The following is a 55648-nucleotide window of genomic DNA, read 5'->3' on the forward strand; positions in this document are numbered from 1 at the left end:
GCAGCCGGTCTTGCCGTCTCGCAGGCGGGCACCGCCACAGCCGCCGACTCCCTCACTTCTTTGGGTGACGTCACAGGCGCCGGCGATGTGGCCGTCGGTGGGGGCAAAGTCTTCATCGCCATGGACGATCGGATCATCGTCGCAGACACCCAAGGCGTCCTCACCGGGTCTGTCGCAGGTCTGTCCGAAGCACGGGACCTGATCACCACACCTGACGGCACCCGCCTGTACGCGGCCCTCAGATGGTCGCACGAGGTGGCCGAAATCAACACCGCCGACCTGGCTGTCATCCGGCGGATCAACCTGAGCGCATACCAGTGCCCGGACCGGCTCGCGCTGTCTGGGAACCGGCTCTGGGTCTCCTATGGCTGCCCAGCGTCGAGCGTCGGCGGCGCAGTCGGCCTCGACCTGTCGACCGCCACACCGCAACCGGTCCCCATCCCCACCGGCAGCCTCCCTGAAGCGCCGGAGATCGCCGCCGCAGGTAACACCCTGGTGGTGGCCAGCTTCTGGGACCTGCGGGTGTACGACACCCAGAATGGCGCCGCCACCCTCCGCGGTGCCATAGACGCCTATGACCATCAACTTTGGAACGGCTGGGGCCGGGTTGCCCTCGCTCCGGACGGCTTGACGGCGTACACAACGCCTGGATCTGCGAATGACTTCGACGCCTGGGACCTGACCTCTCTCACGAAGGCCCGCTCCTACGGCAAGGAAGAGGGAGTCCTCGACTACGGGCACATCACCGTCAGCCCGGACGGTACGCAGGTGGCGGTCAGCCGGAATACCAACGACGTGAACGATGACCCCTTGGTGCTGTTCGACCTGAGCTCAGGGGAGAAGACTCAGACGTTCGCCCAGACGCACGTCGAGTTCAAGGACCTCGCGTTCTCCGGTTCAGATGTGTTCGCTGTTGTCGAAAGGTCGGGTGACCGCACTCTGCACCTGTGGCGACTGCATGGGGCCACGCTGCCCTCGTGCAAGCTCGTCCTGAACGGTCCGGACACGTCAGGGCGGTTCAAGCAGGTCACCTTCACCGGCCAGCTCACCCGGCATGACGGCTCCGCCCCCGGCGTACAGACGCTCACGGCGACCCGCCGCCCCTGGGGGGAAGACTTCCAGCCGCTGCCGGACGTCACCACGAACGCGGATGGCACCTTCACGTTCACCAACGTCCCCGGCGTCGAGACGACGTGGACCTACAAGGTCTATTACGACAACACGTCAGGCAGCCGAAACTGCAGCGCGTCCAAGACGGTGGAAGTCTCCGGGTGGTGAACTGGGTCATGGTCTAGCGACAGGGCGGCTCATGCGGACATCCAGCAGTAGAGCTGTTGATCGGCACTTCTGGCACGCTGCGCGAGGTCTCGCAGCTCGGTGACCAAAGCCGCCATGTCGCCCGGATCGGGTGGGCTCACGAAGTTCACGACCTGCGCCCATCGCGCGCCCAGCACTGGCAGATGGTCATCGGGTACGTCGGCGAGTGCGTCACGTACCTCCGCCGAGAGTTCATCGATACCGGGTCCATCGAGGTAGGGCGAGTCCTCGGGCAACGCGTCCCACTCCTCGTCCGTCACCGGAGCGTGTTCCGGAGGCGGATAGAGCGCGATCGTCTTTACGAGGTCCGCGGCATAGGGCACGCCTCGGATGCACGCGATGAGCTGTCCGAGGTTGAACTCCGGGTCGATCCACTTGGCATCGACGGCGTCGAAGACGGGATGTCCACGCATGGACTGCTCCACGGCACGCGGGACGTGCGGCTTGGCCACAGCGGCGTGCCTGTCTGTGGCCCGGTAGTAGTCGTAGAAGTTGCCCACGTGGTTCTCCCGTCCTGGGACCTGGGAAGCGATCATAAGGGTGTCGGGAATCGATCTTTCCCTGCCTGCCTCAGACCGCGGGGCCCTGTTTCGGACGGAGTCGACGCGTCCGGCTTCAGTAGGCCGGACGCGTCGGTGAGGAGGCGTCAGGAGATGGTGAGGGTGCCGTTCGGGTTGCGGGCGCAGGTGACGCTTGCCCGCGCCGCCGCACTGAACGCGCCGGCCAGGCATTGGCCGAGGACCGCGTGGCCTGCGGCGTTGGGGTGCCATGACTCCTGGCAGGTCTGGAAGTAGGTGACGCAGGTGTTCGCCGCCCGCTGGATGCCGATCTTGTCCCAGCCGGACAGGCTGGTGATGAAGTTGCCGGACGGGCCGTCCTGTACGCGGACCGGGGTCGCCAGCGCGCTCGCCGGGCTGTCGGGGTTCTCGCAGAGCCTGGCTCCGTCGAAGGCGCGCTGGACGTCCAGTACGCGCAGGTCGGCCGCGGGGCGTTCGGCGGCCAGCGTGCTGTGGGCGTTCCTGACCAGGGAGCCGAGGTTCTGGGAGAACACGTGCCCGGGTCCGAGGCTGGCGCGGTGGATCGGGCAGCCGGCGGCGTACCGCTCAGCGCCCAAGGCGCGGAACTTGTCGCGGGTGTCGCTGCGGTTGTCCTCTTCGTGGTAGCGCGAGGCGAGTTCGGGGGGCAGCGGGTTGGTGTAGGTCTGCAGGATCACCTGGTGGACGCCGTCGGCGTCGACCTGGGCGAGGGTGTCGAGGACCTGGCGCAGGGCCGCGGTGGTCTCGGCGGTGGCGGCGGCGACCTCGGAGTCGGTGGCCAGGTCCGAGGCGCTGCAGGGCTTTTGCGGCACCTCGCCCTTCAGGTACGCCCAGAACTCCCACCAGCCGGTCCAGGCGTCGGCGATGAAGCGGTTGGCGCACAGCGAGGCCACGTCGCCGAAGGTGAACTGGGTGTTGTTGGAGCCGAGGCCGACGAGTACGACGTCGATGTCGTGGGTCTGGGCGACGGCGCGTAGCTGATCGAGTTGCGAGGCCACGGCGCGGCCCTCGGCGCGGGCGCTTGAGGGGTTGGCGATGTCGGCGGGCTGGCCGCCGGAGCAGGCGAGGTTGAAGCGTTGCTGGATGCCGGGGAGGGAGGCCGTGAACAGCGAGGCGTTCGCCGACCGGTGACAGAAGTACGCGTTGCTGTTGGCCGCCGACCAGCCGGGGAAGGGCTGTGCCGTACCGGAGGAGTCGACGACGGGCTGGTACGCGCCCGCGCCCTCCCCGCTGACGAAGCTGTCGCCGAGCGCGACGGCGGCGGTGGGCAGGGCCGCCTGCGCCGGTCCGCCCTGCACGACCTGGATGCCCGCCGCGCTCACCAGGAGCACGACAACCGCGGCGGCACGCTGGAGTAATCTCAAAACCGCCTCATTTCCTACTAAATCAGTACGAAATAGCGCACGTGTGGATCACAACACGCCGCACCAACGGCGTCAACATCATCGACGGCGCGGTGTGTAGGGCGCCAGGGCGGCGAGGTCCACGTCGGCGTCGGGCCAGCGGCGGCGCAGCGCCTCGGCCAGACGCTGACAAAACCCTGCCAACTGCGGCAGAGCGTGATGCTGCCGGGCGGTGGACGCGGCGGCCTCCAAGACCGCGACGAGCTGGGTACGGCTGTCGTCACCCGCCGCCCGCCGATCCAACACCCGCAGACGCCAGAGCCGGGCCAACGCGAACGCCACACACGCCGCCGCCAGGGCCGTTCCATAGAGCCGCTCGTCCTCGGCCTGCGGCACCCCCACGGCCAGAGCACGCCGATAAACCTCCCCAATCCGCGGCAGAGGTGCGGTGGCAGACACCCGCATCCAGGCGGGACCGGGAACATGCAGGCACACGGCATCGTGCAGAGCATGCGTGAACCCGGCGAACTCGAAGTCGATCAGACGCGCATCGGGCGGCCCGTCCGCGCGAACCAGGACATTGTTGGCCTCTGGATCCCCGTTGCTCAGCGTCAGGAACGGCCCCGGATCGGCCAGCTCCGCCAACGCGAGGGCGAACTCACGCTCCACCGCCCCGGTGACCGGCACTCCCAGCACCTCGGCCTGCGCCAGCCCCTCTGCGCGCAGCCGGGCCACCCGCCCCAGCCGATCGGCCTCCGGATCGACCTGCCCAAGACGCTCGCGCCGCCGGTAGTACAGCTCCGCGTGCCCGGCAGTGACCGCGCCGAGCTGCCCAAGAACACGAGCAAAACCCTCCAGACGTACGGCATGCGCGACGACCCCGTCCCTGCGTAACAGCCCGTCCAACGCGACCCGGGGCGCCAGGTCCTCCAGCACGATGCGCCCGCCGGGAAAGTCCTCCGCCAGCACCCGCGACGCCAGCTCGACCCCGAGATCCTCCGCCAGAAACCGCAGCGCGCCCACCTCCGTGCGCAACCGCCACGCCTCAGAACGCCTGCCGTCGGCATGCGGCCCAGCCCACTTGACGATCACGACCTCACCGCCGTCGGTACGCGCACGCGCGACCCGCCACGGCTCCAACCTGGTCCACTCCACCACGTTGACCACCGGAACACCCTAGAACGCCACAGCCGACACACCCCCTCGCGAACAGCCCATCCCAGGTCAAAGACCACTGGCCGCCCGAACTGGAGAGCTGGTGACTAGGCGCGGCCGTACAACTCGCGAATGTAGCCGGTGCATCGAGGCAACCGGCGGGCTGCCTCCTCGTCGTCGAGGTTCCATTCCTCGTCGGTGGGATTGGGCAGTGAGTCCAGCACATAGCCCCGCATCTGGAGGGCGTCTACGAGGGCATCCCAGTCGAGGCCCGTCACCTGCCGCCAGACTTTCATGGCGACATAGTCGAGCTCCTCGAACTCCGGCCAGTCCTCGTCGGTACGTGGAATGCGATGACGTTTGAGGTGGAGATAACGCTGGACCTCTGGCACGTCGGCAAGGGCGTCCGGATCGCTGGTCACCCGCTCGAAGGTCTGGCGCCCAAGGCCGACGAGCCACATGTGGAAGTACCAGACGCTGTCGAGGCTGCCCACCAGTTGTAGGGTGCGCGCGGCTCCCCAGACCATGTACGTGTCGGCTTTGAGCCGGGCCTCCTGCATCCAGGAAGCGAAATCAAGGATCTCTTCGGCGGGTTGCCCCGTCAGCTTCTCGTGGAGCCACGTCAACCGCGCGTCCTTCGTGCCGGTCTCGCGTGCGGATTGCTCGATCAGCTCCCAGAAGGCGTCGACGTTCATGGCGGGTCATCCTGGCAGATGGGCGGACGACGCGACCCCGTGCACCTGGACCTCGATGGCCGGCCAGCCCACCAGGCTTGGGCTACCGAAGGCTGTTCAACTTTCTTAGGTAGTAAGCCAGGGGCAGGTCGGGGGGATGCCGGATGGGGGTGGGGGGTGTGGTCCGGCAGGCTGCTGATCATGGTTGAGTACGCGGTCCTTCTTGAGGACGTGAGCAGGACATATGGCAAGGGCGACACCGAGGTGGTCGCGCTTCGGCGGGTTGGGGTCGGGTTCGCGCGCGGTAGTTTCACCGCCGTCATGGGGCCGTCGGGGTCGGGGAAGAGCACCCTGTTGCAGTGCGCGGCTGGGTTGGATCGGCCGGATTCGGGGGCGGTGCGCATCGGGGGGCAGGACATCACCGGCCTGGGGGAGAAGGAGCTGGCGATGCTGCGGCGTGACCGGGTTGGCGTGATTTTTCAGGCGTTCAACCTGGTGCCATCGCTGACCGCCTGGGAGAACGTGGTTCTGCCCAGTCACCTGGCCAGGCGGCGGCCGGATGCTTCGCGGGTACGGGAACTGCTGGATCGGGTCGGGCTGGCGGGGAGGGAGAGGCATCGTCCGGCGCAGTTGTCCGGCGGGCAGCAGCAGCGGGTGGCGATCGCGCGTGCTCTGCTGGGCCGGCCGGAGGTTCTGTTCGCGGACGAGCCCACGGGGGCGCTGGATCGTGGCAGCGGGCACGAGGTGCTGGCGCTGCTGCGGGAGGCGGTCGACGCGTTCGGGCAGACGGTGGTCATGGTCACGCACGATCCGGAGGCGGCGGCGCGGGCCGACCGGGTGCTGCTCCTGACCGACGGGCGGATCGTCGACGTCCTGGAAGGGGCCTCGGCCGAGAAGATCGGGCTGCGGCTGGGCGGCCGCCGGTGATGCTCGTGCTGGCTTGGAACAACGTGCGGACCAATCGGATGGGGTTCGCCGCCGCGTTCGCCGCGGTGGTGCTGGCCGTGACGCTGGTTTGCGGCAGCGGGCTGGTGGTCGCGGGCGCGGCCACGCGGGACGAGCTCAACGGCGTCATGGGGTTGCTCGTGCTGTCGGCCGTGGTGTCGGGGTTCGCGTCGGTCTTCGTCGTCGCGGGGATGCTCGGTCTGCATGTGCTACGGCAGCGCCGTACCTGGGCGCTGTTGCGGTCGGTGGGCATGACGCCGCGGCAGGTCGGGCGGCTCATCGTGGCCGAGGCGCTCGTGGTCGCCGTGCTGGCGGGCCTGGTGGGCTGTTTGGCGGCGGTGCCGTACGCCTGGATGATGGCGGGCTTCATGCGGATGACGGGGCTGGCGCCGGGCGGGGTTCCGGTGGAGGTCGGGGCGGTGCCGTTCGTCCTGGGGTTCGTGGTGGGGGTGGTGGTGACGCTGGTGGCGGCGTTTGCCGCGGCGCGCAAGGCGGTGGGCGTGGGGCCGCTGGAGGTGCTGCGCGACAGCGCGGCGCAGCGGCGGCTGCTGCCCTGGCCCAGGGCGGTCGCCGGAGGCGTGGCGCTGGTTGCCGGCGGTGTGCTGGTGTGGCTGGTGCCGCGGGTCGGTCCGGGGGACGCGGCGCCCACCGCGCTGGGGACGACGATGGTGCTCTGCGTGGCGGCGTCCGCGCTGGGGCCCGTCGCGATGCGTGGGCTGGGGTGGTCGCTCGGAGGTCTGGTGGCCCGGCTTGATCCGGGCGCGGGGATGCTGGCGAGGTCCTCGCTGGTCACGCAGCCGCGCCGGGCGATGTCGGCGGCGTCTCCGGTGATGTTGAGCGTGGCGCTGGCGTGCACCTTCTTGTTCGCCGTGGCGACCACGGACGCGGCGGTGGGCGTGGTGCGCAGCGGGCCGTCGGTTTGGGTGGGGCCGTTGCTGGTGGGGTCGGCGGTGGCGTACACCGTGATCTCCGTCGTCAACGCGGCGGCCATGACGATGGCCGAGCGCGGCGGGGAGGTGCGGCTGCTGCGCACCTTGGGGATCAAGCCGGCGCAGCTCGCGAGGGCGGTGTGCTGGGAGATGCTGATCGTGACGGGCATCGGCGCGCTGCTCGGGACGGGCATCGCCGCTGCTTCGCTGACCGCGCTGGGGATGGCGGTCAGCGGTGAGGCCCGGTTTGCCTACTCTCTGCCGCAGTACGGCGGGCTCGTGCTGGTCTGCGTGGTGAGCGGCCTGGTGGGCGGGCTGGCGGCCGTCAGGCGGCCGCTCTCGGGGTCGCTCCTGCACGCCGGGTGAGGTGTCCACGCCGTACCCCGGTGCCATCCGGCAGGCGCCGGGGTACGGCGTGGCCCTGTCAGCGGAAGTCGTGGGCGTGGTCGGTGGCCCATCGGGCGAAGGACGTGGGCGGGCGGCCGGTGAGGCGTTGGAAGGCGCCGGTGTCGGGGACCCGGTTGGCGTCGCCGTAGAGGTCAAGGAGCCAGTCGATGACCTCGTGGTCGACGCCTTGCTCCGGGTCGTACCACTCCGCGCGGGCCTGTTCCGGGGTCAGTTCGACGAAGCGGATCTCCTCGCCGATCGCCGCGCCGATGAGGCGCACCTGTTCGGTCACCGTCAGTTCCTCGGGGCCGGCCAGGACGTAGGTCTGGCCGGTGTGTCCCTCTTCGAGCAGTGCGCGTGCGGCTACCAGTGCGATGTCGTCCTCGTGGGTCGGCCTGGTGAGCGCGGCGCCGAAGGGGCGGCGTACCTCGCGCCTGGTCCGGATGTCGGGGGCGTAGTCGAGCCAGTTGGCGGCGAACTCGCCGGGCCGTACCAGAGTCCATTCCAGACCGGACTTCTGGACCGCGACCTCCACCGCGCGGTAACCGCCTTCCTCGTCGTCGGCCTCCTCCTCGGCCAGCGCTCCGGACAGGACGACGACGCGCTTCACCCCCGCGCGCTTGGCCATGGCGACGACCTGCCTGGCCGTGTCCGCCACCGGGAAGAGGTACATCCGCTCGACGCCGTCGAACGCCTCCGTCAAGGACTCGGGGTTCTCCAGGTCGCCGCCGACGACCTCCACCTCCGCGGGCAGCCCGGCGCTGTCCGGCCGCCTGGTCAGCGCCCGCACGCGGGCGCCGGCCCGCAGCAGCTCGGCCACGACGCCGCGTCCGACCCGGCCGGTCGCCCCCGTCACCAGTACCGTCATCACTGGTCCTCTCCGATCACCGAAGTCTGGAAGTCCGCCCTGTGGTCGCGCGCCCACTGCGCGAACGTGCGGGGCGGCCGTCCGGTGAGGCGTTCGTAGGTGTCGGTGGCGGGTACGAGCTCCGGCTCATCGGACTGGGCCGCCATCAGCTCCAGCTCCCAGTCCAGGAGGCCGTGGTCGACCCACTCGGCGTGCGCCTGTCCGGGTGTCAGCTCCACGAAGGCGACGTCCCTGCCGATCGCCGTCGCGATCGCGTGGACCTGTTCCACGTGGGTGACCTTCTCCGGCCCGGTGATGGTGTACGCGGCCCCGACGTGCTCGTCGGTGATCAGCGCGGCGACCGCGATCTCCGCCACGTCGGCCTCGTGCACGAGCGCACTGCCCGCCCCCGGGTACGGCATGCGCACCGCCCCGGTGTCCCGGATCTCCTCCGCCCAGCCGAGCGCCCCGGTGGCCATCAGACCGGGGCGGACATGCGTCCACTCGGCCCCGCTCTCCTCGACGGCCAGCTCGACCAGGCGATGCCCGTCCCGCTCCTCGTCGAGGTGGCGCTGCAGCGCGGACCCACCCTCCGGGGACTCGCCGAAGCCGGCGGCCACCGCCGAGTGGACCACGAACCTGCGTGTCCCCGCCGCGACCGCCGCCTCGACGAAGCCCTTGTCCGCGAACGGGAACAGGTGCACCCGCTCCACCCCGTCGAGCGCGGCCGCCCACGTCCGCGGCTGTTCGAAGTCCCCTCTCACCAGCTCGACCCCCGCCGGAAGGAGGGCCGCGGTGGCCCGTGGGTCGCGGGTCATGGCGCGTACGCGCTGACCGGCGCCGACGAGCCCGGCGACCACCCTCCTGCCGACGTTCCCGCTCGCTCCTGTCACCAATAGCGTCACGTAGACTCCCCTGCGGTTACCTGAAGGTTGCCGAGGAACCGCCGCGCCCGTGCCCGCGTTCGCGGCGGTTCCGCTGTCCCGGGGATGCTAGGACGGATTTCGATTTCGCGCCTATGGAGCGTTCCGGCCGGCTCGCTGACCGCTGTCAACGTACGGCAGGAGGCCCTTGGCCCAGATGGGCCAAGGGCCGTGAGAGCTAGGGCCTGACGAGGATGACGTTACCGAGGGAGCGCTGGCCCGTCGCGTCGGAGGGGCGGTTGACGATGCCCGTGCCGGCCGTCGCCAGCACGCTGGAGCCGCCGCCGTCCAGGTTCAGCGCCTCCACCGCGCCCAGCCGCTTCATCAGCTCGGCCGTCTGCGCGATGCCCAGCCCTTCGCTGTAGCCCGCCTGCCGGCCGTCCACGACGACGAGCATGAGCTTGCCGTGCCGGTCCACGCCGATCATGGAACGCGGGTTGGCGCGCAGCGCCCAGTTGTAGGTGAAGGTCTGGTCGGTGCCCTCGCGGATCAGGCCGTCGGCGCCCGCGTTCACCGAGACGCGGCCGTCACGGACCAGGGTGGGGCCGACCTGGAGGATCGTGGTGCCCGGGGTGAGGGGGACGCGGTGTCCTCTGCCGTCCTCCACGCGCTCGGTGACGGTGAGCCTGCTGCCGGGCCGGGCGTGGGCGAGGAGCCAGGTGGCGCTGTCGCCGATGGCCTGGATGGTCGATCCGCCGGGCGGGATGCCCGCGCCGCGGGTGGTGTTGACCGCGAGGACCCTGCCGCGGGCGTCGAGGACGGCTTCCGCGCCCTCGCCGGCCGGAGGGGTGCCCCATTCGGGGGTGAAGCGGACCAGCTCGCTGGAGTCGGTGCACTTGAGGTCGTGCTGCGCCTTCTCGGTGGGCTGGTCGCCGCCGACGCCGCCGCAGTTCCAGACCTCGCCGGGCAGGCGGTTGACCCCGTCGATCTCGACCGACTCGCGGCCCGCGCGCAGCGTCACGCGCGCGGTGTAGGTGTCGACGTCGACGCGGCGGCCGCCATGGGTGATCTTGATGCCGCCGCGGCCCTGGGTGGCGGAGCCGATGAGCCTGCCGTCCTTGACGTACAGGCCGCCGGGGGCGCGGTTGTAGAACCACTGGGCGTTGATCCCGGCCGCGGCGCCGGTGGTGCCGAGGAGGTCGGTCAGGGTCTCGGTGCCGTTCAGCGTGGGGCCGAAGTCGGTGTCCACGGTGCCGCGGAACTGGCGGAAGTCGACGCTGAGCACGTGGACCTTCTGCGGTGCGCCGGGGTCGGTGCCGTCCTGGGCGGTGTAGCGGGTGCCTCCCGCGAAGCCGGCCGCTCTGATCTGGGACAGCGCGGTGGTGGCGGCGGCGTTGGTGGGGTAGCGGCCCAGCCGTACGGTCCAGCCGAGGACGCCCGCCGGGACGTCGGCGAAGCGGGGCAGGTCGACCTGCTCCAGGCGGGGCTCGAAGCCCTTCTCGCGCAGCGCGGCGGCGACCCGGTCCGCGATCTCCTTGGAGCCGAGCGCCGTCCCGGCCGTGTTGAGCGGGCCGTCGAGGGTGGCGGGAAGGTAAACGTGCACGGTCCAGACGTCGTCGGCGTCCTGCCCGCCCAGCGAGAACGAGGACAGGGTCACCCCACGGGGCAGTGCGGGCGTGGTGGCGCTCGCCGCGGGCGCGGCGGCGGCGGGGACCAGGGTGGCCAGGGCCACCACCAGGGTTGTTAAGGCTCTGCGGTGCATGGGGGTTCCTCTGTTTCTTGAGCAAGCCGATGCCTTGACGAGGGCATTCCGCCTACCTATTCTTACGGGTCACTTAATAAATGTATCTAAATAAATCTTGGCCCCTCAAGGATCCCCCCATGAACACTTTGCTACGGCTGGCCGCCTCCGCCCTCGTCGCCCTGCCCCTGACCGCCTGCGCCGCCGGGACCGAAGGACCCGTCTCGCTCACGTGGTGGCAGGGCCCCAACGCCGAGTCGCCCACCCGGGCCGCGGTCGCCGCGTGCACCCGCGACGGCGCGTACAAGATCAAGGTCGAGACGCTCCCCGAGGGCTCCGACAAGCAGCGCGAGCAGCTCGTCCGGCGGTTGTCGGCCAAGGACAGGGCGGTCAACCTGATCACCCTGGACGTGGTCTGGACGGCCGAGTTCGCCGAGGCGGGCTGGATCCTGCCGCTGCCCGACGGGGCCGCGGCGAAGGTGAAGGACGGCACGCTCGGCGGCGCGCTGAAGTCGGCGACCTGGAAGGACCGGGTGTACGCGGCGCCCCTGCTCTCCGGCTCGCAACTGCTCTGGTACCGCAAGTCGCGCGCGGCCAAGGCGGGCCTCGACCCGGCCAAGGGCGAGCTGAGCTGGGAGGAGCTGCTCGCGGCCACCGGCCGGCTGCCCGAGGGGGAGCGTGGCGTGGCCGTGCCGGGCAACAGGTACGAGGGCTACACGGTCTTCGTCAACGCGCTCGTCGCCTCGGCCGGCGGCCAGATCGTCGGCGCCGACGGCAGGCCGGGACTCGACAGCGAGGCCGGGCGGGCGGCGGCCTCGGTGATCGGCTCGCTGGCCACCGGACCCGCGGCGCTGAAGGGGCTGAGCACGCTCGACGAGGAGACCATGCGCGCGGCGTTCGAGCAGGGCGAGGCGTCGTTCATGACGAACTGGGGCTACGTCTACGCCGCCGCGGCGGCGCGGGCCGAGAAGGAGCCCGCGTTCAAGAAGGTCTTCGACGACTACGGCTGGGCGCGCTACCCGAGGACCAAGGCCGATCTGCCCAGCGCGCCGCCGCTCGGCGGCTCGAACATCGCCGTCGGCGCGGGCACGCCCGAGGACCAGCGCGACAAGGCTTTCGCAGCGCTGGAGTGCCTGACCTCGGCGCAGTCGCAGAAGGTCTTCATGATGGAGGCGGGCATCCCCGCCGCCCGCGCGGCCGTCTACGACGACGCCGACGTGCGCGCGAAGTTCCCCTTCTCCGACGTCATGCGCGACTCGATCGCCGAGGCGGCGCCGCGCCCGATGGTCCGCAAGTACAACGCCGTGTCCACGGCCGTCCAGACCGCCTTCCACCCGCCCGCCTCGGTCACCGCCGAGACCGCGGCCAAGGCGGGCGCGGCCGTCGCCGAGGCAGCCGGGCAGTGAACAGAGCACGTACCGAGCAGCGCCTGGGCTGGCTCATGGCCGGCCCGGCCCTGCTGCTCATGATGGCGGTGACGGTGGTGCCGGTCCTGCGCACCGCCGTACTGTCGCTGGAGTCCTACTCGCTGAGCGCGCCCGACCAGCGGGCCTTCGCCGGGCTCGGCAACTACGGCGAGATCCTCTCCAGCCAGGTCTGGTGGCAGGACCTGGCCGCGACGGCGGTGCTGACGGTGACGAGCGTGGGGATCGAGTTCGTGCTCGGGTTCGCCCTCGCGCTGGCCATGCACAAGGTCCTGTGGGGCCGGCATCTGCTGCGGACCGTCGTGCTGGTGCCGTACGCGGTGCTGACGGTCGTCTCCGCGTTCGCCTTCCGCTTCGCTTTCCAGCCGTCGGTGGGGTTCGTCGGCGGCGACTTCAACTGGCTCGGCGAGACCTGGTCGGCCTACACGGTGATCGTGCTGACCGAGGTCTGGAAGACGACGCCGTTCATGGCGCTGATGTTGCTGGCCGGGCTGGTCACGGTTCCCGGCGAGGTGTACGAGGCCGCGAAGGTGGACGGGGCGGGCGCCTGGCAGCGGTTCTGGCGGGTGACCGTCCCGTGCGTACGGCCGGCGATCATGGTGGCCCTGCTCTTCCGCACCCTGGACGCCTTCCGGATCTTCGACACCGTCTACATCCAGACGCAGGGCGCGGTCGGCACCGAGACGCTGTCGTTCCTCAGCTACCGCTTCCTGATCAGGGACCTGGAGGTGGGGCTCGGCTCCGCCGTGTCGGTGCTGCTGTTCGTCTGCGTCGGGCTGATCGCGAGCGGGTTCGTCAGGGCGTTCAGGTCTGAGCTGGGAGGCGGCCGATGAGGCGCAGGATCGCCGACGTCCTGGTCACCGCGACCGTGGCGGTCTGGACGCTGGCCCCGCTGGCATGGGTGGTGAGCCTGTCGCTGAAGCCGCCCACGCTCCAGAACGACGGCCGGTTCCTGCCCAGTTCGCCCACGCTGGACAACTACACGGGCCTGTTCGCCAACCCGGTGTTCACCACCGCGCTGGCCAACTCGGTAGGCATCTCGCTCATCGCCACGACCGCCTCGGTGGTGGTGGCCGTCCTGGCGGCGTACGCGATCGCCCGTCTGCGCTTCCGCGGCAGCCGGCTGGTGCTCGGCGTCGCCCTGGGCCTGACCATGTTTCCGGCGATCGCCCTGGTGGGACCGTTGTTCACGATGTGGACGGAGATCGGGCTGTTCGACACCTGGCTCGGGCTGGTCATCCCGTACGTGTCGTTCTCGCTGCCGCTGGCGATCTGGCTGATGACCGCGTTCTTCCGCACCATCCCGTGGGACCTGGAGGAGTCGGCGCAGATGGACGGCGCCACCCGGCTCCAGGCGCTGACCCGGGTGATCCTACCGGTCGCGGCGCCGGGGGTGGTCACCACGTTTCTGCTGACCTTCCTGGCGTGCTGGGGCGAGTTTCTCTTCGCGATCTCGCTCACCTCGACAGAATCATCCCGTACGGTCCCCGCCGCGCTGGCCTTCTTCACCGGAGACTCGGAGTTCCAGCAGCCCTACGGCGCCATCGCCGCAGCGGCCCTGATGGTGACGGTGCCGGTGGTGGTCCTCGTCCTGCTGGCCCAGCGCCGCATCGTCGCCGGACTCACCTCCGGCGCGGTCAAGGGCTGACACCATGCGTCTTTCCAGAATCTTCCCGAGGGTGCTGCCATGACCTCTTCCGCGACCGCTCCCCTGCTCAGGCGCCTGAACGCCGAACGGGTCCTGAACGTGCTCAGGGAGGTCGAGGCGATCCGCCACACGGAGCTGGCCGGCGCCGCCGGCCTGTCCAGGCCGACCGCGGACGCGGTGATCGAGGACCTGCGGCGGATCGGCCTGATCGCCGAGGTGGAGGACGACACGCCCGGACGGCGGGGCCGTCCTGCCCGGCTCGTCAGGTTGCGGGCGGAGAAGGGGTATGTGGTCGGCATCGACATCGGCGTGCACAAGTGCATGGTCGCGGTGGCCGACCTGCGGGGCACGATCCTGGCGACCGAGGTGCGGCCGCTCGGGCAGGAGCTCGACCGCAGGGAGCGGCTGGACGGCGTCAGGAAGGCCGTGCGCGTCGCGCTGAAGCAGGCGGGGGTGGAACGGCCGGCCGTACTGGCGGCGTGCGCGGCCACCCCCGGGGTCGTCGATCCCCGCACCGGGGTGGTGCTGACCTGCGACGTGCTGCCCGGCTGGAAGGGGATGAACCTCAGGACGGAGCTCGGCCGCTCCTTCGGGGCCCCGGTCCTGGCCGACAACGACGCCAACCTCGCCGTGATCGGCGAGCGCTGGCGCGGCGTCGCCACCGACAGCCAGGACGTGATCTACGTCCTGGCCGGTGAACGGCTCGGCGCGGGCATCGTGTCCGGCGGCCAGATCTTCCGCGGCCACGACGGGGGCGCGGGCGAGATGGCCTTTCTCAGCCTGCTGGAGCACACGCCGGGCGCCGAGGGCATCGGCGCGCTGGCCAGCCACATCGGCAAGGAGGTCGTGGCCAGGCTCCGGGAGCGTACCGGGGAGTTGACGGGGGACGCGGCGCTGCTGCTGGCCGCGGCGCGCGGGGGCGACCTGGAGGCCCAGGAGGTGCTGGAGGAGATACTCGCCCGCATGGCCAGGGCGGTCGGCACGCTGGCCCTGCTCCTGAACCCCGAGCTGATCGTCATCGGCGGCGGCGTGGCGGCGGCCGGCGAGCAGATCGCCGAGCCGATCCGGCGCAGGCTGCCGCAGATGACCTTCCTGCCGCCCCGGCTGGAGGTGTCCGTCCTGGGCGACAGGGCCGTCACGGCGGGCGCGCTGCGAACCGCCCTGGACACGGTCGAGAACTCCCTGCTCGACAACCTCAACGCCGGCTGACTGATGAGTTCCGGCTGCTCGGCGGGTCAATAGGAGACAGGCCCAAGGACAGAGGAGTTCGTCATGAGCACACCCGCCGAGATCGCCACGCTGTTCGTCGAGGCGTTCGCCCGCCGCGACGTGGACGCCATGGCCGGCCACCTGGCCGACGACGTCGTCTTCGAGAGCCCGCGGGGCACGATCGAGGGCGCCGCGCCCGTCCTGGCCGCGATGGGCCAGTTCGCCGAGGTGGTGGCCGGGGTGCAGATCCTGTCCGTGCTGGGTGACGGTGAGCAAGCCATGATCATGTACGACATGGTGACCGGCCCCTTCGGAACCCTGCGCGCCGCCGACCACCTCGTGATCAGGGACGGCAGGATCGTCTCCGACCGGCTCGTGTTCGACACCTACGAACTCCGCAAGGCCACGCCATAGATCGAGCCGCGGAACCGGCCCCTCCGGGCGGGGTATGGCGGGCCTCATCTCCGGCCGCGGTCTGGGTCGTTCTGCTTCAGGCGGCGGGCACGCGTTCGTGGTCGGCGCCGTCGAACGGAGGGTAGTGGTCGGCGGCCGTCTGACCGGCGGCGTCGATGTAGTCGGCGAGGGCGTTGCGGGACTGCGCCAGGCGCTCCATCTGCTCGTCCAGCCGGCGCAGCCGTGAGCGCATCGCGGCCAGCAGCTCCGGGCAGCCGAGCAGTTCCGGGGCCTCACCCACCGCGCACGGCAGCAGGTACGCGATGTCGTCCGACGACAACCCGGCGCCGAGCAGGTGCCGGATCTGCCTGACCCGCAGGACCGCGCCCTCGTCGTAGTCGCGGTAGCCGTTGGCGCCGCGGGTGGCCTCCAGCAGGCCCTGGGCCTCGTAGTAGCGCAACTGGTGGGCGTTCACGCCCGTGCGGCGGCTGAGTTCCCCGATCAGCATCGCGACCTCGCTTGACCTTCACACCGGTATCAACGTTGACGATTCTGCCATGGACCTCGAAAACACCACTTCAGTGACCGTCATCGGGCTCGGGCTGATGGGACGGGCGCTCGCCGCCGCGTTCCTGAAGGCCGGGCATCCCACCACCGTGTGGAACCGCACCCCGGCCAGGGCCGCCGACCTGGTCGCCGAGGGCGCGCACCTGGCGCCGACGGCCGGTGCGGCGCTCAAGGCGAGCGACCTGACGATCATCTGCGTCACCGACTACCAGGCCATGCGCGAACTGCTCGGCGAGGACGGGATCGAGCCGGGCACCAGGCTCATCAACCTCACCTCCGGCGACTCCGCCCAGGCCAGGCAGGCCGCCCGCTGGGCCGAAGAGCGCGGCGCCCGCTACCTGGACGGCGCCATCATGGCCATCCCGCCCGCGATCGGGACGCCCGAGGCGGTGATCCTGCTCAGCGGGCCTCAGGCGGACTTCGAGGCGCACAAGCCGGCGCTCGACGCGCTCGGCACCGCCACCTACGTGGGCGCCGACCACGGGCTGGCGTCCCTGTACGACGTGGCCGGGCTGTCCATGATGTGGAGCGTCCTCAACGCCTGGCTCCACGGCACCGCCCTGCTCAGGACGGCCGGGGTCGACGCCGCGGCGTACGCGCCGTTCGCCCGGCAGATCGCCGTCGTGGTGGCCGAATGGCTGCCCGGGTACGCCGCGCAGGTGGACGCCGGCGCCTTCCCCGCCGAGGTGTCGGCCCTGGAGACCGACGCCCGTGCCATGGCGCACCTGATCGACGAGAGCGAGGCGGTGGGCGTCAACGCCGAGCTGCCCCGGTTGTTCAAGGCCATCGCCGACCGGGCGATCGCCGCGGGGCACGGCGCGGAGCAGTACCCCGTGCTGATCGAGGAGTTCAGCAGGCCCCACGGCGGCTGAGCGCTCAGCCGGCGGCCGTCCCGTCGGGCCCGAGCAGCTCGAACCCGACGCTGCGCAGCCACAGCGCCAGCACGTCGCCGAGGTGCTGGCGTTCGAGCCGGTAGTGGCGTTCCCGACCCGCCATCGCCACCGAGATCAGGCCCGCGTCGACCAGGACGCCCAGGTGGCGGGTGGTGGTGGGCCAGGAGTGGGTGAAGCGGGCGTTGAGCTCGCCGGCGGTCATGGACCCGTCGCGGGCGGCCAGCACCTGGAGGATGTGGCGGCGCGCGGGGTGGCCGAGCGCGCCGAACACCGCGTCCAGTGCGTCGAGTTCGCGCCGCCCGCGCGCTGGTTTGCCCGGTTCGCTCACCGGGGGGCGAGCCGGCGCAGGTTGAGGAACTCGAACGGCGGGCGCCCGGCCCGGCTCTCGCACAGCGGGCCCATCGACTCCCAGACGCCGCTGACGAGGGGATGGGTGTGGGCGCGGGCGGAGGCGTCCTCGTCGATCCAGTCGAAGATCTCGATGACCAGCGGGCCTTCGAGGTCGCGCTCGGCGCCGAGGTAGACGTCCGGCTCGCGGTCGGTGACCAGTTCCAGGTCACGCAGGATGGTCCGGTGATCGTCGAGGACCTTCAGGAAGTCGTCTTCGTGGCCCGGCTTCACGCGGTAGCGCGCGATCGAGCTGATGGAGTCTGCCATGTGTCAATTATTAGCGAGTTAGCTAAATGAAGTCCAGCCTTAGGGGAATCGTAGGGCGAGCGTAAGTCCGTCCTTGCAGGCTGTGGGCACAGACAGAGAGCACGCAGGACGCAGAGGGAGCGGGAAGATGACGAGCAAGCTGATCGTCGGGACGTTCGTGTCGCTGGACGGGATCATGCAGGGGCCGGGCGGGGCGAGCGAGGACGAGTCGAACGGGTTCACGCGGGGCGGCTGGCTGCCGGCCCACGTCGACCAGGACTTCAACGAGATCATGGCGGAGGTCCTGGAGCAGTCCGACGGGATGCTGCTGGGGCGCAGGTCCTACGACATCCTCGCCGCCTACTGGCCGCACGTCTCCGACGAGGACGGCGGCGCCAAGATCAACAGCATGGCCAAGTACGTCACCACGCGCTCGCCCAAGGACGTCACCTGGAACAACAGCCACGTGCTCCAGGGCGAGGCCGCGCAGACCGTGGACGAGCTCAAGAAGAGCACCGACGGGGTCATCCTCGTACAGGGCAGCAGCGACCTGCTGCGGACCCTTCAGGAGGCGGAACTGGTCGACGAGTACCACCTGCTGGTCTTCCCCGTGGTGATCGGCGAGGGCAAGCGGCTGTTCGCCGAGGGGACCGTGCCCGCGGGGCTCAGGCTGGCCCAGTCGCGGGTGACGAGCACCGGGGTCGTCCACCTGGTGTACGAGTGGGCGGGCGAGCCCGTCTACGGAACGGTCGAGTAGCCGGGAATGTTCTCGGCCGGGGTGTGGTTACACAACCCGTAGCCGGTGTGTCCAGTGTCCCCGGGCCTCACCTACCGCCTTCGCGGACTACCGTTCGGCTGGAGCCGCGTTGTGCATTTCGCCGAGAGGCGACCTGCACGCCGTCTACTGAAGAAGGGCCCACGCCCAGCGTGGGCCCTTCTTCATGTCCTGCCACGCAATGCCCGGAGGATCTCCGGCCATGCCCTCTCCCCAAGTTCCGCGCCGCCAGCGCCCCGCGAACGCCACCGACGGCCACGCCCAGCCACCTCAAGCACCTCCGAGGGGATGCCGCCTCGGCCGGGGCAAGGGCGAGACCGCGCTCAAAGAAGGCCAAGAACGACGTGGGCGGCCCGTCGTCTGGACAGGCCGAGTATGGCCAGCCGCCGGGCGCCCGCCTCGGTCAGGAGGCCCGGGGCGGTGGTGAAGGTTTCCAGGGGAATCTCGCTGATTTGCGCGACTGGCCGGGTCCGCCGAACCACCGGATGGACAGAGCCGTCAGACCGTGTGCGGCCAGATGGCTTTCCATGGTCATGGATCTTATGAGGTGGATAGTGTCGGTTCGGGCAGAGAGGACGCGGGCGGGTTCATGAACGTCGAACGAGAGCAGGTCATCGCCTTCCGGCTGCGCCGGCACCAGTTGGACGAGCGGGGGACGCTGGCCGACGCCGCCATGACGGCGCCGCAGAACACGCCGCCTGGTTCGGCGGAGCTCGCGTTGCGCGCCAGGGCCGAGGTGAGCGCCGCCGAGGTGGAGGCGGCGATCGCCAAGCGGCGCACCCTGGTCCAGACGTGGAGCCTGCGCGGCTCGCCGTGCCTGGTGAACAGCGCGGAGCTGCCGCTGTTCACCCGCGGACTGCTGCCCGACGACGAGGAGTCGTGGCGGGCGCAGATGGCCGGGTTCCTGCCGATGCTCGACCAGATGGGCAGAAGCGCCAGCGCGACGATGGAGCGGGTGATCGAGGCCACCCGCGACGCGCTTGACGGCCGCACGCTGACCAAGCGGGAGCTGGGCAGCGCGCTGGCGCCCAGGCTGCCGGCGGAGTTCGCGCCGTGGATGGAGCCGGACATGTTCTCCTCGTTCAGCGCCATCCTCACGCGGGCGGCCGCGCTGACGGGGGAGTTCGCGATCGCGCCGCGCACCGGCCACGAGGCGTCGCTGACGCGGGTGGACCAGTGGCTGGCCTCGGTGCCGGTGGACAAGGACGCGCGGGCGGGGCTGGTGCGGCGGTACCTGCGGCTGTACGGGCCCAGCACCGTCGAGGACTTCGCCTCGTGGGCGGGGGTGAGCGCGCACTACGCGGCGCGCTCCTGGGCGAAGGTCGCGGGGGAACTGGCCGAGGCGGGCGGCGGGTTCGTGCTGGCCGAGGATCTGGCCGAGCTGAAGGGGGCCGAGCGGCCCAAGGGGATGCGGCTGCTGCCGCCGTACGAGCCGTTCCTGCAGTTGCGGGACCGGGACACGCTGGCGCCGGACCCCGGCCTGCGGCCGAGGATCTGGCGCAAGACCGGCAACCCCGGGGTGATCCTGCTGGACGGCGAGCCGGCCGGGCTCTGGCGGCAGCAGAAGAAGAACAACAGACTGGTGATCACGGTCGAGGGGGACGTGGATCGGGACGCGGTCGCGGCGGAGGCCGCGCCCTATGCGGAGTTCCGCGGGTGCGCGGAGGTGCTGGTCATCCGGGGCTGACGTACTGGCGCGGGCGCAGGGCGTGCGCCCGCAGGGCGGCCAGGGCGGCCAGGTGGCCGGTGGGCGTCAGCCGTACCACCAGCTCGTCGCCGAAGGCCAGGTCGAGTGCGGTGAGCTGACCGACCAGGTCGGACAGCGGGCGGGAGATGTCCTCGCGGCCGGTCGCCGGATGCCAGCCCTCGCCCCCCACGATGTCGGCCACGCGCGCGCTCAGCTCCTGCGGCGACATCACGCTGCCGTCGGCGAGCAGCATGAGCGCGGCCTCGCGCACCGACAGGTCGAACTCGTGGTCCACGCGGGACAGCAGCAGCGCGGTGGCGGCGGCCCACATCTCCTCGGGCGAGCGCAGCAGGAGGCGGCCCTCCTCGGTGATGGTCAGCCTGGCGCCGTCGCGCAGCAGCGCGCCCAGGTCGTGCTCGGCCACCTCGCGCAGGCGCAGCGCCTCGGGGGAGGGCGCCAGGCGCAGCGGCAGGCTCTCCGAGGCGGCCAGGGTGAGCAGGCGGTGCAGCGCGGGCAGCGGCTGGTGGGGGATCGGGGCGTGCAGGCGTACTTCGAACGGCTGCGCCAGCTCCCGCCGCGCCGGGCCGCGGCCCAGGACCCAGCGGTTGAGCCGTTCGCCGTGCACGCGGTTGAGCCAGCTGTCGCCGCCCAGCTCGGCACGCGGCTCGGTGAGCCAGCGGCGGGTGAGCGCGACGCGGTCGATCTCCTCGCCGGACAGGATGGCCAGTTCGAGCGCGGCGGAGCAGGCCACGTGGGCGCCCAGCTCCTCCGGGCCCATGATCATGCTCCAGCGCAGGTCGGCGACGTCGGGAGGGAGCACGCCCGTGGCTTCGAGCGCCTCCTGGTAGGCGGCGGTGCCGGCGTCCTCGCCGTCGCGGGCGTAGGTACGCAGGATCTGGGCCGTCGTCGGGGAGTCACACAGGGCGGCGTAGCGCTCCAGGCCGCCCAGGGCCAGGAGCCTGCCGAGCGAGCGGGCCAGCCGCTCGTGGTCGCCGCCCACCTTCAACGGCAGCGTGTACCAGAGGAACTCGCACACATCGAGCTGGGTCACCGTCTCCAGCGGCTCCCCGCCCGTCAGCCACTCGACTGCGGTCCTGGCGTCTTCGGCCAGGTCCGGCTCGGAGCGCTCCAACTCGGTGAGAAGCGCTGTGACATCCGGTGCACTCATGCCTCGAAGTTTGCCGTATGGACCCCAGGCCTGACGATGACCGAATCCGGTGCGTATTGGGTCGTGCACAGTGGCTACCCTATGAATTCATCCGATTGGGGCTGCGACGAGGGTCAGATCCAGCGGTTGTCGAAGAGCATGCGCGCCTTCCACTCCGCGTAGGGGATCACATCGGCGGTCAGGATGGGGTGCAACCACCAGAAATTCACCAAAGCCAGCAAGGCGAACGCGCCGACCGCGGCCGCCCCGACCGTGCGCCGCATCGGCAGCGGGCCGCCGGGCGGCGCCGCCGGGCCGATCAGCAATCCGGCACAGAGCGTGATGGCCAGCACCATGAACGGCACCATCGGGATCGCGTAGAAGAGGAACATCGTCCGGTTGTCGGCGATCGCGTAGTAGAACCACGGCAGCCACCCCACCGCGTACGCCAGCAGCACCGCACCCGCCCGCCAGTCGCGCGAGGCGACGTACCAGGCGATCAACGCCACCAGCGCGGCCAGCGCCCCGAACCAGATCACCGGCGTGCCCACGCCGAGCACCGCCTCCGAGCAGTCCTTGACGCCGCAGCCGGTCTGCTTGCCCTCGTAGTAGAAGGCGACGGGGCGCAGCAGCAGCGGCCACTGCCACGGCTCCGACTGGTAGGGATGCGTGGACTCCAGCCCGGTGTGGAAGCCGAGCACCTGCACCTGGTAGGCGAGCCACGACTTGAAGGAGTCGACGACGAAGTAGAGCGGCCCGGAGGAGGTCGCCTGCGCCCAGTTACGGCCGTAGCCGCCGGCACTGGCGAACCAGCCGGCCCAGGTGGCGATGTACGTCACCGCGGGCACCAGGGCCACCGCGCCCAGCCAGGTGGGCACGTCCTTGCCGAAGGCCCCCGCGTACGGCCGGCGCAGCCCGACCGCCCGGCGCGCGCCCATGTCCCAGATCAGCGACATGATCCCGAACGCGATGAGGAAGAAGATGCCCGACCACTTGACCGCGCACGCGGCGCCCAGGCACACGCCCGCGGCGATCCGCCACGGCCGCCAGCCCAGCCAGGGCCCCTCCGGCGTGAGCGTCGAGGTCTCGTACCAGTCGACCAGCCGGCCGCGCATCTTGTCCCGGTCGACGACCAGGCAGGCGAACCCGGCCAGCACCCAGAACATGAGGAAGATGTCCAGCAGCGCGGTGCGCGAGAGCACGAAGTGCAGGCCGTCCAGGGCCAGCAGCAGGCCGGCGAAGCAGCCGAGCAGCGTCGAGCGCGTCATCCTGCGCGCCAGCCGGGCGATGACCAGGATCGACAGCGTGCCCACGATGGCGGCGGCGACGCGCCAGCCGTACGGGTTCATGCCGAACAGCCACTCGCCGAAGCCGATCATCCACTTGCCGAGCGGCGGGTGCACGACGTAGGAGGCGCACTTGTCGAGCGCGTCCTGGGCGCATTTCTGCCAGATGTCGGTGTTGCCGGCGATCAGCGCCTTGTCGGCGTCCTTGATCGCGGTCTTCTCCACGCCCCAGGTGATCAGCGAGAAGGAGTCCTTGGCGTAGTACGTCTCGTCGAACACGACGGCCTTCGGATGGCCGAGGTTGATGAAGCGCAGCACCCCGCCGAACACCGCGATCAGCAGCGGCCCCACCCATCCCCAGAGCACGCTGCCGCCCATCGGCGGGACCAGGCGGTCACGCAAGGACCGCGGCTGCGGCTTCTTGGGATCGTCCACGGCCAGGTACTGGAAATCGGTCACGGCCATTCGGACATCGTACGGGCCCCAAGCCGTGGAATAGATAAGAAACACGGTGCAATCGGGGTGCCCTGCGACAATGTCCGGGTGACTCAAGACGGCAAGTTGGTGCTGGCAGGAGCCCCGATCGGGCAAGCGGGAGACGTTTCTCCCCGGCTGAGACAGGCGCTTGAGAGCGCCGACGTGATCGCGGCCGAGGACACCAGAAGGCTGCGCAGGCTGGCGAACGACATCGGCGCGGAACTCACCGCCCGCGTCGTGTCCTACTACGACGCCAACGAGGCCGGGCGCGCCCAGGAACTGGTCGAGACGCTCAAGGAGGGCCGCACGGTCGTCGTCATCACCGACGCGGGGATGCCGGGCGTGTCGGACCCCGGCTACCGGCTCACCCACCTGGCCGTCGAGGCGGGCGTCACCGTCACCGCGCTGCCCGGTCCGTCGGCGGTCACGACCGCGCTGGCGATCTCCGGCCTGCCCAGCGACCGCTTCTGCTTCGAGGGCTTCCCGCCGCGCAAGGGCGGCGAGCGGGCGCGCCGCCTGGGCGCGCTGGCCCAGGAGGAGCGCACGATGGTCTTCTTCGAGGCGCCGCACCGCCTGGCCGGCTCGCTGGCCGCGATGGCCGCCGCCTTCGGCCCCGACCGCCCCGCCGCGGTCTGCCGCGAGCTCACCAAGACCTATGAGGAGGTACGGCGCGGCGGCCTGGCCGAGCTGGCCGCCTGGGCCGAGGGAGGCGTCAAGGGCGAGATCACGGTCGTCGTCGCCGGTCACACGGCCGAGGCGGGCGAGCGGGACATCGAGGAACTGGTCGCCGAGGTCGACCGCAGGGCCGAGGCGGGAACCCAGCGTAAGCAGGCCGTCGCGGACGTCGCCAAGGAGGCCGGCATTCCCAAACGAGAGCTGTATGACGCGGTTCACAGGAGATCTCCAACGCCATAGGGTGCGCATCGTGAAGAACTGGGGGGTTTCCGCGGAGCGGCTCGTTCCGCCGATGCAGGAAGGCGCGCTGTGGGGCTGGCTCGGCCCCGTCCTCGTCGCCGCCTTCGGCGGGGTGCTGCGGTTCTTCCGGCTGGGCGATCCGCACTCCGTGGTCTTCGACGAGACGTACTACGTCAAGGACGGCTACTCCCTCCTCAGGTACGGCGTCGAGCGCACCTTCCTCGGCGACGCCAAGAACCCGATCGCCGACCAGCGGCTGATCACCGGCAACCTGGACATCTTCAAGCAGTGCGCGGAGTCGTCGGAGTGCGCCAGCTACGTCGCCCACCCGCCGCTCGGCAAGTGGATGATCGCGCTCGGCGAGTGGATGTTCGGCATGACGCCGTTCGGCTGGCGTTTCATGGCCGCGGTCGCCGGCACGCTGTCGATCCTCATCCTGGCCCGCGTCACCCGCCGGATGACCCGCTCGACCCTGATCGGCTCCCTCGCCGGGCTCCTGCTGGCCCTGGACGGCCTGCACCTGGTGCTCTCGCGCACCGCACTGCTGGACATCTTCGTGATGTTCTGGGTGCTGGCCGGGTTCGCCTGCCTGGTGGCCGACCGCGACCACGCGCGGCGGCGGCTGGCCGACTGGTACGAGCGCTCCCGGCTGTCCGATCAGGGTCCGCGCCTCGGGTGGCGGCCCTGGCGGATCGCCGCCGGGGTCTGCCTGGGCGCGGCCTGCGCGGTCAAGTGGTCGGGGCTGCCGTTCCTGCTGGCGTTCTTCCTGCTGGCGTTCGTGTGGGACATGGGGGCCAGGCGGGCGGTGGGGCTGCGGCAGCCGTACCGGGGGGCCTTCGGGCTCGATCTCGCGCCCGCGATGGGCGCGCTCGCCGCGGTGCCCGCCGCGGTGTTCACGCTCTCGTGGACGGGCTGGTTCGTCTCGGCGCACGGGTGGGGGCGCAACTGGGAGCAGGCGACCTCGTCGGGGCCCGTCTTCTTCGTGCTGGACACGGCGCGGTCATGGGTGAAGTACCAGCTCCAGGTGCTCGGCTACCACACCGGGCTGGTCGAGGGGCATCCCTACCAGTCGAAGCCGTGGGACTGGCTGGTGCTCAACCGGCCCGTCTCCTTCCACTACGAGGGCGACCTGCCGGGCTCGGCGTGCGGGGCCGACAAGTGCTCGCAGGCCGTGCTCGGGGTCGGCACCCCCGCCCTCTGGTACGCGGCGCTGTTCGCGCTCGTCGCGCTCGTCGTCTGGTACGTGGCCACGCGCGACTGGCGGGCCGGGGCGGTGCTGCTGGCCTACGCCGCGGGCTGGCTGCCCTGGCTGTACTACTGGCTGGCCGACAAGCGCACCATGTACCTGTTCTACATGGTGCCGCTGGTGCCGTTCATGGCCATGGCGCTCGCGCTGGTCGGCGGGCTCGTGCTCGGCAGGCAGGACGCGCCGCCGATGCGGCGGGCCGGGGGCGGCGCGGCCGTCGGGGCGTTCACACTGGTCGTGCTGATCAACTTCTGGTGGCTCTACCCGGTCCTGTCGTCGGAGACGATCACGCACGCTCAGTGGTGGGCTCGGATGCTGATGCGCTCGTGGGTGTGACCGCCTTCTTCCGCCTGACGCCGTGGCGCAGCGTGATCGCCGCCGCGATGCAGGCAAGGGGTACGGCGGGCAGCACGTAGCGGTAGTCGAACTCCGCCGTGGCGGCCGGTGCCAGGAGCAGCCCGAACGCCGCCAGCCACGGCAGCGCCACCGGTCCGCCCCAGGCGCGCCAGCGGACGGCCACGCCGTACAGGCCGATCAGGAGGATGCCGCCGAGCATGATGCCGCGCAGGTAGAACACCTTCTGGTAGCCGCTCATGATGTCGGCCCACGGGCTGACGATGCGGGTCTCCGGCGGGCCCTGCTCGTAGGAGTAGGCGTCGGTGTCGGTGCGGCCCTGGTAGGAGGGCCAGGTGGGCAGGCGTTTCGGCTTGCCGTTGACGAGCTCCTGATAGGGCCGGAACTCGTACATGTTGTAGGTGGAGGTGTCGGGGAAGCGCGGGCGGCCCCAGTGGAAGGAGCGCAGGAAGTCCTTGCCGACGACCCGCAGGTAGTCGCCGGGCTGGGACAGGATCGCGCGCGTGGCGAACTTGCTGGCCGCGTCGTTCTTGACCGACTCGAACGTCTTGCCGCCCAGGCGGTGCAGCGGCTGGCCGTACTCCGAGCGCCACAGGTACCACTGGGCGTACTCGGGGCGCTGGCCGACCGGCTCCTCGATGCACAGCAGCGCGATGTCGAGCTCCTTGCGCGGGTCGATGTTCATCTTCGAGCAGTCGGCGAAGATGGCGGTGCGCATGTAGAGGATGAGCCCGTCGCTGTTGGTCATGGCGAATTTCCCGAACGCTGTGGAAAACCAGGCCATGTAGCAGAGCACCGGGATCGCGCAGGCGGTGACCATGGCCACGATCGGCCGCCACCCGACCCGCTTCACCAGCATGTACGCCACGACCAGTGCCAGGATCGGCAGCCCGATCGAACGCGTCAGCCAGGTCAGCGCCAGCAGCACCCCGACCAGCGCGCCGATCTTCCACGACATCCGCCGGTGCCACAGCACCAGCGTGATCACGCCCACGACCAGCAGCGTGAACATGGCGTCGGACATGATCAGCTGCTCTAGCTGGATCTGGTACGCGTCGAACAGCACCGGGGCGGCCGCCAGCGTCGCGCCCCAGGTCGGCAGGTGGAACCTGCGCCGCAGCAGCGCGTAGATCAGCACCGCCGCGGCCAGGCCCATCACGTGCTGCGTGAAGGTGACCAGGGCGAAGCTGTGGAACGGCTTCAGCGCCAGCAGCCAGAATCCGTAGCCGTCCGGCCTGATCGGGTGGGGCCTCGGGTGCAGGGCCACCGAGACGTACTCATAGGAGTCGTTGAACCACATCGCCGGGCCGTACCCGAGCATGGTCACGAGCCGCAGCAGCCCGCCCACGGCGAGCGCTGCGGCGAACACCCGATGACGGCGCAGGAACGAGCGCAGACGCGCGGTTCGGCCACCGGCGGAGTCGTCCACTGGGGTTATCTCCGCGACGCTCACCATGGCAACAAGAATGCCAGGCGTTTTTCGGACTTGACCCGAGCATGGGTGGGCAGACGGCATGATGGTGTGCTGGATGTGCCGTGACTGGAAGGGCTACGACGTGGAACTGACGGTGGTCATGCCTTGCCTCAACGAGGCGGAGACCGTGGAAGTCTGTGTCCGCAAGGCGCTTGCGTGCATGGAGGAGCACGGGATCGAGGGCGAGGTGCTGATCGCCGACAACGGCAGCACCGACGGTTCCCAGCAGTTGGCAAGGGACGCGGGCGCCCGCGTGGTCCACGTCGACGCGAAGGGCTACGGCAACGCGTTGATGGGCGGCATCAGGGCCGCGCGCGGCAAGTACGTCATCATGGGCGACGCCGACGACTCCTACGACTTCACCGGCCTGCTGCCCTTCGTCGAGCAGTTGCGCGAGGGCGCCGACCTCGTCATGGGCAACCGGTTCAAGGGCGGCATCGCCCCCGGCGCCATGCCCCCGCTCCACCGCTACCTCGGCAACCCCGTCCTGTCGTTCGTCGGGCGGCTGTTCTTCCCGAGCGCCATCGGCGACTTCCACTGCGGCCTGCGCGGGTTCAGGCGCGAGTCCATCCTGCGCCTCGGCCTGCAGACCGGCGGCATGGAGTTCGCCAGCGAGATGGTCGTCAAGTCCACGCTCCAGGGGCTCGACGTGCGCGAGGTGCCGACCACGCTCTCGCCCGACGGCCGCTCCCGCCCGCCGCACCTGCGCTCCTGGCGCGACGGCTGGCGCCACCTGCGCTTCCTGCTCCTCTACAGCCCGAAGTGGCTGTTCTTCATCCCCGGGCTCGCGCTCATGCTGGTCGGCCTGATCGCCGGCACCGCGCTGACCTTCGGCCCGGTCCGGATCGGCGAGCTGGCCTTCGACGTCGACACCCTGGTCGGCGCGTCGGCCATGGTGGTGATCGGCTTCCAGGCGGCGTTGTTCGCGCTGTTCACCAAGGTGTACGCGGCGGAGGAGGGCTTCCTGCCCGAATCGCCACGGGTGCGCAAGCTGATCAGCATCGTGACCCTGGAGAAGGGCCTCGTGGCCGGCGGCCTGCTGGCCCTGGCCGGTCTGATCGGACTGGTGATGTCGCTGGTCCACTGGCAGGTGCGCAGCTTCGGCGAGCTGGACCCGCGCGAGTCGCTGCGCCTGGTGGTCCCGGCCGCCACGGCGTTCATCATGAGCTTCCAGACCATCTTCGCCTCGCTCTTCATCAGCATCCTGGGCATCAGGCGCACCCGCGAGAACCCGATCGACTACGCGGCCAAGGCTGCCGAGGAGGCCGCCGAGGCGGTCACCCGCGAGGACTCCACCACCCGCTGACACATGGCCGATACACGGCCGAGGCGGAGCGGACGCGCGCGTACGGCACCATAGGGGTGTCGATGTAACGCGTGGTTTGGGGTGACATGTCCGCTTCTGTGGACGTCCGGGTGCTGCTCGTCGAGGACGACGAGGTGATCCGCAGGTCGGTCGCGATGGCGCTGGAGCGCTACGGCTACCGCGTGAGCACCGCGGCCGACGGGCTGACCGGCCTGGAGATGTCCCGTGAGGGCCGCCACGACCTGCTGCTCCTGGACGTGATGCTGCCCGGCCTCGACGGCATCGGCCTGTGCAGGAAGGTCAGGGAGACGAGCCTCGCGCCGATCCTGATGATGTCGGCCCGCGGCGACTCCCTCGACGTGGTCTCCGGGCTGGAGGCGGGCGCCGACGACTACGTGGTCAAGCCCGTCGACACCGCCGTGCTCGTGGCGCGGATCAGATCGTTGCTGCGGCGGGCCGCGCCGGTTCCCGAGGCGGCGGGGGCGCTGGTGTTCGGCGACCTGTCCATCGACCGGGAAGCGCTGGAGGTCACCAAGGACGGCGCGCCGGTCGCGCTGGCGCCGACGGAGCTGCGGCTGCTGCTGGAGTTCGCGGCCAACCCCGGGATCGTGCTGGACCGGCAGACGCTGCTCGCCAACGTCTGGGACTACGGCTGGAACGGCGACAGCCGCGTCGTCGACCTGTGCGTCCAGCGCCTGCGCAAGAAGATCGGCGCCGACCGGATCGAGACCGTGCGCGGCTTCGGCTACAAGTTGCGCCGATGAGGTCGCTGCGCTGGCGGATCGCCGCGCTGGTGGCCCTCGCCTGCTGCGCGGTGGCCGTGGTCGTCGGCGTGCTGGTCCACCGGAGCACGCTCGAACGCTCGATGGAGGTGGGCAGGGAACGCGCGTACAACGCGCTTCGAGAGGTGCGGCAGGAGACGCCCGCGGCGGAGATCCCGGCGCCCCTGCTGGCCGCCATGCGCGGGCCCGGCGAGCCGGTCTACTGGTACGACGACCGCAACCCCGAGGCCCCCTGGATGTGGGGCGGCCTGCGCGACGGCGACCGGATGCTGACCGTGCAGGTGGACATGGGCGTGCAGATGCGGGCGCTGGTCGCCTTCGACCGGGACGTCGCGTGGGCCTCGCTCGGCGCGCTCGCGGTGATCGTCCCGGTGTCGCTGCTGCTGGCCGAGCTGCCGAACCGCAGGCTGCGCCAGGTGGCCAGGACCGCGCGGCGCATCGCGGGCGGCGACCTGGACGCCCGCATCGCCGGGCCGTCCCGCCGCGGCGACGAGATCGCCGACATCTCCGCCGCCGTCGACTCGATGGCCGACAGCCTCCAGACCCGGCTCCGCAACGAGCAGCGCTTCACCGCCGACGTCGCCCACGAACTGCGGACCCCGCTCATGGGCCTGGTCACCTCCGCCGGGCTGCTGCCGGAGGGTGAGGCGACCGACCTGGTCCGCGACCGGGTGCGGGTGCTGCGCGCGCTGGTCGAGGACCTGCTGGAGATCTCCCGCCTCGACGCGGGCGCCGAGCACGCCGACCTCAGGCCCGTGGACCCGGCCGAGGTGGTCAGGGCCTCCCTCGCGAACACCGCCCTCCCGGTACGGCTGGCCGTCACCGCCCCCGGCGCCGTGGAGACCGACCCCCGCCGCCTCGACCGGATCCTCGCCAACCTGGTCATCAACGCCCACCGCCACGGCGACGCCCCCGTCGAGGTCACCGTGGACGGCCCGACGATCGTGGTCCGCGACCACGGCCCCGGCTTCCCGGCCGCCCTGCTGGCCGACGGCCCGCAGCGCTTCCGCACCGGCGCCGCCGAGCGCGGCAGGGGACACGGCCTGGGCCTGACGATCGCGACCGGCCAGGCCCGCGTCATCGGCGCCGCCCTCACGCTGGCCAACGCCAGGGACGGCGGCGCGGTGGCCACTCTGGTCCTGCCGCCCTCAGCCGCGTGACGACTCCTGCCGGGACGGGCTCAGGCCGGGACGGGCACCCTCTCCGGCTGGGGCACGTGCCTGAGGTGCAGCACGTGTCCCAGCGCGCCGAGGGCCAGCGCGCCCGCGGCCATGGCGGCGCCCACCCAGCCCACGGACGGGTAGCCGAACCCGGCGCTGATGGCCAGCCCCGCCAGCCAGGGCGCGAGGGTGTTGCCGATGTTGAACGCCGAGACGTTCGTGGACCCGGCCAGCGTCGCGGCGGAGCCGGCCAGGGCGTACACGCGGACGTTGACGGCCGGGTTGGTGGCCATGCCGGCGACGCCCATGAGGAAGACGGTGACGACCAGCGCCACCGGTGAGGTGGCCAGGAGGGCGACGCCGGCCGAGGTGACGACCACTCCGGCCATGCCGAGGTAGAAGGTGGCGAACGGGCGGGCGTCGGCCGTGCGCCCGCCGACGGTGATGCCGATCAGGCTGCCGAGCCCGAACAGGGCCAGGATCGGCGAGACCCAGCCCTCTGACAGGCCGGTCGTGCGGGTCAGGAGCGCGCCGAGGTAGCCGAAGCTGGCCATCATGGAGCTGAAGCTCAGCGAGACCGCGCCATAGGTGATCCACAGCCGCAGGTTGGCCATGGCGCGCAGTTCCCTGCGCAGGCTCGGCGCGGCGGTGGCGCCGGTCCTGCCCGCGGGCACCAGGGACAGCACTCCGGCGAAGGCCAGCGCGGTGAGCACGGCGACGGTCCAGAAGGCGGCGCGCCAGTCGGCGTACTGGCTGATGAGCGTGCCCGCGGGCACGCCGAGGACGGTGGAGAGCGTGATGCCGCCCACGACCACCGCCAGCGCCCTCGCCCTGGCTCCGGTGGGCACCATGTCCGTCACGGTGACGGCGGCGACGCCGAAGAACCCGGCGTAGACGAAGGCGCCGACGACGCGGGTGCCGAACAGCAGCCCGTAGTCGGGCGCGAGCGCGCCGACGACGTGCGTGGCGATGAAGATCGCCAGAAACGCCAGCAACGTACGGCGGCGCGGCCACCGCAACGTGAGCGCCGCCAGGAGCGGCGCCCCGATCACCATCCCGATCGCGAACGCCGAGATCAGCAGCCCGGCGTCCGGGACGGTGACGCCCAGGTCGGCGGCCATCGCGGGCAGCAGGCCCGCGAGCATGAACTCCGAGGTCCCCATGGCGAAGATCGCCAGTCCGAGGACGTAGACGGCGAGGGGCATGCGTCTCCCTAGTTTTAGATGGTTCAGTTCAAAATGAGGGCACGCGAAAGGCGCGCGGGGCGGTCAGAAGGCGCTGAGCGCGGTCTGGATGATCACCTCGGCGGCGGCGGGACCGGCCCCGCCGCGCAGCGAGACCTGGATCCCGCTGATGGAGGCGATGACGAAGTGGGCCAGCGCGGTGGCGTCCTTGCCCGCGGCCAGCTCTCCCGAGATCTTGCCCGCCTCGATCGCCGCCCGCAGGGCCTCCAGCCGCCGCTCGTAGTCGCGCTTGAGCATCGCGGCCACGTCGGGGTCGTGCGGGGCCAGTTCGATCATGGTGTTGACCACCAGGCAGCCCTGAGGCAGGCCGTCGTGCGGCTCTACGGCCTCGCGCATCAGGGTCGCGATCTTCTCGCGCACCGGCGCCGGGCCCTCCAATGTCGCGACGATGCCCGCGGTCCTGACCTCCATGTAGTGCCGCAGGGCCTTCTTGAACAGGTGGTGCTTGCTGGTGAAGGTGTTGTAGATGCTGCTGCGGCCGAGCCCGGTGGCCGTGCAGAGGTCCTGGGTGGAGGTGGCCTCGTAGCCGGAGTCCAGGAACGCGCGCATGGCCGCGTCCACCGCGCGCTCCTCGTCGAACTGCCTCGGTCGTGCCATGGGGCCGACGTTAGCACGTTTTGGACTGATCTATCTATTACTCCACGCGGCTGGAACCCGTAGGCTTAGGGACATGTCCCAGCACATCTTGACCGCTGTCGCGTGGCCCTACGCCAACGGCCCCCGCCACATCGGGCACGTCTCCGGGTTCGGCGTGCCGTCCGACGTCTTCAGTCGCTACCAGCGCATGGCGGGCAACAAGGTGCTGATGGTCTCCGGCACCGACGAGCACGGCACCCCCATCCAGGTCCAGGCGGACAAGGAGGGCGTCACGGCGCGGGAGCTGGCCGACCGCTACAACCGGGTCATCGCCGAGGACCTCACCGGCCTCGGGCTGTCGTACGACCTGTTCACCAGGACCACGACGAACAACCACTACGCCGTCACGCAGGAGATCTTCAAGGGCCTCTACGACAACGGCTACATCTTCCCGAAGACCACGATGGGCGCCATCTCCCCGTCCACCGGGCGCACGCTGCCCGACCGCTACATCGAGGGCACCTGCCCCATCTGCGGCTACGACGGCGCGCGCGGCGACCAGTGCGACAACTGCGGCAACCAGCTCGACCCGATCCAGCTCATCAACCCCAAGAGCCGCATCAACGGCGAGACCCCGGTCTTCGTCGAGACCGAGCACTTCATGCTCGACCTGCCCGCCTTCGCCGAGGTGCTCGGCACCTACCTGCAGTCCAAGCAGGGCGAGTGGCGGCCCAACGTGCTCAAGTTCGCCCTCAACCTGCTCGGCGACCTGCAGCCCAGGGCGATCAGCCGCGACCTCGACTGGGGCGTCCCGATCCCGCTCGACGGCTGGAGCGAGCAGGCCAACAAGCGGCTCTACGTCTGGTTCGACGCGGTCATCGGCTACCTCAGCGCGAGCGTGGAGTGGGCCAGGCGCAGCGGCGACCCCGAAGCCTGGCGTCAGTGGTGGCAGAACCCCGACGCCAAGAGCTACTACTTTATGGGCAAGGACAACATCGTCTTCCACGCCGAGATCTGGCCGGCGATGCTGTTCGGCTACAGCGGCATCGGGGCCAAGGGCGGCAAGCCCGGCTCGCTGGGCGCGCTGAACGTGCCGTCCGAGGTGGTCTCCAGCGAGTTCCTGACGATGGAGGGCCGCAAGTTCTCCTCCTCCCGCCAGGTCGTCATCTACGTGCGCGACTTCCTGGCCCGCTACGACGCCGACGCGCTGCGCTACTACATCGCGGTGGCCGGGCCGGAGAACCAGGACACCGACTTCACCTGGCAGGAGTTCGTCAACCGCAACAACGGCGAGCTGGTCGCGGCCTGGGGCAACCTGGTCAACCGCTCGATCTCGATGGCGGCCAAGAACTTCGGCGCCATCCCCGAGGCGGGCGAGCTGACCGACGCCGACCGGGCCCTGCTGGAGCGCTCGCGCATGGCGTTCGCGCCGGTGGGCGCCGAGCTGAACCGCTCGCGCTTCAAGAACGCCATCACCGAGGCGCTCGACGTGGTCCGCGACGCCAACAAGTACCTGGCCGAGCAGGAGCCCTGGAAGCTCAAGGACGACCCGGAGCGGCAGAAGTCGATCCTGTTCACCGCGCTGCAGGTCGTCGACGACGCCAAGACGATGCTGACGCCGTTCCTGCCGTCCTCATCCAACAAGGTCCACGCCATGCTCGGTGGCGAGGGCGTCTGGTCCGGCATGCCGGAGATCCGGGAGGTCGACGAGGACGGCGGCACGCCGTACCCGGTGATCACCGGCGACTACAAGGACGGCGCGCGCTGGGAGCACCGGCCGATCAAGCCGGGCACCCCGCTCGCGCCGCCGGTGCCGCTGTTCAAGAAGCTCGACCCGAAGGTCGTGGACGAGGAGCTCGCCCGCCTGGATAGTCCGGAAGGCTGACCGCCTCCGCGGTCCTCCTGATCGAGCGCGCGATGAGACCCGTCCCCGGCAGATGGGGCAGGAGCTTGGCCTGCCGCGTCATGAGCCAGTTCATGACGCGGCTGGTCGGCACCATGAGCTTGGCCACGCCGTCCGCGGACTTCTGCGCCCCGGCCACGTAGGGGCGCATGATCCGCTCGTAGCCGGCGAACGCCTCCGCGAGGCTCCCGGCCGTGGCCAGCTCACCCGCCAGCACGTACGCCCCGACGACGGCCAGCCCGGTCCCCATGCCCGACAGCGGCGAGGCGCACCAGGCGGCGTCGCCGAGCAGGCCCACCCGCCCCTTCGACCAGCGGTCGAGGTGGATCTGGCTGACCGAGTCGAAGTAGAGGTCGGGCGCCTCGCGCAGGTCCGCCAGCAGCCGCGGCACGACCCAGCCGACGCCGCCGAACTCCCGCTCCAGGACCTCGCGCTGCCCCTCGGCGTCGCGCCGGTCGAGGTCCAGCGGCGGCGTGCCGAACCAGAACACCGCCTTGGCCTCCCGGTTGCCGCGCGCGCTGTAGACGGCTGCCAGCTTGCCGGGCAGCTTCAGGCTCAGGCCCGAGTGGTCCAGCCCGAGCCGGTTGGGCACGGTGAAGACGGCGTTGTACAGCCCCAGGTACGAGGCGAAGCGCTCCTCGGGGCCGAACGCCAGCGCGCGTACCCGCGAGTGCAGCCCGTCGGCGCCGACGACCAGGTCGAAGCGGCGGGTGGGGCCGTGCTCGAAGGTGACCGCCACGCCGTGGGCGTCCTCGTCGAGCGAGGCGATCGAGTCGCCGAAGAGGTACTCGGTGTCGTCCCTGGTCGCCTCGTACAGGATCCTGGCCAGGTCGCCGCGCAGGATCTCCACGTCGCCGGCGAAGATGTCGTCGGGCATCTTGGCCAGCTTCCTGCCCTTCTCGTTGACGCTCCACATCGCGCCCATGTTCGTCTGCTCGCGCTCGACGGCCCCGAGCACGCCCATCTCCCGCAGCACCCGCAGGTGCGCCTTGCCGCGGAAGTCGACGGCGTAGCCGCCGTCACGCAGTTCGGGCGCGCGTTCGACGACGGTCGTGCGCAGGCCGTACCGGTTGAGCCACAACGCCAGCGCGGGGCCGGCGACGCTCGCGCCGGAGATCAGGATGTCCATGCCGACGAGCGTCGCGGGCCGCGCTCACCGCCTCCTCACCGCCGGCTCACCGCTCATCGCGGCGATCACGTCCAGCGGTGAGGCGCGGATGGCCTCGTGGGAGACGCCCGCGAGCGTGAGCGCCTCCTGCCTGCCCATCCGCGTGCCCGCCCGGTGCGCGGCCGCGTACGCCCGCTCGCCGAGCGCCGCACGGGCGCGCGCCTCCGCCGCGAGCCGGTCCTCGTCCCCGGGTACGGCGGCGCCGCGCAGCACCACGGCCGCCCCCAGCAGCCTGGCCGCCTCGGCCGGCGCCGCGAGCCCGGCCAGCGCCTCGACCGCCCGCGCGCTCTCCGGAACCGCCCCGGTCGCCACCGCGACCTCGACCGCCTGCCGGTAGGCAGCGGCGGCGGCGACCTGGTCGCCCTCGGCCTCGGCCATCCGCCCGAGACCGACCAGCACCCGGGTGTGGTTGCCCGAGCTCTTGATCCATCCGGGGTCGGAGCGGGCCAGCGCCTGCGCGTACAGCTCGCGGGCCGAGGGCAGGTCGCCGGCCAGCCGCGCCAGGTCGCCGAGACCGCGCAGGGCGGCGGCGAGGTAGGTGGGGATGCCCGAGCGCCTGGCCACCTCCGCGGCCAGCTCGTAGTCGGCCCGCGCGGCCTCGGGGTCGTCGCGCTGGCGCAGGTCGCCCCGGTTGCACAGCAGGTCGGCGTGGTCCTCGCTGGCGCCCAGCAGCTCGGCCAGCTCCAGCGCCCTGCTCGTGCGCTCCAGCGCCGCGGCGCGGTCGCCGGTGGTGGCCTCCAGCCAGGCCAGCGAGTCGAGGGCCAGCACCGCGCCCCAGCGGTCGCCGAGATCCTGGAACCCTGCCAGCGCGGCGGTGAGCCCGGCGTGCGCGGTGGCGTACTCGCTGTCGGCCATCTGCGGGTAGGCCCAGATCAGCCGGGCCATGGCGCGGGCCCAGGGGTCTTCGTCGCGGTCGGCGCGGGCCAGCACGCGCAGGACGGTCTCCGGGTCGCCGCCGCCGGCGGTCATCAGCGGCCACAGGAACGTCAGCAGCGGATGGCGGTGGCCCCGGTCGATCAGGACGCCGGCCCGCCGGAGGTAGCGCGGCTCGCCCGCGATCAGCGCGCACAGCGCGTAGTCGTCGCCGAGCGTGGGGTCCGGCTCCGGTCCCGCCGCGGCCAGCAGCGCCGCGGCCTCGGCCATGGCGCTCGTGCGCAGGCCGCGCATCCACAGGTAGCAGGCCAGCGCGCCGACCAGCCGCAGGCCCAGCTCGACCGCGCCGGACTCGGCGGCGAAGCGCAGCGCCTCGCGCAGGTTGGCGTGCTCGGCGGCCAGCGCGTCCAGCCAGCGGAGCTGCTCGCCCCGGCGCAGGTGGGGGTCGGCCTCGCGGGCCAGGTCGAGGTAGTAGGACGCGTGGGCCTGCCGTACGGCGTGGGGGTCGTCGAGCTTTTCCGCGCAGAAGGCGCGGATCGTGGCGAGCATGCGGTAACGGCCGCCCGAGACCTCCACGAACGACTTGTCGGCGAGCGAGTCGAGCAGCGCCTCCGCGTCCGGCAGGCCGCTGACCCGCGCGGCGGCCGCGGCGCGCGCACCGCCGGCGAACACGGTCAGCCGCGCGGCCATCGCCCGCTCGTCGGCGCTGAGCAGGTCCCAGCTCCACGCCACGACCGCGCGCAGCGTGCGGTGCCTGGCCGCCGCGGTACGGCTGCCGCGCGACAACAGCGGAAACCGCTCGGACTCCAGGCGTACGGCCAGCTCGGCGGCCTCGTGGGTGCGCATGCGGGCGGCGGCCAGCTCGATCGCCAGCGGCAGCCCGTCCAGGGCCACGCAGATCGACTCCACCGCCGCCCCGCCCGCGAAGTCCGGCCGCACCGCCCGCGCCCGGTCGGTGAACAGCCTGACCGCCTCCGACGGCGGCAGCGGCCGCACCGGCCACAGGTGCTCGGCCGTCACCCCCAGCGGCTCGCGGCTGGTCGCCAGGACGCGCACGCCGGGACAGGCGGTGAGCAGGCGTTCCGCGAGCGCGGCCACATCGCCGACGATCTGCTCGCAGTTGTCCAGAACGAGCTGCAGTTCGCGCCCGGCCAGCGCGGCGACCAGGCGTCCGGCGGGAGACTGCTCGCGCTCTCCCCGAGGGTGCAGGCCGCCGTCGCGGATGCCGAGCGCGGCCATCATGACCTGCGGCAACTGCTCGCCGTCGCGGACCGCCGCCAGCTCCACGAGCTGCTGGTCCGGCCGCCCGCGCACGACCTCGGCGGCCAGCCTGGTCTTGCCGACCCCGCCGGGACCGAGCAGCGTCACCAGTCTGGCCCGCGTCAGCAGTTCGCCCACCCGCGCCGCGTCCTCCTCCCGGCCGACGAAGCTGGTGAGCGCGGGCGCGGGCCCGCTGACCTGCGGTTCCTGCCCGAGCAGCAGCTCCCTGTGGATGGCCGACAGCTCCGGCGAGGGGTCCGCGCCCAGCTCCTCGGCCAGGAGCGCGCGGGTGCGCTCGTAGACGAGCAGGGCCTCGGCGGGACGGCCGTCGGCGTGCAGGGCGCGCATGAGCTGCGCACGCGGGCGCTCACGCAGCGGGTGGCGCTCGACCAGCTCGCCGAGCACGTCCAGCGCCGCGCGATGCGCGCCGCGCCGCAGGTCGGACTCGGCCAGGTCCTCCAGAGCGGCGAGCTGCCGCTCCTCCAGATGTACGGCCGGCGCCGGTGACGCCCACTGCCCCAGCGCCTCCCGCAGCAGCTCGGCGGCCCGATCCGGGTCGCCGGAGCCGAGCGCCCGCCTGCCCTGCTCCGCCAGGCGCAGGAAGCGGTGCACGTCGACGTCGTCGGGGTCCACGTTCAGCACGTATCCGGCCGGCACGCGCTCCACCGCGACGCCGTCGCGGCGCAGCCTGGACACCTGGGATTGCAGGGCGTGGTGCGCGTCCTTGGGCGGGCGCTCGCCGTACACCTCGTCGATGAGCAGGCCGGCGGCGACCGCGCGGCCGGGACGCAGCAGGAGCGCGGCCAGCAGCGCGCGGCGGGCCGGTCCGCCGAGCGGGACCTCGCTCCCGTCCGCCCGCCAGGCGCGGACCGCACCGAGCACGCCGAACCGCATGCCAGCCACTATAAGGTTGGGTCGCGTGAGCAAGAGTCCCGCTGTTCCCGAGCCGTTGGGCGCCGAGGTCTTCGACAGCCACTGCCACCTCGACATCATGGTCGGCAACCGGCAGGCCGGCTCCGGCGACCCGGTGGCGCAGGCCGCCCAGGCGGCGGCGGCCTCGGTCGAGACGATCCTGGCCGAGGCGCGTTCCGTGGGGGTCACCAGCCTGGTGACGATCGGCTACGACCTGACCTCCTCGCGGTGGAACGCTCAGGTCGCCGCCGAGCACGAGGGCGTCTACGCGGGCGCGGCCATCCACCCCAACGAGGCCCACGCGGCCACGCCGGAGGTGCTGGCGGAGATCGAGTGGCTCGCGGGCCGCCCGGAGGTGCGCGCCGTCGGCGAGACCGGGCTCGACTACTACCGTGACTGGGCCTCCAAGGACGACCAGCACGCGAGCTTCCGCGCGCACATCGAGATCGCCAAGCGCACCGGCAAGGCGCTGGTGATCCACGACCGCGACGCGCACGACGACGTGCTGAAGGTGCTGGCCGCGGAGGGCGCTCCGGACGTCGTGGTCTTCCACAGCTTCTCCGGCGACGCCGAGATGGCCGCGAAATGCGTCGAGGCCGGATATTTCATGTCGTTCTCCGGCCCGGTCACCTACAAGAACGCCGGTTACCTGCGCGAGGCCGCCGCGCTCGCGCCCGCCGAGCTGATGCTGGTCGAGACCGACGCCCCCTACCTGCCGCCGGTGCCCCACCGGGGCAGGCCCAACGCGCCCTACCTCATCCCGCTGACCCTGCGCTGCCTGGCCGAGGTCAAGGGGGTCCAGCCGGAGGTGCTGTGCGAGGCGATCACCGCCAACGGGGCCACGGTCTTCGGCATCTTTTCGTGAACCGGTAGAGGCGGGCCGCCGGGCGCCGCTAGCGTCGGGCGCCCGAGTCTCTCCGGAGGTCGCCCATGCGTGGCAGAAGGCGCGCTCCGCGCCCGCGGGTCCCGTGGCGCTCGCCCTGGACGCCGGTGGTCGGCGTGGCCGCGGTGGCGGTCGCGGGCGCGCTGGTGGCCGTCGCGAGCATGGCCAAGGACATCAAGCTCGTCGTGGACGGCGAGACCGTCGTGATGCGCAGCTTCGCCGGATCGGTGTTCGAACTGCTGACGGAGGCCGAGGTGGCGGTCGGGCTTGGCGACTACCTTCGGCCCGGCGGGCACGACCAGGTCGTCGACGGCGCCACGATCGTGGTCAGGCACGCGCGGCCGTTCCGGGTGACCGTCGACGGCCGCACCAGCAACCGCATGGTGACCGCGACGAACGTGGCCGACGCGCTGGCCGAGCTGGAGATCGACCACGCGGGCGGGCGGCTGTCGGCCCCGCCCGACGGGGCGGTGCCGCTGTCGGGGATGTCGCTGACCATGTACACCTCGCGGCGCGTGCAGGTGATCGCCGGGAAGGTCCGCAAATGGGTCAGGACCACCGCTGGAACGGTCCGGCAGGTGCTGCGGCAGGAGCGGATCAGGACGCCTCGGGGGTACAAGGTCTCGCCGTCGCCGGACAGCTTTCCCAGGCAGGGGACGGTGATCAGGGTGACGCCGCCCGGACCGGTGCTGCCGCCGCGCACGGTGCCGGTGCAGGCGGAGGTGGCGGGGCTCAACTGGGCGGGGCTGGCGCAGTGCGAGTCGAACGGCAACCCCAGGGCGGTCAACCCGGCCGGGCCCTACTACGGGATGTACCAGTTCAGCCTGGCGAGCTGGCAGTCGGTCGGCGGGGCGGGGACGCCGGTGATGTGGCCGGCGGAGGAGCAGACCTACCGGGCCCAGCTGCTGTACCAGCGGGTGAGCGGCCGGTGGGAGGGGCAGTGGCCGCACTGCGGGGCCCGGTTGTTCGGCTGATCGGGGTCAGCCGGCGAGCGCGTCGCCGAGTTGGGTGCTGCCGGGGGCGCGGTAGGTCTGGATTTTTCCGGATTTGAGGTCCAGGACGGCTACGGCGCCGCCCGGACTGGCCGTCGGCATGCCGACGGCCAGGCTTGTCGTGGTGAGGGCGGCCGACCAGGGCTCCGGCTGCTGCCAGGGGCGGGCTTCCGTGGGCGGCGCCTGCCACGCGCCGTCGCTCCACACCACCGCGTAGCCCTGGGACGAGGCCGCCAGCAGGGTGGGCTCCGCGGTGCTGCTCAGCCCGGACCTGGGCTGGCCGTCGTCCGGGGTGGGCTCCGTCTTCCTACTCAGCCTGGACTTGGGTTGGCCGTCGTCGTCATGGACCCGCACCTGGCCGCAGCCGCCCACGACGAAGCCCCGGTGGTAGGCGAGGGTGGCTGCGTAGCCGCGAGTGGGGTCGTGATCGAGGGCGGTGGCTCGGTTGTTGGTGGCGGTGTGGTCGCGGCAGGTCGTGGGTGGGCTCAGCCTGGTCGCCCGGTCGCCGACCAGCGTGGCCGTCCCCTCGTACGGCGTGCCCACGAGCACCGCGTCCGGTCCCATCGCCAGGGCGGTGCCGAAGCGGTCGTAGGGTTCGCTGGTGCCCGGGATGCCGGGGGAGTCCTGGGTGATCGTGCGGTGGATCGTCCCCTTTCTTGCCAGGTGGACGGAACCGGCGGCGGTGACGCCGTCGGCGTCGTCGTGCGGGGCGCCGACCGCGATCCGGTCGCCGTGGACGGCCAGGGACTCGCCGAACGCCGCTCCCGGTCTCGGGGTGGGGGCCACCAGCTTTCCCGGTGGTTTGCTGCCGCCGCCGTACAGGATGTAGACGGCGCCCGCGCCCGGCATGCCCGCCACGTCCGTGTACGGCGCGCCCGCCACCACGTCCGCGCAGCCGTCGCCGTCCAGGTCGCCCATGGCCACGGCGGCGCCCAGGCCCCTGGCGGCCTTGTCCGGGGACGGGAGCTTGATCACCTTTCCCGCGGTGATCAGGTAGAGCGCGCCTGGGCCGCCGCGCCACTGCTCGGTGTCGCCTGCCACCAGGTCGTCGCGGCCGTCGCCGTCCATGTCGCGCGGGGTGGCCTTGGCGCAGTCGGCGGCGGGGCGGCGGTCACCGTCCGCCGCGGTGCAGGCCGTCAGCAGCAGGATCATGATCACCGCCACGACCTTCATCTCACCCCGCCTCCATCTCCGCCCGTCCTCGTCTCCGCCCGTCCTCGTCTCCGCCCGTCTCCGGCTCGCCCTGTCTTCGCCTTGGTCGTCTCCGGTTCAGCTCATTGGCCCGTCAGGCTGGCGCCGAAGTCGGCGCCGGTTGAGGGTTCGGCGCGGGTCACGTCGTCGGTGTTGCGGCCCAGGATGGCGACCTGGCCCGCTCTGCCCGCGTCTGGCTGGCCCGCCAGCAGGCGGTTGCCGCTGAACGCCACCGCCCAGCCGTCCAGGTTCAGGCGCCGGTCCTGACCGGAGGGCTGGAACGAGGTGAGCAGGACGCCGCCGCCGTACGGACTGCCCACGGCCAGCCGTCCGTCCGGCGAGATCGCCAGCGCGAAGCCGAAGCCCTGACCGCCCTGGCGGATGGTGCGGGCCGGGCGCAGGTCAGGGGTGTAGAGCTGCACGTAGCCGGGGCCGGGCGCGCTCACGGCCAGGCCCACGCCGTCGGTGTAGGCGAGCGCGTAGCCGAACCGGTCGCCGGCCTTCTTGGTGGGGGAGTCCCACTTCAGGCCCTGCAGGCGCGGGGCGGTGGCATCGGCGATGATCGTGATCTGGCCTGAGTGGATCTTGCCCGTCCCGACCTGGCGGCCCGCCCCGTCGTCGTTCTCGTACGGCACGCCGACGAACAGCTCCCGATCCTTGGACAGCGCCACCGAGTAGCCGAACTGGTCGCCGACCTCGCCGTTGCCCGGCACTTCCGGCGATTCCTGACTTATCCGTCTAAGGGGTGTGATGGGGGATTTGAGGTATACGGAGCCTGTGTCGGCGGTCTGGGCCTCGTCCTCATGGGGGGCGCCTATGGCCAGGAGGTTGCCCGTCGCCGCCAGGGACCAGCCGAAGTGGGCGTCCTGCTGGGGTTGCGGGGCGGTGAGTAACTGGGGCGGCTGGGCGGCGCCGCCGTACAGGATGTGGACCGCGCCCGCGTCGCGCACGCCCTTCACGTCCGTGTACGGCGCGCCCACCACCAGGTCGGCGCAGGTGTCGTCGTTGACCATGGCGAGCTTCACCGACCAGCCGAACGCGTCCCCCTCGGCCAGGGGCGGCTGGGGGACGCTCGTCACGTTCGTGCCGGACAGCGGGTGGACCGCGCCCTTGCCGCCGTTGGCGAAGGGGTCGCCCGCGGCGGCGTCGAAGGCGCTCTGGCCCGTGCAGGCCGTCTGGGCGGAGGTGAAGGGCAGGGCGGTCAGGCCGAGGATGAGGAGGGTACGCACGATCATGACAGGCGCACCTCGATCTGCTTGCCGCCGGTGAACATCGTGCCGGACAGCCGCGCCGCCTTCCTGACCGGCGGCAGGTCGAACACGAACACGCCGTCGAAGCGGCCCCCCGCCGTCAGCGCGGCCGGGAGCTGGGAGGAGACCGGGAGCGGGTCGTGGCGGCCGTTCCTGTCGTCGATGAGGGTGAGGGCGGGGGTGCCGACCGTGGTGAGCTCGCCGCCGGGGTTGAGCATGGTCCAGCGGAGCAGGCAGAACTGGCCGTTGGCGGGGGTGGCGCCCTGGTATCCGGCCACGCCGCACTCGGGGGCGGTCGCGATGATCAACTGCGGGCCGTCGAAGGCGGCGCTGAGCTGGAACCTGCGGCCGACGTCGGTGATCGTCGTACTTTCCGCCCGCGGGGTGTCGCGGACCGCGGGGCTGTTGCGCGAGCCCTGCCAGATCAGGACGCCAGTGGTCAGCGCCAGCGCCAGTACGGCTGCCGCCGCCGCCATCAGCCAGCGGGTGCCTCTGGTCCGCGGGCGCTCCGGGGGGTAGCCGGGCGGAGGAGAGGTGGCGTACTCGACGGGTGGGAGGAGTTCCGCGGGCTCCTGGATCGTGGTGCCCTGGGCCGGCTGGGGCCGGGCGGCGGGGGCGGTCGCGGGGAGCCGGGGCGGCGGGGTGGGGGTGATCGAGAAGGTGGCGGTGATGTCGGGGGTGTCGACGACGTTCTGGGGTGGCTGCCAGTCGCGGAGCAGTTCGGTGCCGGCCAGCGTGGGTGGGTCGGCCGCCGGTGCCGGGGCGCCGCCGCTGACCAGGGCGAGGAGGAGGTCCTGGGCGGTGGGGCGCTGGGTGGGGTCCATGGCGGTGGCCCGCCGTACCAGATCGTCGAGGGGCGCGGGCAGCCTGCCGATGTCCGGCGGCCCGTTGAGCACGCGGGTGGCCAGCGTGATCACGTCGCCGCGCCCGAACGGGTGGCGGCCGGTTCCGGCATAGGAGACCAGGCAGCCCCAGGAGAAGACGTCGGCGGCGGGGGTGACCTGCTCGCCGCGTACCTGCTCGGGGGCCCACCAGCCGGGGCTGCCGAGGAGCTCGCCGGACAGGGTGAAGCCGGTCTCGCGGTCCAGGGCGCGGGCGATGCCGAAGTCGATCACGCGGGGGCCGGAGAGGCTGAGGATGACGTTGGCCGGCTTGAGGTCGCGGTGGACCAGCCCGGCGACGTGGATGGCGGCCAGGGCCGCGGCCACCCCGAGGGCGACGCCGTGCAGGGGACCGGCCTCCAGAGCGCCGAATCTCGCGATCTGCTCCGACAAAGGCGTGCCTGCGATGAATTCCGTGACCATGTAGGGACGGCCTTCGTCGCTGTTGCCGTTGTCGAGAACCTGGGCGGTGCAGAACGAGGCGACCCGCCGGGCGTTGTCCACCTCGGCGTGGAAGCGGGCCGCGAAGCCTTCCTGGTTCGCGAACTCCGACTTCACCACCTTCACCGCGACAAATCGCCCGCCTGGCGCCCGTGCCAGGAAAACCGTGCCCATGCCGCCCTCGCCGAGCCGGCCGAGCAGCCGATAAGGGCCGATTTCCCGGGGATCCGTCGGGCGTAGTGGCGCGGCGCCCGTTGGCTCCATCAGGGATGTCCCTTCGTCTTTCACGCCATCCTCCCCTGTGGTGCCCCCCGTCCGCTATCTCAGGTTCTTCGGTGCGGGAGACTAGTTGGATGATGGACCTGCTAGGCCCGGTAGAAATACGTAATTTGGCGGACAAGCTCGATCTTCGTCCGACGAAGCGACTCGGGCAGAACTTCGTGATCGACGGCGGCACCGTCCGCCGCATCGTCCGGGTGGCCGAGGTCGGGCCGGACGACGTCGTGATCGAGGTGGGGCCGGGGCTGGGGTCCTTGACGCTGGCGCTGCTGGCGTCCGCTCGGCACGTGGTGGCGGTGGAGATCGATCCGGTGCTGGCCGCGCAGTTGCCGGTGACGGTGGCTGGGCGTGGCCTGTCGGAGAAGCTGACCGTGGTGGGGGCCGACGCGTTGCGGATCGGTGCCGACGACTTGTCCGGATATTTGCCGACAGCCTTGGTCGCGAACCTCCCCTACAACGTGGCCGTCCCCGTCGTGCTCCACCTGCTGGAGGCGCTGCCGTCGCTGCGCAAGTCGCTGGTGATGGTCCAGGCCGAGGTCGCCGACCGGCTCGCCGCCGCACCCGGCTCCAAGGTGTACGGCGTGCCGTCCGTCAAGGCCGCCTGGTACGCCGACGTGCGCAGGGCCGGGCCGGTGGGACGCACGGTGTTCTGGCCCGTCCCCAACGTGGACTCCGGCCTGGTCTCCCTGACCCGCCGGGAGCCCCCTGCCACGTCGGCGACGCGTGAACAGGTGTTCGCCGTCATCGACGCCGCCTTCGCCCAGCGCCGCAAAACCCTCCGAGCCGCCCTGTCCACGTGGGCCGGCAGCCCTTCCGCCGCCGAGACCGCCTTGCGGGCGGCAGGCGTCGATCCGTCGGCACGAGGCGAACAACTCGACATCACCGCCTTCACCCGCATCGCCGAAAACACCCCCTGACGCCTTGCGGGATCGGATCTTACCGGCCCGCTCTTCCCCCGAAACGCCCTCAGCCCATGCGCGCCCTGACCACGCGGGTCACCTCAGCGGGCAGCGAGAATGCGGGTGACGGTGGCCGACAGCGTGCGTACACCGTGTGTGGTGGTGGGGTCGATCCCGGTCAGTTCTCTCGTCCGGCGCAGACGGTAATCAAGAGTGCGGGGATGCACGAACAGGTGGCTCGCGGTCGCCAGCCGGTTCATGTCGTGCCGGTAGAAGGCGTCGAGGGTGGCCACCAGATCCGGTCCCAGGGAGAGCCGATGGGCCACCTGCCGCAGCCATTGGTCGGCCTCAGGCACCCGGGACGCCCCAAGCTCGACGAAGACGTCGGCGATGGTGCTGACCCGGCGCGGGACGTGCTCGACGGCGGCCGCCCGGCTGATCTGCCGGGCCAGAGACAGAGCGCCGGGCAGGGCCGACACACTCGCGGTGGCGGCGCCGACGGCACAAGGACGTCCAACGGACTCGGCGAACGCGGTGACCAGCGGCAACGCCCGCTTCTGGTCATGATCCGAGGCGGGCAGCAACACGACGAACTCCAGCCGGTCGTTCCACCGCATGGGCAGCCGCTCCATGTCGACCAGGACCCCGAGAATCTCGGCCCGAGCGGCGGAGTCAGGCCGGAAATCCGGATCGGCGATCCGTACGACCGTCACCGTGTAATGCGAGGCCGCCGGCATATCCAACAGAAACCCGAGCTCAGCGGCAGGATCGCCGGCAAGCAAAGCAGTGGCGAACTGCTGCACCCGTTCACCATCCGCCAGAAGATGTCGCTGCCCGTCCAGAAACCCCCGTGTATAGGCGTCCTGCGCGGGGATCCCCTGCTGGCCGAACCACCCGAGCGTCCTCAGCAGGTCGTTCAGCACCGCCGTCCCGGCCGCCTCCTGCACTTCGTGCATCTCCCGCACCATGAGCGTGGTGTGCATACCGAGCACCCGCCGGGCGGAATCCAGCGAGACCCCGGCACGCCCGCGTTCGTGCCCGACCGAGGCGATGACGGCCAGGTCCTCGTCGGTGAACGGCTGATCGTCGGAAGCGAGTTCCACGGTACGGCGCCGCAGCAGCACCGCGAAGTCCAGCACCGCCGCGTGGGCGCGGTCACTGGCGGCCATCGTCCGCCATTCAGGCAGGTCACGCGCATAAACCTGGACCGCCCTGCGCGCATTGGCGTCCACCCGTTTCGCCATCATGCCGAAGAAGTCACTCACCCGAACCCCCCAGTGAGACCCGTGCCTTCGTCGTCATTCGTGTGGACGCCCGCTCTGGATTACAGAAGTCGGGAGATTTATCAGATCTGGTGAATGCGCATCGGATTGCCAATGCCGTTTCATCACAGCCCGCAAACCACCGGAAACAGCCTTGCCTTCACAGAATTGGCGCGGCGTTAATTGAGGCGTCCAAACTCACCTCACATTTCCGGAGGACCCGAGAAATGAAACACCGTCTGGCCGCAATCCTCGCCGCGATCTCGGTGGGCCTGACGCTGCTGTGCGCCGCCGGCGCCACGGCGGCCTCCGCCACCACGGACCCCGTCCAGCAGAAGATCGACAAGATCCTGGCCGAGAGCCCCGGAGGCAAGCAGACCAGCAAGAACACCATCGCCTGGCAGAACGGCGACATCATCCTGACCCTGGTAGCCAAGAACGCCAGAACCCAGGCGGCGGACGTCGCGCCCTGCCCCGACGGCCGGTTCTGCCTGTTCAGCGACTCCAACTTCGGGGGGAGCGTCGTTTCATTCCGCGACAGGCTCTGCGACAACCGCGTCGTCAATCTGACCGCGTTCAATTTCAACGACGTGACCTCGTCCTGGGCCAACAACACCGACTTCGACGTCGACGTGTGGTCGGACATCGGCCTGGGTGGCGGCCGGCTCTTCCAGATGTTCTCCTTCACCGAGAGCGCCGGTCTGTCCAGGAGCCTTAACGACAAGGCGTCCAGCCTGAACTGCTTCTAGGCAATTCACCCCACACGCCCGTGGCGGTCCTGCAATGACGCAGGACCGCCATGGTGCATTCCTACAAACTCACCGCCACTCCCGCGCCCTGCTCGCGCACTCCAGCGTCCGGCACCCTCCGCGCCCGGCACCCCCGCGCCCGGCACCTCCAGCGCCCGGCACCTCCAGCGCCCGGCACCTCCAGCGCCCGGCACCTCCAGCGCCCGGCGCCCCCAGCGTCCGGCCCCCAGCGTCCGGCACCCCCGCGCCCTGCTCGCGCGCTCCAGGGCACGGCACTCCCGCGCCCGGCACCCCCAGCGCCCGGCACCCCCAGCGCTCGAAATTTCCGCGCCCGGGCACTCCAGCGTTCAGCGCTCTCTTCGCCGAGCGCCTCTACGGCGGGACGGCAATGCCGTACCCCGGTTGTCCACAGCCCGTCGCGCGAACCCGCGTGATCGTCCCCAGAACCGCGTTCGCCCCTGAAACCGCCACCCGATCCGCACGATCCTGGGCCTCCCATCCATCCAACCCAGGAGAACACCATGATGTGGCTCACCCTCGGCGGCGGCTTCCTGGCCACGCTGAGCACCGTCCCCGCGCCGAGCGCCGAGTGCCAGGTGGTCATCACCATCCCGGCCCCGAACGCGCGTACAACCGGCCTGGAATCCGAGACCTTTTTCGTCAGTCCCGTCGCCCGAGAGGTGAAGCGGGTGATCACCCTCCCAGCAGTGGCCTGCACCAAAGTCATCGCGATCAGGCCCGCACCAACCCACCCTCCCCATCCCTGGCCATCCACCCCCATCACCATCAAACCGGAAAGACCGACCCCCAACCCCAAAGAGGAGACCCCGAACCCCACCCCCAGGGACGAGTCCCCCAACCCGACACCGAGAGGTGAGACCCCCAATCCGACTCCCAGGGGCGATGCTCCCAAGCCGACACTCGGAGGTGAGGCCCCCAAGCCAAAACCCAAGGGTGAGGCCCCCAAGCCCGCGGCCAAGGGCGAGACGGCGGCCAAGGCGGCCCTGTCCAAGCTGGGCACCCCGTTCTCCTGGGGCGGCGGCGCCGCATCCGGCGCCACCAGAGGCATAGGCAGAGGCGCGAACACCGTCGGCTTCGACTGCAGCGGCCTGACCCTGTACGCATGGTCGAGGGCAGGCGTGACCCTGGGCCACTACACGGGCACCCAGTTCCGCCAGGGCCGCCGCGTGGCGCTGTCCGACCTGCGCAAGGGCGACCTGCTCTTCTTCGGCGGCGGCACAGGCGACCCCACCCACGTGGGCCTGTACCTGGGCGACGGCATCATGATCCACGCCCCCAAGACAGGCGACGTGGTCAGAAAGACCGCCTTCCTCAAGTCCACGTACTACCGCTCCACCTACCGAGGCGCCGTCCGCCCCGGCTAACCCAAACACCCTCACCCAGCCAACCCCACCCCACCCGCCCGGCCAACCCCACCCACGTGGCCACGGCCCCCGACCCCCACCACCGGCGGGCCGTGGCCACCCACCCCACCCCGGCCACCAGCGGGCCGCAGTCACCGCCCCACTGACCCACCTCAACCGCGAGTCCTCACCCCCGTCACCCGATCCGTGATCCCGTGTCTCGCATACCAAGGCCGCTGCACGCCCTGCTGTCCCTTCGCTGGTAGCTGCTAACTAGTCGGGGGTGTGGGTGGGTGGCGCGGGTCGGGGTGGTGGGGGGTGGGGAGGGTTAGTGGGGTTGGGTGCAGGTTTTGACCAGGGCGGAGACCAGAGGGGTGAGGGTGGTTTGGTCGGCTGGGGCGTTGGGTTCGTACTCGGTGATGCCGAGGCCGACGATCTCGTGCCGGTCAGCCACGGCTTCCACCAAGGTCAGCAACTGGTCGGGTCGCAAGCCGTCAGGAGCCGGTGCCCCGACAGATGTGAAGTGCTCGGGATCCAGCACGTCCAGGTCGATGTGGACGTAGACGACCACCTCGCCGTCGGCGGCCCGCGCAACCCCGTCCAGCAGGACGTCCGGCTCAACCAGATCCTCCACACGAAGGTGACGAACCCCGTGCTCCTCGATGAACTCGGCCTCGGCCGCATCCAGATCACGCGACCCGGCGAGGACGATCCGCCGGGGGTTCAGGCGAACCTCGGGCAGCAGCTCAGGATGTCCCTCGCCGGTGAGCGCCCGCAGGACCATCCCGTGAAAGGCCCCGGAAGGAGAGGTGTCGGGCGTGTTCAGATCCCCGTGGGCGTCGAACCACAGCACCACCAGCCGATCCCCATACCGGCGCACAGCCGCGGCGATCGGCTCCAGGTCGACCCCGCAGTCACCGCCCATCGTCACCGGGAAGCCCTGGACACCGGCCTGGGCGGCGCGGACGCGGGAGGCGGTGACGGCGAGTTCGGCGGGGGAGGTGCCCTCCGCCACCTCGACCCGCACCCGGTCGCCGCCGGGCACCATCCCGGCCAGCAGGTCCGCGCCCTTGACGAGGCGCTCGGCCGTACGGGAGCTGGACGACCGCCACTGCGGCACTTCGAATACCGAAATCACTGTCATCTGCCCACGATGCACCATCTCCGGACGAAGAGCACGGTCGGGGTGACGTGCGGATTCGGGTTGGGGCGTGGGGCGGCCGGGAGCCCGCTACCATCGAGGGTCCTGACTCCGAGGCGACGGAAGTGGCAGAAGATCGATGAGTTCGGTGACCGTACGGGTGCCCGCGAAGGTCAATGTGCAGCTTTCCGTCGGACCCTTGCGTGACGACGGCTACCACGACCTCGTGAACGTCTTCCACGCCGTCTCGATCTTCGACGAGATCGAGGCCAGGGAGTCGGAACAGGTCAAGGTGAGCGTGGTGGGCGAGTGGGCCGACCAGGTGCCGCTCGACGACGGCAACCTGGCCATCCAGGCCGCCCGCGCGCTGGCCAAGCACGCGGGCCGCAGCTACGGCGTGGAACTGGTCATCAGGAAGGCGATCCCGGTCGCCGGGGGGATGGCGGGGGGAAGCGCCGACGCGGCCGGTGCGCTGGTGGCGTGCAACGAGCTGTGGGGGCTTGGCCTGCCGGACGAGGACCTGATGGAGATCGCCGCGGACCTGGGCAGCGACGTGCCGTTCTCGCTGCTCGGCGGCACCGCGGTCGGCACCGGGCGGGGCGAGGTGCTGTCCGCTCTGGAGACCGGTGGCACCTTCCACTGGGTGTTCGCGGTCGCCGACGGCGGCCTGTCGACGGCGAGGGTGTATGCCGAGTGCGACCGACTGCGCGAGGCCACCGGCGAGGCGGTCGGCTGGCCGCAGGTCAGCGAACCCCTGCTGGACGCCCTGCGCACCGGCGACGCGGCCGCGCTGGGTGCGGTCCTCACCAACGACCTGCAGCCCGCCGCCCTCATGCTGCGCCGCAGCCTGGCCCGCACACTGGAGACCGGCCGCGAGCTCGGCGCGCTCGGCGCCATCGTCTCGGGCTCCGGCCCGACCTGCGCCTTCCTGGCCACCGACGCCGAACACGCCCGCGAGCTGTCCGTCGCCCTCGCCGCCTCCTCCACCTGCCACACCGCCGTCCCCACCACGGGCGCCGCGCCTGGCGCCCAAGTGCTCTGACAAGCCCGCCGCGCCTTGAAGGTCCGCTCCTCTTCCATCCGTTACGGCTGCGCCCGCCCCGCTGTGCCCGGTGGAGGTCTTTTGCCATCCGTTACGGCTGCGCCAACGTGCCGGCCCGCCGTGCCTGGTGGAGGTGTTTTGCCATCCGTTACGGCTGCGCCAACGTGCCGGCCCGCCGTGCCTGGTGGAGGTGTTTTGCCATCCGTTACGGCTGCGCCACCCCACCCGCCCCGCCGTACCTGGTGGAGGTCTGTCGAGCGATGGTCGTGAGGGCTCACGTGGCGCTCGCCGTAACAACTCCGCCCTTGACCCCCTGAGGGCGCCATGTTGAGCGGACCCATCCGCGCGCTCTGCCTGGCGTGGTGCCGGTCAGTCCGTGTGGCGTGACCGCTTGGGGTGGTTGGGCGTGGGGGTTGGGTGGCGTTGGGTTGCCAGTACGCTGGGACGGCCATGAATCTGGTCAATCTTGAGTCTGTTTCCCATGCCTACGGCCCCAAGCCGTTGCTCAGCGATGTCTCCCTCGGTGTGGAGGCCGGTGAGCGGATCGGGGTCGTCGGGCGCAACGGCGGTGGCAAGACCACGCTGCTGGCGGTGATCTCGGGTGAGGTCAGGCCGGACAGCGGGCGGGTCACGCACAACCGCGGTCTGCGGATCGGTGTGCTCGCCCAGCAGGACACGCTCGATCCTGGGCTCAGCGTGCGCGAAACCGTCCTGGGCGGGCGGGCTGAGCATGAGTGGGCCGGTGACCAGGGGGTACGGGAGATTCTGGCCAACCTGATCGGCGACCTCGACCTGGAGTCGAAGGTTTCGGAGCTGTCGGGCGGGGAGCGGCGGCGTACGGCGCTGGCCAAGCTGCTCATCGACGAGCACGAGCTGATCATGCTCGACGAGCCCACGAACCACCTGGACATCGAGGCCATCGCCTGGCTGGCCGGGCACCTGGCCACCCGCAAGAGCGCGCTCGTCGTGGTGACGCACGACCGGTGGTTCCTCGACGCCGTCTCCACGCGCACGTGGGAGGTCGTGGACGGCAGGGTCGAGCGGTATGAGGGGGGTTACGCGGCTTATGTCCTGGCCAAGGCCGAGCGGGCCCGCATCGCCCAGGCCGCCGAGGAACGCCGCCAGAACCTCATGCGCAAGGAGATCGCCTGGTTGCGCCGGGGCCCGCCCGCGCGTACCTCGAAGCCGAAGTTCCGCGTCGAGGCCGCGCAGGCGCTGATCGCCAACGAGCCGCCGGCGCGCGAGAGCGTGGAACTGGTGAAGTTCGCGACGGCGCGGCTGGGCAAGACCGTGTACGACCTTGAGGCCGTCACCCTCCACGCCGGTGGCCCGGGGAGTGGGCCGTTGGTGCTCGACGGGTGCACGTGGCAGTTCGGGCCGGGTGACCGGATCGGGCTGATCGGGGTCAACGGCTCCGGCAAGTCGTCGGTGCTGAGGCTGCTCGCGGACACGGTCCAGCCGGACTCGGGCCGCGTGGTGCGCGGCAGGACGGTCCGGTTGGCACATCTTTCCCAGGAACTGGCCGAACTGGACCCGACGCGCCGCGTACTGGAGACCGTCGAGGAGATCCGCAAGTACATCCAGGTCGGCAAGCGCGAGTGGACCGCCTCCCAGCTCCTCGAACGCCTCGGGTTCAAGGGCGAGGCGCAGTGGAAGGTCGTCGGCGACCTGTCGGGCGGGGAGCGGCGGCGGCTGCAGTTGCTGCGCCTGCTCATGGACGATCCCAACGTCCTGCTGCTCGACGAGCCCACCAACGACCTCGACATCGAGACGCTGAACGAGCTCGAGGACCTGCTGGACGGCTGGCCCGGCACGCTGATCCTGGTCAGCCACGACCGCTACTTCCTGGAGCGCGTGGCCGACCGCTGCGTGGCGCTGCTCGGCGACGGCAGGCTGTCGATGCTCCCGGGCGGCGTAGACGAGTATCTGGACCGCCGCGCGGCCGGCACGGCCCTGACCGCCCGCCTGGCCTCCGCCCCATCCGGTACGGCTCCCGCCACCCCGCCCCCGTCCGAAACCCCCTCGGGCCTGTCGGCCAAGGAGGAACGCGAACTCCGCAAGGAACTGAGCCGCCTGGAGCGCCAGCTAGACAAGCTCGCGGGCCAGGAGGCGAAGCTGCACGAACAGATGGCGGAGGCGGCCAGCGACTACGCGAAGCTCGGCTCGCTGGACGCCCAACTGAAGGACATCCAGTCCCAGAAGGACACCGTCGAAGCCGAATGGCTGGAAACCGCCGACCGCCTCGGCGAGTAGCCGGCGTACCGCGTGGCCGATCGGCTTGGCACACGCGGCGCGATGGGCCTGCGGCACGAGGCGTGTGTCGGTTTGGCACACGCGGCGCGATGGGCGGCACGAGGCGTGGTCGGGTTGGCGCGCGGGGCGCGATGGGCCTGCGGCGCGAGGCGTGTGTCGGTTTGGCACACGCGGCGCGATGGCCGGCACGAGGCGTGGTCGGGTTGGCGCGCGAAGCGTGCCACAGGTGGCTGGTCGCGGTCGCCCGGCCGTGGGAGGTCCGGCAAGGCATGCCAGGCTGCTCGGTCGCGGGGTCCTGACATGGTCCAGGTCGCGCACGGGCGTGGAATGGCTGGCCGATCGCCTGACGGCGGGCTGGTCTGGCCGGGGTGCGGTGGGTGGGGGCGCGGAAATTGGGGTTGGATTTGTTTTGCGGTGATGTCGAATGGCGTGGGGTGCGTTCGTAGCCAGGGTGAGAGGCCGGCGACGGGTCGGTCAATGCTCATCGGAGGCTCCACCATGTCCGTCATCACCGTCACCCCCACCAAGTCCCTGATCACCAGTGGCCTCGTCGCGACCGCCGGAGCCGGTGCCGCTACCTCGGTCGTCGCCGCCGTAGGGGCGTTCGCCGGGATCAGCCTCGCGGTTGGCGGGGTGCCGATTCCGGTGTCCGGGTTCGGCGTGCTGACCGTCGTCTTCTCCCTGGTGGGCCTGGCACTGGCACTGGTGCTGGCCCGCTGGGCACGCCGTCCCCGCACGATGTTCGTACGCGTCACGATGGTGCTCACCGCGCTGTCTCTGGTGCCGGATGTGCTTGCGGACGCGGCCACGTCCACGAAGATGCTGCTGATGCTGACCCACGTGGTCGCCGCCGCGATCGTGATCCCGGCGATCGCGCGCCGCCTGTCCGCCTGAACCCCGGAGGAGTCCAGTCGTGAAGAAGTACCTGCTCGCCGTTCAGTACGACGAGAGCACGCCGTGGCCGGCAGAGGACGACCTGCGGGACCAGCAGGCCCGCACCGACCAGGTCACCGCCGACATGCGGGCCGCCGGGTCATGGGTGTTCACGGGCGGCCTGCTGCCCTCGCACGCCACCACGGTGGTGCGTCCCGGCAACGGCACGATCACGATGACCGACGGCCCTTATGCCGAGACGAAGGAACAGCTCGGCGGGTTCTGGGTGATCGAGTGTGACAACCTGGACGAGGCTCTGGCATGGGCCGAGAGGTGCGCACTGGCCTGCGGGTTCCCGATCGAGGTACGCCCGTTCGAAGACGCGCAGTGGAGATAATTCCCGATAAATCCGGACCACGACCATCAGCGGAGTTGGTTCCCGACAGATCGGGATCACGGCCAGAGGTGGCGATGGTCTCGGAGAGGTCGGGATCACGGCCAGAGGTGGCGATGGTCTCGGAGAGGTCGGGATCACGGCCAGAGGTGGCGATGGTCTCGGAGAGGTCGGGATCGCGACCAGCGATGGCAACGGTTCCGGATAGGTCGGGATCACGACCAGTAGCGGGGATGATTCCGGATAAATCCGGATACGACCAGCAGTAGTGAGGATGAGCCTGGATGGATCTGGACGGCGTCTACCGGGCCGAGTACGGCCGGTGTGTGGCCACGCTCACGCGCATGCTCGGTGACATCGGGCTGGCCGAGGAGGCGGTGCAGGACGCGTTCGCGGTGGCCGTCCAGAAGTGGGAGGAGGCGCTGCCGCCCAACCCCGGCGCGTGGATCGTGACCACCGCCCGCAACCGTGCGATCGACCGCCTGCGCAGGGAGTCCACCCGCCAGTCCCGCCACGCGCAGGCGCTGCTGCTGCACCAGCCCGACGACCCGCAGGAGGTGGGACCGGTGCGCGACGACCAGCTACGCATGATCTTCACCTGCTGCCACCCGGCGCTGTCACCGCTCGCGCAGACCGCGCTCACCCTGCGCCTGCTCGGCGGCCTGGAGGTGGCCGAGATCGCACGCGCCTACCTGGTGCCGGAGGCGACGATCTCCCAGCGGATCGTCCGCGCGAAGAAGAAGATCCGCGACGCCAACATCCCCTACCGGGTCCCCGGCGCCGCCGAACTCCCCGACCGCCTGGCCTCGGTGCTGACCGTCCTCTACCTGGTCTTCAACGAGGGCTACGCCTCCACCTCAGGCGAACTCCTGCGCACGGACCTGTGCCTGGAAGCCGTCCGCCTGACCAGGGAACTCGCCGAGTTGATGCCCGACGAGCCGGAGGTAGTGGGCCTGCTGGCCCTGCTCCTCCTCACCGAGGCCCGCCGCCCCGCCCGCGTGGGCCCCCAGGGCGAACTGGTGGTCCTGTCCGACCAGGACCGCTCACTCTGGAACCGCGACCTGATAGCGGAAGGCCACGATCTGGTACGGCGCTGCCTACGCCGAGCCCAGCCAGGCCCGTACCAGATCCAGGCGGCGATCAACGCGGTCCACACCGACGGCGAGAAAACAGACTGGACCCAGGTACTGGCCCTGTACGACCAGTTGCTGAGGCACACCCCAAGCCCCATTGTCGCCCTGAACCGAGCTGTGGCGGTGGCGGAGGTCCAGGGCCCGGCAGAAGCCCTGGCCATCGTCAACAACCTGGACATCCCGGGCTACCACCTCCTCTGGGCAACCCGCGCCGACCTCCTCACCCGCCTGAACCGCAAAGCCGAGGCGGCAGCCGCCTACGACGAGGCCATAACCCTGGCCACCAACGACACAGAACGCACCTTCCTAAAATCTCGAAGAGCCCACCTAACAGAAACCCCTGAGTAGCCCGGGGCAACCAGGCCAGAACACCCGAGGGCGTGGCCAGCGGGGTCCTCGGCAGTGGGTAAGGGCGGAGTCGTAGCGGCGAGAACCCCGTGAGCCTTCACGGCCGGCGCTCGACGGTCGCGCGCCCACGACGGCGAGGCGGGCAACCAGGCGCCAGCCGTAACCCCAAAACGGCCGCAAGCCCACAAGCGGCCGCAAGCCCACAAGCGGCCGCAACGCCA

49 protein-coding genes (1 of these 49 running past the window's edge) are annotated in these 55648 nt (G+C 71.0%); 27 read left to right on the forward strand and 22 right to left on the reverse strand.

Annotation, left to right across the window (positions count from 1 at the left end; all coding sequences use genetic code 11):
• Window positions 1-1278, forward strand: the 3' portion of a protein-coding gene (locus tag ACIBEJ_RS30680; protein ID WP_397186341.1) for a hypothetical protein. It extends 3 nt beyond the left edge of the window; only the last 1278 of its 1281 coding nucleotides appear in the window; the start codon falls outside the window, past its left edge; its stop codon occupies window positions 1276-1278.
• A 29-nt stretch (window positions 1279-1307) separates the two neighbouring features.
• On the opposite strand, the gene ACIBEJ_RS30685 is transcribed toward ACIBEJ_RS30680, so the two are convergent.
• The 4 genes from ACIBEJ_RS30685 to ACIBEJ_RS30700 form a co-directional block, all read right to left on the reverse strand.
• Window positions 1308-1817 carry a hypothetical protein gene (locus ACIBEJ_RS30685; protein ID WP_397186342.1) on the reverse strand — a complete coding sequence of 170 codons (510 nt, stop codon included), beginning with the start codon at window positions 1815-1817 and terminating at the stop codon, window positions 1308-1310.
• A 146-nt stretch (window positions 1818-1963) separates the two neighbouring features.
• Entirely contained in the window at window positions 1964-3217 is a 1254-nt protein-coding gene (locus tag ACIBEJ_RS30690; protein WP_397186343.1) for a hypothetical protein, read from the reverse strand.
• Between the two features lie 78 nt (window positions 3218-3295).
• Window positions 3296-4363 (reverse strand): hypothetical protein, encoded by a 1068-nt coding sequence (locus tag ACIBEJ_RS30695; RefSeq protein WP_397186344.1) that lies wholly within the window; start codon window positions 4361-4363, stop codon window positions 3296-3298.
• A gap of 95 nt (window positions 4364-4458) precedes the next feature.
• A complete protein-coding gene (locus ACIBEJ_RS30700) occupies window positions 4459-5046 on the reverse strand; it encodes a DUF4240 domain-containing protein (protein WP_397186345.1) in 588 nt (195 codons plus the stop codon).
• A 180-nt stretch (window positions 5047-5226) separates the two neighbouring features.
• Between ACIBEJ_RS30700 and ACIBEJ_RS30705 the strand changes: the two genes are divergently transcribed.
• Window positions 5227-5952, forward strand: a complete 726-nt coding sequence (locus ACIBEJ_RS30705; protein ID WP_397186346.1) for an ABC transporter ATP-binding protein — start codon at window positions 5227-5229, stop codon at window positions 5950-5952.
• A gap of 23 nt (window positions 5953-5975) precedes the next feature.
• On the forward strand, window positions 5976-7265 hold the full coding sequence (locus ACIBEJ_RS30710) for an FtsX-like permease family protein (RefSeq protein WP_397186347.1): 1290 nt from the start codon (window positions 5976-5978) through the stop codon (window positions 7263-7265).
• A gap of 58 nt (window positions 7266-7323) precedes the next feature.
• Here ACIBEJ_RS30710 and ACIBEJ_RS30715 read toward each other — a convergent pair whose 3' ends face one another.
• The 3 genes from ACIBEJ_RS30715 to ACIBEJ_RS30725 all read right to left on the reverse strand — a co-directional run bounded on the left by ACIBEJ_RS30715 (window position 7324) and on the right by ACIBEJ_RS30725 (window position 10758).
• A complete protein-coding gene (locus tag ACIBEJ_RS30715) occupies window positions 7324-8154 on the reverse strand; it encodes an NAD(P)H-binding protein (RefSeq protein ID WP_397186348.1) in 831 nt (276 codons plus the stop codon).
• Complete coding sequence (locus ACIBEJ_RS30720; protein WP_397186349.1) at window positions 8154-9038, reverse strand: NAD(P)H-binding protein; 885 nt, start codon at window positions 9036-9038, stop codon at window positions 8154-8156. Before ACIBEJ_RS30720 ends, ACIBEJ_RS30715 begins: the two co-directional genes overlap by 1 nt.
• 196 nt (window positions 9039-9234) lie before the next feature.
• Window positions 9235-10758 (reverse strand): phosphodiester glycosidase family protein, encoded by a 1524-nt coding sequence (locus tag ACIBEJ_RS30725; protein ID WP_397186350.1) that lies wholly within the window; start codon window positions 10756-10758, stop codon window positions 9235-9237.
• A 119-nt stretch (window positions 10759-10877) separates the two neighbouring features.
• On the opposite strand from ACIBEJ_RS30725, the gene ACIBEJ_RS30730 reads away from it, so the two are divergent.
• The 5 genes from ACIBEJ_RS30730 (at window position 10878) to ACIBEJ_RS30750 (ending at window position 15432) form a co-directional block, all read left to right on the forward strand.
• Window positions 10878-12143: an extracellular solute-binding protein gene (locus ACIBEJ_RS30730; protein ID WP_397186351.1), complete on the forward strand. Its 1266-nt coding sequence runs from the start codon at window positions 10878-10880 to the stop codon at window positions 12141-12143.
• Window positions 12140-12994 (forward strand): carbohydrate ABC transporter permease, encoded by an 855-nt coding sequence (locus ACIBEJ_RS30735; protein WP_397186352.1) that lies wholly within the window; start codon window positions 12140-12142, stop codon window positions 12992-12994. Before ACIBEJ_RS30730 ends, ACIBEJ_RS30735 begins: the two co-directional genes overlap by 4 nt.
• Window positions 12991-13809, forward strand: coding sequence for a carbohydrate ABC transporter permease (locus tag ACIBEJ_RS30740; protein ID WP_397186353.1), 819 nt, complete (start codon window positions 12991-12993; stop codon window positions 13807-13809). Before ACIBEJ_RS30735 ends, ACIBEJ_RS30740 begins: the two co-directional genes overlap by 4 nt.
• Before the next feature lie 39 nt (window positions 13810-13848).
• Window positions 13849-15018, forward strand: a complete 1170-nt coding sequence (locus ACIBEJ_RS30745) for an ROK family protein (RefSeq protein WP_397186354.1) — start codon at window positions 13849-13851, stop codon at window positions 15016-15018.
• 63 nt (window positions 15019-15081) lie between these two features.
• Complete coding sequence (locus ACIBEJ_RS30750; protein ID WP_397186355.1) at window positions 15082-15432, forward strand: nuclear transport factor 2 family protein; 351 nt, start codon at window positions 15082-15084, stop codon at window positions 15430-15432.
• 76 nt (window positions 15433-15508) lie between these two features.
• On the opposite strand, the gene ACIBEJ_RS30755 is transcribed toward ACIBEJ_RS30750, so the two are convergent.
• Window positions 15509-15919: a MerR family transcriptional regulator gene (locus tag ACIBEJ_RS30755; protein WP_397186356.1), complete on the reverse strand. Its 411-nt coding sequence runs from the start codon at window positions 15917-15919 to the stop codon at window positions 15509-15511.
• A 49-nt stretch (window positions 15920-15968) separates the two neighbouring features.
• Here ACIBEJ_RS30755 and ACIBEJ_RS30760 point away from each other — a divergent pair, with 49 nt between their 5' ends.
• Complete coding sequence (locus ACIBEJ_RS30760; protein WP_397186357.1) at window positions 15969-16850, forward strand: NAD(P)-dependent oxidoreductase; 882 nt, start codon at window positions 15969-15971, stop codon at window positions 16848-16850.
• Between the two features lie 4 nt (window positions 16851-16854).
• On the opposite strand, the gene ACIBEJ_RS30765 is transcribed toward ACIBEJ_RS30760, so the two are convergent.
• Together ACIBEJ_RS30765 and ACIBEJ_RS30770 are read right to left on the reverse strand one after the other, a co-directional pair.
• Entirely contained in the window at window positions 16855-17199 is a 345-nt protein-coding gene (locus ACIBEJ_RS30765; RefSeq protein WP_397186358.1) for an ArsR/SmtB family transcription factor, read from the reverse strand.
• A complete protein-coding gene (locus ACIBEJ_RS30770) occupies window positions 17196-17528 on the reverse strand; it encodes a putative quinol monooxygenase (protein ID WP_397186359.1) in 333 nt (110 codons plus the stop codon). The genes ACIBEJ_RS30765 and ACIBEJ_RS30770 overlap by 4 nt, the downstream gene beginning before the upstream one ends.
• A 127-nt stretch (window positions 17529-17655) precedes the next feature.
• On the opposite strand from ACIBEJ_RS30770, the gene ACIBEJ_RS30775 reads away from it, so the two are divergent.
• Both ACIBEJ_RS30775 and ACIBEJ_RS30780 read left to right on the forward strand, forming a co-directional pair.
• Complete coding sequence (locus tag ACIBEJ_RS30775) at window positions 17656-18264, forward strand: dihydrofolate reductase family protein (protein ID WP_397186360.1); 609 nt, start codon at window positions 17656-17658, stop codon at window positions 18262-18264.
• Window positions 18265-18871: 607 nt separating this feature from the next.
• Window positions 18872-19969, forward strand: coding sequence for a winged helix DNA-binding domain-containing protein (locus ACIBEJ_RS30780; RefSeq protein ID WP_397186361.1), 1098 nt, complete (start codon window positions 18872-18874; stop codon window positions 19967-19969).
• Here ACIBEJ_RS30780 and ACIBEJ_RS30785 read toward each other — a convergent pair.
• Window positions 19956-21137: a hypothetical protein gene (locus ACIBEJ_RS30785; RefSeq protein ID WP_397186362.1), complete on the reverse strand. Its 1182-nt coding sequence runs from the start codon at window positions 21135-21137 to the stop codon at window positions 19956-19958. The two genes, ACIBEJ_RS30780 and ACIBEJ_RS30785, sit on opposite strands and share 14 nt — an antisense overlap.
• A gap of 113 nt (window positions 21138-21250) precedes the next feature.
• Window positions 21251-22867: a dolichyl-phosphate-mannose--protein mannosyltransferase gene (locus ACIBEJ_RS30790; RefSeq protein ID WP_397186363.1), complete on the reverse strand. Its 1617-nt coding sequence runs from the start codon at window positions 22865-22867 to the stop codon at window positions 21251-21253.
• Between the two features lie 78 nt (window positions 22868-22945).
• Between ACIBEJ_RS30790 and rsmI the strand changes: the two genes are divergently transcribed.
• Both rsmI and ACIBEJ_RS30800 read left to right on the forward strand, forming a co-directional pair.
• Window positions 22946-23794 (forward strand): 16S rRNA (cytidine(1402)-2'-O)-methyltransferase, encoded by an 849-nt coding sequence (gene rsmI, locus ACIBEJ_RS30795; RefSeq protein WP_397186364.1) that lies wholly within the window; start codon window positions 22946-22948, stop codon window positions 23792-23794.
• Between the two features lie 10 nt (window positions 23795-23804).
• Entirely contained in the window at window positions 23805-25376 is a 1572-nt protein-coding gene (locus ACIBEJ_RS30800) for a dolichyl-phosphate-mannose--protein mannosyltransferase (RefSeq protein ID WP_397186365.1), read from the forward strand.
• Here the strand turns inward: ACIBEJ_RS30800 and ACIBEJ_RS30805 are convergent.
• Window positions 25327-26850 carry a hypothetical protein gene (locus ACIBEJ_RS30805; protein ID WP_397186366.1) on the reverse strand — a complete coding sequence of 508 codons (1524 nt, stop codon included), beginning with the start codon at window positions 26848-26850 and terminating at the stop codon, window positions 25327-25329. The genes ACIBEJ_RS30800 and ACIBEJ_RS30805 overlap by 50 nt on opposite strands.
• Before the next feature lie 100 nt (window positions 26851-26950).
• Between ACIBEJ_RS30805 and ACIBEJ_RS30810 the strand changes: the two genes are divergently transcribed.
• From ACIBEJ_RS30810 to ACIBEJ_RS30820, 3 genes are all read left to right on the forward strand, one after another.
• Complete coding sequence (locus tag ACIBEJ_RS30810) at window positions 26951-28174, forward strand: glycosyltransferase family 2 protein (RefSeq protein ID WP_397186728.1); 1224 nt, start codon at window positions 26951-26953, stop codon at window positions 28172-28174.
• A gap of 86 nt (window positions 28175-28260) precedes the next feature.
• Window positions 28261-28938, forward strand: a complete 678-nt coding sequence (cseB, locus tag ACIBEJ_RS30815) for a two-component system response regulator CseB (protein ID WP_397186367.1) — start codon at window positions 28261-28263, stop codon at window positions 28936-28938.
• On the forward strand, window positions 28935-30116 hold the full coding sequence (locus tag ACIBEJ_RS30820) for an ATP-binding protein (protein WP_397186368.1): 1182 nt from the start codon (window positions 28935-28937) through the stop codon (window positions 30114-30116). Before cseB ends, ACIBEJ_RS30820 begins: the two co-directional genes overlap by 4 nt.
• Before the next feature lie 20 nt (window positions 30117-30136).
• Here the strand turns inward: ACIBEJ_RS30820 and ACIBEJ_RS30825 are convergent, their stop codons facing one another.
• Window positions 30137-31321 (reverse strand): Cmx/CmrA family chloramphenicol efflux MFS transporter, encoded by a 1185-nt coding sequence (locus ACIBEJ_RS30825; RefSeq protein ID WP_397186369.1) that lies wholly within the window; start codon window positions 31319-31321, stop codon window positions 30137-30139.
• A 63-nt stretch (window positions 31322-31384) separates the two neighbouring features.
• Window positions 31385-31957, reverse strand: coding sequence for a TetR/AcrR family transcriptional regulator (locus ACIBEJ_RS30830; RefSeq protein WP_397186370.1), 573 nt, complete (start codon window positions 31955-31957; stop codon window positions 31385-31387).
• Between the two features lie 73 nt (window positions 31958-32030).
• Between ACIBEJ_RS30830 and metG the strand changes: the two genes are divergently transcribed.
• Window positions 32031-33821, forward strand: coding sequence for a methionine--tRNA ligase (metG, locus tag ACIBEJ_RS30835; RefSeq protein WP_397186371.1), 1791 nt, complete (start codon window positions 32031-32033; stop codon window positions 33819-33821).
• On the opposite strand, the gene ACIBEJ_RS30840 is transcribed toward metG, so the two are convergent.
• Together ACIBEJ_RS30840 and ACIBEJ_RS30845 are read right to left on the reverse strand one after the other, a co-directional pair.
• Window positions 33757-34968, reverse strand: a complete 1212-nt coding sequence (locus tag ACIBEJ_RS30840; RefSeq protein WP_397186372.1) for an FAD-dependent monooxygenase — start codon at window positions 34966-34968, stop codon at window positions 33757-33759. The two genes, metG and ACIBEJ_RS30840, sit on opposite strands and share 65 nt — an antisense overlap.
• Before the next feature lie 24 nt (window positions 34969-34992).
• The gene (locus tag ACIBEJ_RS30845) at window positions 34993-38034 is read right to left on the reverse strand and encodes an ATP-binding protein (protein WP_397186373.1); all 3042 of its coding nucleotides are present in this window, start codon (window positions 38032-38034) and stop codon (window positions 34993-34995) included.
• Between ACIBEJ_RS30845 and ACIBEJ_RS30850 the strand changes: the two genes are divergently transcribed.
• Both ACIBEJ_RS30850 and ACIBEJ_RS30855 read left to right on the forward strand, forming a co-directional pair.
• Complete coding sequence (locus ACIBEJ_RS30850; RefSeq protein WP_397186374.1) at window positions 38033-38917, forward strand: TatD family hydrolase; 885 nt, start codon at window positions 38033-38035, stop codon at window positions 38915-38917. The two genes, ACIBEJ_RS30845 and ACIBEJ_RS30850, sit on opposite strands and share 2 nt — an antisense overlap.
• 65 nt (window positions 38918-38982) lie before the next feature.
• A complete protein-coding gene (locus ACIBEJ_RS30855) occupies window positions 38983-39909 on the forward strand; it encodes a ubiquitin-like domain-containing protein (RefSeq protein WP_397186375.1) in 927 nt (308 codons plus the stop codon).
• Between the two features lie 6 nt (window positions 39910-39915).
• Here the strand turns inward: ACIBEJ_RS30855 and ACIBEJ_RS30860 are convergent, their stop codons facing one another.
• The 3 genes from ACIBEJ_RS30860 to ACIBEJ_RS30870 all read right to left on the reverse strand — a co-directional run bounded on the left by ACIBEJ_RS30860 (window position 39916) and on the right by ACIBEJ_RS30870 (window position 43954).
• Window positions 39916-41100 (reverse strand): FG-GAP-like repeat-containing protein, encoded by a 1185-nt coding sequence (locus ACIBEJ_RS30860; protein ID WP_397186376.1) that lies wholly within the window; start codon window positions 41098-41100, stop codon window positions 39916-39918.
• Between the two features lie 101 nt (window positions 41101-41201).
• Window positions 41202-42353, reverse strand: a complete 1152-nt coding sequence (locus ACIBEJ_RS30865; RefSeq protein ID WP_397186377.1) for a hypothetical protein — start codon at window positions 42351-42353, stop codon at window positions 41202-41204.
• Window positions 42350-43954, reverse strand: coding sequence for a serine/threonine-protein kinase (locus ACIBEJ_RS30870; RefSeq protein WP_397186378.1), 1605 nt, complete (start codon window positions 43952-43954; stop codon window positions 42350-42352). Before ACIBEJ_RS30870 ends, ACIBEJ_RS30865 begins: the two co-directional genes overlap by 4 nt.
• A gap of 92 nt (window positions 43955-44046) precedes the next feature.
• On the opposite strand from ACIBEJ_RS30870, the gene rsmA reads away from it, so the two are divergent.
• Window positions 44047-44886 (forward strand): 16S rRNA (adenine(1518)-N(6)/adenine(1519)-N(6))-dimethyltransferase RsmA, encoded by an 840-nt coding sequence (gene rsmA, locus ACIBEJ_RS30875; RefSeq protein WP_397186729.1) that lies wholly within the window; start codon window positions 44047-44049, stop codon window positions 44884-44886.
• Between the two features lie 83 nt (window positions 44887-44969).
• Here the strand turns inward: rsmA and ACIBEJ_RS30880 are convergent, their stop codons facing one another.
• Window positions 44970-46133, reverse strand: a complete 1164-nt coding sequence (locus tag ACIBEJ_RS30880) for a PucR family transcriptional regulator (protein WP_397186379.1) — start codon at window positions 46131-46133, stop codon at window positions 44970-44972.
• A 224-nt stretch (window positions 46134-46357) separates the two neighbouring features.
• On the opposite strand from ACIBEJ_RS30880, the gene ACIBEJ_RS30885 reads away from it, so the two are divergent.
• Both ACIBEJ_RS30885 and ACIBEJ_RS30890 read left to right on the forward strand, forming a co-directional pair.
• Complete coding sequence (locus ACIBEJ_RS30885; RefSeq protein WP_397186380.1) at window positions 46358-46879, forward strand: peptidase inhibitor family I36 protein; 522 nt, start codon at window positions 46358-46360, stop codon at window positions 46877-46879.
• A 521-nt stretch (window positions 46880-47400) separates the two neighbouring features.
• A complete protein-coding gene (locus tag ACIBEJ_RS30890; RefSeq protein WP_397186381.1) occupies window positions 47401-48264 on the forward strand; it encodes an NlpC/P60 family protein in 864 nt (287 codons plus the stop codon).
• Window positions 48265-48571: 307 nt separating this feature from the next.
• On the opposite strand, the gene ACIBEJ_RS30895 is transcribed toward ACIBEJ_RS30890, so the two are convergent.
• The gene (locus tag ACIBEJ_RS30895) at window positions 48572-49387 is read right to left on the reverse strand and encodes an arginase family protein (protein ID WP_397186382.1); all 816 of its coding nucleotides are present in this window, start codon (window positions 49385-49387) and stop codon (window positions 48572-48574) included.
• A 136-nt stretch (window positions 49388-49523) separates the two neighbouring features.
• Here ACIBEJ_RS30895 and ACIBEJ_RS30900 point away from each other — a divergent pair, with 136 nt between their 5' ends.
• The 5 genes from ACIBEJ_RS30900 to ACIBEJ_RS30920 all read left to right on the forward strand — a co-directional run bounded on the left by ACIBEJ_RS30900 (window position 49524) and on the right by ACIBEJ_RS30920 (window position 55427).
• Window positions 49524-50426 (forward strand): 4-(cytidine 5'-diphospho)-2-C-methyl-D-erythritol kinase, encoded by a 903-nt coding sequence (locus tag ACIBEJ_RS30900; RefSeq protein ID WP_397186383.1) that lies wholly within the window; start codon window positions 49524-49526, stop codon window positions 50424-50426.
• A gap of 450 nt (window positions 50427-50876) precedes the next feature.
• Complete coding sequence (locus tag ACIBEJ_RS30905) at window positions 50877-52679, forward strand: ABC-F family ATP-binding cassette domain-containing protein (RefSeq protein WP_397186384.1); 1803 nt, start codon at window positions 50877-50879, stop codon at window positions 52677-52679.
• Between the two features lie 498 nt (window positions 52680-53177).
• Window positions 53178-53573, forward strand: a complete 396-nt coding sequence (locus ACIBEJ_RS30910) for a DUF6069 family protein (protein WP_397186385.1) — start codon at window positions 53178-53180, stop codon at window positions 53571-53573.
• Window positions 53574-53592: 19 nt separating this feature from the next.
• The gene (locus ACIBEJ_RS30915) at window positions 53593-53949 is read left to right on the forward strand and encodes a YciI family protein (protein ID WP_397186386.1); all 357 of its coding nucleotides are present in this window, start codon (window positions 53593-53595) and stop codon (window positions 53947-53949) included.
• A gap of 281 nt (window positions 53950-54230) precedes the next feature.
• Entirely contained in the window at window positions 54231-55427 is a 1197-nt protein-coding gene (locus tag ACIBEJ_RS30920) for an RNA polymerase sigma factor (RefSeq protein WP_397186387.1), read from the forward strand.
• Window positions 55428-55648 lie beyond the last annotated feature (221 nt).

Source organism: Nonomuraea sp. NPDC050790 (genome assembly GCF_044456745.1).
In the GTDB taxonomy this organism is placed as follows: domain Bacteria; phylum Actinomycetota; class Actinomycetes; order Streptosporangiales; family Streptosporangiaceae; genus Nonomuraea.

What these genes read in the sequence shown, in the direction of transcription:
- ACIBEJ_RS30700 (WP_397186345.1), bottom strand. Translation starts at nt 5,046, where the DNA reads ATGAACGTCGACGCCTTCTGGGAGCTGATCGAGCAATCCGCACGCGAG.
- ACIBEJ_RS30705 (WP_397186346.1), top strand. Translation starts at nt 5,227, where the DNA reads ATGGTTGAGTACGCGGTCCTTCTTGAGGACGTGAGCAGGACATATGGC.
- ACIBEJ_RS30715 (WP_397186348.1), bottom strand. Translation starts at nt 8,154, where the DNA reads ATGACGGTACTGGTGACGGGGGCGACCGGCCGGGTCGGACGCGGCGTC.
- ACIBEJ_RS30725 (WP_397186350.1), bottom strand. Translation starts at nt 10,758, where the DNA reads ATGCACCGCAGAGCCTTAACAACCCTGGTGGTGGCCCTGGCCACCCTG.
- ACIBEJ_RS30730 (WP_397186351.1), top strand. Translation starts at nt 10,878, where the DNA reads ATGAACACTTTGCTACGGCTGGCCGCCTCCGCCCTCGTCGCCCTGCCC.
- ACIBEJ_RS30740 (WP_397186353.1), top strand. Translation starts at nt 12,991, where the DNA reads ATGAGGCGCAGGATCGCCGACGTCCTGGTCACCGCGACCGTGGCGGTC.
- ACIBEJ_RS30745 (WP_397186354.1), top strand. Translation starts at nt 13,849, where the DNA reads ATGACCTCTTCCGCGACCGCTCCCCTGCTCAGGCGCCTGAACGCCGAA.
- ACIBEJ_RS30750 (WP_397186355.1), top strand. Translation starts at nt 15,082, where the DNA reads ATGAGCACACCCGCCGAGATCGCCACGCTGTTCGTCGAGGCGTTCGCC.
- ACIBEJ_RS30755 (WP_397186356.1), bottom strand. Translation starts at nt 15,919, where the DNA reads ATGCTGATCGGGGAACTCAGCCGCCGCACGGGCGTGAACGCCCACCAG.
- ACIBEJ_RS30760 (WP_397186357.1), top strand. Translation starts at nt 15,969, where the DNA reads ATGGACCTCGAAAACACCACTTCAGTGACCGTCATCGGGCTCGGGCTG.
- ACIBEJ_RS30770 (WP_397186359.1), bottom strand. Translation starts at nt 17,528, where the DNA reads ATGGCAGACTCCATCAGCTCGATCGCGCGCTACCGCGTGAAGCCGGGC.
- ACIBEJ_RS30775 (WP_397186360.1), top strand. Translation starts at nt 17,656, where the DNA reads ATGACGAGCAAGCTGATCGTCGGGACGTTCGTGTCGCTGGACGGGATC.
- ACIBEJ_RS30780 (WP_397186361.1), top strand. Translation starts at nt 18,872, where the DNA reads ATGAACGTCGAACGAGAGCAGGTCATCGCCTTCCGGCTGCGCCGGCAC.
- ACIBEJ_RS30785 (WP_397186362.1), bottom strand. Translation starts at nt 21,137, where the DNA reads ATGAGTGCACCGGATGTCACAGCGCTTCTCACCGAGTTGGAGCGCTCC.
- ACIBEJ_RS30790 (WP_397186363.1), bottom strand. Translation starts at nt 22,867, where the DNA reads ATGGCCGTGACCGATTTCCAGTACCTGGCCGTGGACGATCCCAAGAAG.
- ACIBEJ_RS30805 (WP_397186366.1), bottom strand. Translation starts at nt 26,850, where the DNA reads ATGGTGAGCGTCGCGGAGATAACCCCAGTGGACGACTCCGCCGGTGGC.
- cseB (WP_397186367.1), top strand. Translation starts at nt 28,261, where the DNA reads ATGTCCGCTTCTGTGGACGTCCGGGTGCTGCTCGTCGAGGACGACGAG.
- ACIBEJ_RS30820 (WP_397186368.1), top strand. Translation starts at nt 28,935, where the DNA reads ATGAGGTCGCTGCGCTGGCGGATCGCCGCGCTGGTGGCCCTCGCCTGC.
- ACIBEJ_RS30825 (WP_397186369.1), bottom strand. Translation starts at nt 31,321, where the DNA reads ATGCCCCTCGCCGTCTACGTCCTCGGACTGGCGATCTTCGCCATGGGG.
- ACIBEJ_RS30830 (WP_397186370.1), bottom strand. Translation starts at nt 31,957, where the DNA reads ATGGCACGACCGAGGCAGTTCGACGAGGAGCGCGCGGTGGACGCGGCC.
- metG (WP_397186371.1), top strand. Translation starts at nt 32,031, where the DNA reads ATGTCCCAGCACATCTTGACCGCTGTCGCGTGGCCCTACGCCAACGGC.
- ACIBEJ_RS30840 (WP_397186372.1), bottom strand. Translation starts at nt 34,968, where the DNA reads ATGGACATCCTGATCTCCGGCGCGAGCGTCGCCGGCCCCGCGCTGGCG.
- ACIBEJ_RS30850 (WP_397186374.1), top strand. Translation starts at nt 38,033, where the DNA reads ATGCCAGCCACTATAAGGTTGGGTCGCGTGAGCAAGAGTCCCGCTGTT.
- ACIBEJ_RS30845 (WP_397186373.1), bottom strand. Translation starts at nt 38,034, where the DNA reads ATGCGGTTCGGCGTGCTCGGTGCGGTCCGCGCCTGGCGGGCGGACGGG.
- ACIBEJ_RS30855 (WP_397186375.1), top strand. Translation starts at nt 38,983, where the DNA reads ATGCGTGGCAGAAGGCGCGCTCCGCGCCCGCGGGTCCCGTGGCGCTCG.
- ACIBEJ_RS30860 (WP_397186376.1), bottom strand. Translation starts at nt 41,100, where the DNA reads ATGAAGGTCGTGGCGGTGATCATGATCCTGCTGCTGACGGCCTGCACC.
- ACIBEJ_RS30865 (WP_397186377.1), bottom strand. Translation starts at nt 42,353, where the DNA reads ATGATCGTGCGTACCCTCCTCATCCTCGGCCTGACCGCCCTGCCCTTC.
- ACIBEJ_RS30870 (WP_397186378.1), bottom strand. Translation starts at nt 43,954, where the DNA reads ATGGAGCCAACGGGCGCCGCGCCACTACGCCCGACGGATCCCCGGGAA.
- rsmA (WP_397186729.1), top strand. Translation starts at nt 44,047, where the DNA reads ATGGACCTGCTAGGCCCGGTAGAAATACGTAATTTGGCGGACAAGCTC.
- ACIBEJ_RS30885 (WP_397186380.1), top strand. Translation starts at nt 46,358, where the DNA reads ATGAAACACCGTCTGGCCGCAATCCTCGCCGCGATCTCGGTGGGCCTG.
- ACIBEJ_RS30890 (WP_397186381.1), top strand. Translation starts at nt 47,401, where the DNA reads ATGATGTGGCTCACCCTCGGCGGCGGCTTCCTGGCCACGCTGAGCACC.
- ACIBEJ_RS30895 (WP_397186382.1), bottom strand. Translation starts at nt 49,387, where the DNA reads ATGACAGTGATTTCGGTATTCGAAGTGCCGCAGTGGCGGTCGTCCAGC.
- ACIBEJ_RS30900 (WP_397186383.1), top strand. Translation starts at nt 49,524, where the DNA reads ATGAGTTCGGTGACCGTACGGGTGCCCGCGAAGGTCAATGTGCAGCTT.
- ACIBEJ_RS30905 (WP_397186384.1), top strand. Translation starts at nt 50,877, where the DNA reads ATGAATCTGGTCAATCTTGAGTCTGTTTCCCATGCCTACGGCCCCAAG.
- ACIBEJ_RS30910 (WP_397186385.1), top strand. Translation starts at nt 53,178, where the DNA reads ATGTCCGTCATCACCGTCACCCCCACCAAGTCCCTGATCACCAGTGGC.
- ACIBEJ_RS30920 (WP_397186387.1), top strand. Translation starts at nt 54,231, where the DNA reads ATGGATCTGGACGGCGTCTACCGGGCCGAGTACGGCCGGTGTGTGGCC.